The organism is Brochothrix thermosphacta DSM 20171 = FSL F6-1036 (assembly GCF_036884295.1).
In the GTDB taxonomy this organism is placed as follows: Bacteria; Bacillota; Bacilli; order Lactobacillales; family Listeriaceae; genus Brochothrix; species Brochothrix thermosphacta.
In genome coordinates, this window is sequence record NZ_CP145608.1 from 1,845,490 (window position 1) to 1,903,160 (window position 57,671).

Sequence of the window (57,671 nt, forward strand, 5' to 3'; positions counted from 1 at the left end):
TCGTGTGTCTCATTTTCAAAGACTAACAGTTCAGCTTGCGGTAAAGCCTTTGCTAACTCGCTAAACGTTTCTGGACGAAAAACATCATTTTCTCCCGCAATAACTAATGTTGGACTATTTATTGTTGTAACTTCTTCCAATCTTATTTGCGGTTGATCTAGCATCAATTTAATTAAAGGTGATTTAGTTTGCTGATATTCCAATTCCAAAAGCATATACTCTGCTTTTTTAAACGCAGCTGGTGATAAATTGACACCTAATAATGCCAGTCTTTCCATCGGTATTCCAAGAAGTGCCAATTTAATTCCAATGATTGCACCATCACTAAAACCGATTATTCGAATGGGTTGTAATTTCAGCTCAGCAACAAATGCCACGATATCCTGCGCCATCGTTTCATAACTATAATCAGTTGTCTGTGTACTCTCACCATGATTGCGACTATCAATCGCATAAACAGTATAAGTATCTGCTAATTTGGCTTGTAATTTTTCAAAAACCTGATGATCCTCACCATTACCATGTAGCAACAATACTACCGGACCACTGCCTGACTGGACATAGTTTAACTCAATACCATTAACCGTAATTTTCATAATCGACCTCTTCTCACATTTTCACTATTTTACGTGTTGTCGATTTCATCTCTTGAATTGTACGATAAATTGAATAGCCGCTTTCTTTTTCAAAATCTGCACCTAAGCGCTTTTCTTCACCAATACTTTTAACTACTTTTTTGAATTCTTTATAAGCTGATTGCAAATCTTCCACAGCAATCCCTTTTTCATAAGCAGATTCTATTTTTTGTAAAAACTCAACAACAGCGATTGTTTCATTTGTTGTCCAAGCAACATCTATTGGATAACTATAGTTATTCATTTTCACCACTCCTTTATCTTTATTCAACATATTTTATTATAAGGCTATTCTTACTTAAACAAAAGGATTACACTATAGAAAGAGAATAAACGTTCATTTAACAAAATAATAGCTGGAGGATTTTATGAAAAAGATTTTGATTTACCTCTTTATATCGCTCAATCTTAATGCATTTGGCAACGCCCTTACGATTAAAATAAATCTCGGTAGCGCACCCTGGACTGGACTTGCAACAAATGCCGCCTTTTTTTTCAAAGTACCGATTGGTGTAACATTAACTGTTGTTGGAGTAACGGCACTTATTATAAACTATTTCGCTTACAAAGATTCATCAGTCAAAAGATCAATGTTTAACCTTTTGTTTTTACTATCCTTTAGCTATCTTGTTGATTTATGGTATTACATCTTACCGGATATCACAATTGAATCTTATACCATTCGCTTAGCTTTAAATATTCTTGGTATTATTTTTATTGCCGCAGGAGTTTCAATTTATTTACGATTAAATGTCGTATTGCATCCAGTAGACGAGTTATTACAAATATTCAGACTACAAGTTTATCGTGGCAATGTTGTTAAGGCACAAATAACAAGCCTTTCAATTCCATTACTCGGCTCATTAGTATTTTGGATAGTAAGCGGTAATTTATATGCCGTTAACGTTGCTACACTTTTTTCATTTTTATTTATGGGCTATTTTATTGTCTTTTTCGACAAATATTTTTTCCCGAATTTAAAATTAAATGCACAAATTTCAAATAAGTGATAATTAAAATTGTCACCCTTAACATCAGTAATTAAAATCATTGTTGGCACCCGACTATATGTTAGCCATTTTATTAACAATACAATTCACTTTCACTTTTCACAAACTACAGTTATACTAAAAGTATCTTAGCATGAATGTCTAAGATGGTTTCGCCTATTCTACCAAAATGTTTGAATGGAGTGGTTAGATTGAATAAAGACGAAATGTTAAACAAAGTAAACGAACTTGTAGGTGAAGGAAAAATAGAAGGTGCAAAAGATTTTATCGCTGAACATAAAGATGGTTTAGGTGAATATGCTGAAAAAGCAAAAGCACTAACAGAAAACTTCGATACAAATAGTATTATTGATAAAGTTAAAAATTTATTCGGTAAGTAATATCAAGCAAAAACCAGTTGGAAATTCCAACTGGTTTTTTATTTATGAAAAAGTATAATCCCCTACTCAAATTAACCCATTTCCAAAATAGTATCGATTGCACTTAACACTTCTTCACTCTCTTCATGCGTTGTTAAAATGATACCTTTTCCCTCAGCTAATTTAACATTTATAAGTTTGTACAAAAGCAGCTTTCTTTTTTTATCGATAGAAGCAAATGGTTCATCTAAAATATACCAATCTTTATCTAAAGATAACAAAATAATAACATAAAGAAATCTTTTTTCTCCACCCGATAACATTCCCCATTGCTTTTTTAACAAATTATTAAGATCGTTTCTTTCAATTATATTATCACTTAAATCAAAAAAAGAGCTGATATTTTTATTGTCGTCTATCCCCTAACTAAATTTCAAAAAATCCATTCCTGATAAACGATCCGAAAAATAAATATGTTGATTAATGTAAATGATTTTTTCATTCCCAAAAATACAATTTCCCTTAGTTTTTTTCAATCCGGATATATAATCCAATAACAATGTTTTTCCAACCCCATTATCACCAACTAATAAATTATATCCTTTTGAGATTGTCATGTTAATTTGTTTATCCACAAAAGGAATCGTTAAGTTTTTTATTTCAATCATTAGCCTACCTTCTTTCATTTGAAGTTGGTTCAAAATTTAATACAGCATAAAGACTTAACATTATAATTACTATTGCAGATAAAACAAAGATAAAGATATCTTTTACGCTATGACTTATTAGCAAGTTCGCCAAATTCAATAGTGGATTATATTTATTGATAGCATGATTAGTATTCAAAAGGATAAACAAACTAAAAATGACTATAGTGAATATTGAATTCACTGTATTTGCATGTATTTTCTTTAGCAAAGTAATATTGTAGCCTAAAAAAGCTACTGGAATACAAGCGAAAATTGTTAATGTGCTATAAATTAATAATTTGAAAAAGGATAGTGGTAAAATTGTAACTACTATTAAATTTAATAAATTCACACTAATAAAACTGAATATAACTTGCGTTAATAGATTACCAAGAAAAAAATACAATGGTGAATTTTTAATAGAAAAAATAGTCTTTAAGCTACCAGTTTCTTTTAACTGTAAAGCATAAAGACCCACTCCGTATATATAACAGCAAACGATAATATAGACCCACCAATAGGATAAATCCCATTCATTGTTAACATTTTTTCGATTCATAAAAAACGTTATTACCGGTAGTAAAATTGACCACAGTAACGGAATTTTGTCTTTCAAAAGCATTTTAAGATTAAATACTGCATAGGATTTAACAACGGTTAACATGTTTCCCCTCCTTTATGGAAATGGTAATAATTTCGATTTTTCTTTCACCTGAACATATTTTACTTTGGGAATCTTCTGTATTAAGCAATAAATACCAGAATAAAAACCAGAATATTCCGTCAATTTAAGATGTTTCAAATTTCTTTAAATATTTTGATGGTATTCCTTCCAGACGAAAAATATATACTATCTATTTAAAAAAACTGGCTATTGACAAAACAAACTTAACATACGCCGCATTATAAAGCAACTATGGAACAAGTTGCTTATCTTTAAAAAGCAGATTAATCAACTAAGTAGATTCCTAATTTTCACCTCTACTATATTTTGCTGTATTTACAAAAAAAAGAACCCCTCACAGCTCAAGAGCTGCAAGGAGTTCAGTCTTTATTACATGTGGATTGGCATACCAAGCGCAAGCTCAGCAGCTTCCATTACTGTTTCACTTAATGAAGGATGTGCATGAATTGTTAAAGCGATATCTTCAGCGTTCATACCTGCTTCGATAGCTAAACCAATTTCAGAAACAACATCACTTGCATTAACACCTACAACTTGACCACCAATTACAAGGTTGTCAGATTTGCGAGTGATTAAGCGTACAAAGCCTTCAGGAGCGTTTAAAGATAACGCACGGCCGTTACCGCCTAATGGGAATTTTGAAGCTTTAACATCATAACCAGCATCTTTTGCTTCTTTTTCAGATAATCCAACTTGAGCGATTTCTGGATCAGAGAACACGATTGCAGGCATAACGATATAATCAACTTCTGAAGGTTCACCAGCAATTACTTCTGCTGCAACTTTACCTTCGTATGATGCTTTATGAGCAAGTGGAGCGCCAGCAACGATATCGCCGATTGCAAAAATGTTAGAAACACTTGTGCGACCTTGTTTGTCAACTTCAACTAAACCACGATCTGTTAATTTAACACCTGCTTGTTCTAAGCCAATTTCAGCTGTGTTAGGGAAACGACCAACCGTTACCATTACATAATCAGCTTCAACTGTTTCTTCTTTATCATTTGCTTTATAAGAAACGACAACGCCTGTATCTGACTCTTCAACACCTTGTGCTAAAGCTTTAGTTACGATAGTTGCGCCTTTGTCTTTCATTTTACGCTTAACAGGTTGTACCATATCTTTAGGGTATTGCGGTAAAATTTCATCGCCACCTTCTAAGATAACAACTTCAGTACCTAAGTTTGCAAAAGCAGAACCTAGTTCAGTTCCGATATATCCGCCACCAATGATGACTAATTTTTTCGGTACTTCTGGTAAAGCTAAAGCTGTAGTTGAGTTAAGTACACGTTTTGAATATTTGAAACCTTTGATTTCAATCGGTGTAGAACCTGTTGCGATAATCAAGTTTTTGTATGTGTATGTTTCAGCGCCATTTTCGTGCATTACACGAATTGAGCTGTCTTCACCAACATAAGCTTCACCTGCAACAACAGTTACTTTATTTTTCTTAAGAAGTCCAGCAACGCCTGAAGTTAATTTATTAACAACGCCGCCTTTCCATTCTTGAGCTTTCGTAAAGTCTAATTTGATATCTTCAGCTAAAACACCCATGATATCTGAATGTTGAGCTTCTTGATAACGGTGACCAATAGTGATCAATGCTTTTGAAGGAATACAACCAACGTTTAAGCATGTTCCACCAAGGTTTTCTTTTTCAATTAAAGTTACTTGTTGACCAAGTTGTGCGGCACGAATGGCAGCTACATATCCACCAGGTCCCCCACCAATAACGATTGTTTCTGCATCAATTGGAAAATCGCCTACTACCATAATTTATCCCTCCATTAATAACAATTCTGGGTCAGCCAGTAATCGTTTGATATGATTCATTGCATTTTGAGCTGTTGCGCCATCGATGATACGGTGATCGAAGCTTAATGATAAGGCAATTACTGGAGCAACTGCAACTTCACCATTAACTACGATTGCTTTATCAGCAATACGGCCAATTCCTAAAATAGCAACTTCTGGATGGTTGATAACTGGAGTAAACCATTGTCCACCAGCAGAACCAATGTTAGAGATAGTTGTAGATCCACCGCTCATTTCTGAAGCGCCTAATTTACCATCACGTGCTTTAACAGCTAATTCATTGATTTCAGCAGAGATAGCAAAAACAGATTTAGTGTTTGCATCTTTAACAACAGGTACTAATAAACCACGATCAGTATCAGCAGCGATACCAATGTTATAGTAATGTTTGTAGATAATTTCATCAGATGAATCATCGATAGATGCGTTCAATACTGGGTATTTTTTAAGTGCACTTGTTAATGCTTTAACAACATATGGCAAGTAAGTTAATTTAATGTCTTGTGCAGCAGCAACTTCTTTGAAACGTTTACGATGAGCAACAAGTGCAGATACATCGATTTCATCCATTAAAGTTACGTGAGGTGCAGTGTGTTTCGAGTTAACCATTGCTTTAGCAATTGCTTTACGAATACCTGACATTTTTTCACGAGTTTCACGTTCACCTGGAGCGATTGGTGCTGGAGCAGCTTTTTCAGTTGCAGTTGCAGCTGGAGCAGCTTCTTCAGTTGATGATGCTACTGCAGCAGAATCACCATTCAAGAATGCTTCAACGTTTTCTTTAAGAACACGACCTGCTTTACCAGAACCGGCAACGCTAGAGATGCTCACACCGTTATCACGTGCAAATTTACGTACAGATGGCATAGCAATAACACGATCATTTTCGCGTTCTACAGCTTCTGTCGCAACAGGTGCAGGAGTTGATGCAGGTGCTTGTTGAGCAGCTGGGTCAGGAGCGTTTACTGGAGCAGCTGGAGATTCAGGAGTTTGCTCTTGTGTTTCAGCTGGAGCAGCTTCTTCTTCTTGATCATTGTCATGACCTGGTGCGTCGATAGTGATTAATAAATCACCAACAACAGAAACAGTACCTTCAGTTACATGAACTTCTAATACAGTACCTGTTACAGGACTTGGAATTTCTTCAACACTTTTATCATTTTGAACTTCTAACAATGGCTCATCTTCTTCGATTTTATCGCCTGGTTTTACAAACCATTTTACGATTTCGCCTTCGTGAATACCTTCACCGATATCTGGTAATTTGAATTTAAATGACACTTTTATCCATCCCCTAACATTTCTATTAGTTTAAGCAATCACACAGAAAACATGCGATTGCTTATACTGTTTATATCTTTCAAGTTACAACGTTTCTAAATTAGAAAGAAAGAACTTCTTTAGCTTTGTTGTAAATATCTGTTTTGTTTGGTAACCAAGCAGTTTCAGCTTGAGCAAATGGGAACACTGAATCAGCAGCTGTTACACGGCCAACTGGTGCTTCCAAGCTAAGGATTGCACGATCGTTAATTTCAGCAACAACATGTGCTGCAACACCTGCTTGTTTTTGAGCTTCTTGAATAACAACCACGTGGTTAGTTTTTTCAATAGAAGTAACAAGTGTTTCAGTATCGATTGGGCTAACAGTACGTAAATCGATAACTTCTGCAGAAATACCTTCTTTTTCAAGATCTTCAGCAGCTTTTAATGATTCTTGAACCATTGCGCCATAAGCGATAAGAGTAATGTCAGTACCTTCACGACGGATGTTTGCTTTACCAAGAGGTACAGTGTAAGAACCTTCTGGAACATCTTCACGGAATGAACGGTAAAGTTTCATGTGCTCTAAAAATACAACTGGATCGTTATCACGAATAGCAGAGATTAATAAACCTTTTGCTTCGTAAGGAGTTGATGGAATAACAACTTTAAGACCAGGAGTTTGAGCCATTAATCCTTCTAAACTATCAGCATGCATTTCAGGAGTATGTACACCACCACCGAAAGGCGCGCGGAAAACAACTGGCATGTTACGAGTGTTACCTGAACGGTAACGAGTACGGGCTACTTGGCCAGCTACTTGGTCAAATACTTCGAATACAAAACCGAAGAATTGAATTTCAGCTACTGGACGGAAACCTTTGTATGCTAAACCGTTTGCTAAACCACCAATTGCAGATTCTGCAAGGGGTGTATCGAAGACGCGGTCAACGCCAAATTCTTTTTGTAAGTTTTCAGTTGCACGGAAAACACCGCCGTTGTTACCAACATCTTCACCAAAAACAAGTACGTTTTCATCGTTACGTAATTCTGTTGCAAGCGCATCAGTGATCGCTTGAATCATCGTCATTTGTGCCATGTTATTTCGACTCCTTTTCAGTGTAGATTGCAATTTGCTCTGCGATATTAGAAGTAGGCGCTTCAAACATGTTATTTAATAAGTCTGTAACTTTTTGTTTTGGAATCGCATCTGCTTCTTTGATTGCTTCTTTGATTTCTTCTTTAGCGCGTTCGATAACAGCTTCTTCTTGCTCTACTGTCCATAAGTTTTTAGACTCTAAGAATTTACGGAAACGAACGATTGGATCTTTCAATAACCATTCTTCATCCATTTCTTTAGTACGGTAACGAGTTGGATCATCACCAGCTAATGTATGTGGACCAAAACGGTAAGTTAATGTTTCGATAACAGTTGGGCCTTCACCATTGATAGCACGTTCACGCGCTTCACGAGTAACTGCATAAACAGCTAATGGATCCATACCATCAACAACAACACCAGGTACTCCAGCAGCAACAGCTTTTTGAGCTAATGTTGGTGCAGCAGTTTGCAATTCACGAGGAACTGAGATAGCGAAGCCGTTGTTTTGGATAACGAAGATTGCAGGTGATTTAAATGCACTTGCAAAGTTGATTCCTTCATAGAAATCACCTTGTGAAGAACCACCATCACCTGTATAAGTGATAGCAACACTTTTTTCACCGCGTTTTTGAATACCAAGAGCAACACCAGCAGTTTGTACATACTGAGCACCAATGATAATTTGTGGTGATACAAGATTTAAATCTTTAGGGTATTGATTTCCCGCAAAATGACCACGTGAGAATAAGAAAGCTTTCGCTAACGGTAATCCGTGCCAGATTAATTGAGGAACATCACGATAACCAGGTAAGATGAAATCTTCTTGTTCTAAAGCGAAATGAGTCGCTAATTGTGAAGCTTCTTGGCCTGCTGTTGGCGCGTAAAAACCAAGACGTCCTTGTTTATTTAATGATGTAGAGCGTTGGTCTAACACACGTGTCCAAACCATACGTTCCATTAATTCCACCATTTTTTCGTCAGATAAATCAGGCATGTATTCTGGGTTTACAACTTCACCGTTTTCATTTAACACTTGAACTGGTTCAAATTGTTTAGCGATTGCTGCAAATTGTTTCTTTACATCGACAATAACTTTTTTTTGCTTAATTGCCATGTTACTCCACTCCTTTTTTAGGTAATTGTTACCAAATCAGTTGATACTGTATAAAGCACATCTTTGATTGTATACTAGGTCAAGATTTAATGCAAAATAAATCGTATATGATATTATACAGCTTCCATGACTACTATAACAAACACACCCTATTTGGTCAAATATTGATACCTATTAAAACACAAAAACCTATGAAGCGCCTACACTTAAGCGTTTTCACGCTGAAATACCTAAAAAAAACAGTTCTCATCTGTTATATGACAGAAACGTCGTATACTAGTACACAAAAGTGATTGTTTTTAATTATATGTATTTTTAGATATGACTTGTTGCTAATAGCTTGATTTTGATTAAATTTTTAACCATTTATTGATTATATTTTAACTATTATTATGCACTCAAAAATTAACTATATTATGCACCTAAACAATTAAATGTTCTTTTGTGTTATTTTCTGATAATATATTAGTGATATAGGACATATTTTTAGCGTAGCACATACACTAAATTCTTCATATTTTAAAACAAACTAAAAATTTTAAGAGGTGTAACGGATTATGATTACAATGAAAGATATCGTTCGTGAGGGACATCCCTCATTAAGAGTAAAAGCAAAAGATGTAAATTTACCATTGTCTGCGGAAGACATTAAGATTGGAAATGACATGTTGACGTTTTTAAAAAATAGTCAAGATGAAGAAATTGCAGAAAAATATGAATTGCGTGCTGGGATTGGTATTGCTGCTCCACAAATCGCAGTAGAGAAACGTATTATTGCGCTACATTTGCTGGATGACCGTGAACGTCTGATTAGCCACGTTCTATACAATCCAAAAATTGTTAGTCATTCTGTTGAAGATGCATGTTTAGCTGGTGGAGAAGGTTGTCTTTCAGTGGACCGTGATGTCCCAGGATATGTTGTGCGTCATATGCGTGTCACTGTGTCAGCGTTTGATATTAATTCTAAACCTGTGAAATTAAGATTTAAGGGTTACCCTGCCATGTGTGTTCAACATGAAATTGATCATATTAACGGCATTATGTTTTATGATCATATAAACGATAAAGACCCTTACGAACTTAAAGATACTGTAACAGTGATTGATTAATTGTTTCTATTTAATATGAAATGAGGAACATTCTGTGTTTAAAAAACTCGATGGCTTCACTTTAAAGTTGATTGCGTTATTATCAATGACGATTGATCATATCGGTGTTTTCTTTTACTTGGATTCCGGTTGGCGCATTGTCGGCCGATTAGCGTTTCCAATTTTCGCTTTCTTATTAACGGAAGGGTATCGTCATACCCACAATCGTAAAAAATATTTTCTAACAATCGCCTTATCAGGTGTTATCATGCAAATCCCTCTTTTCTTTATGCAAGAACCAATGTTTAATATCTTTTTAACTTTGGCGCTTGGGATGCTCGCGTTATATGGCATTGAGTTTAAAAACTACTTCTTAGTCGGACTCATTTTACTGAGTGCTTGGATTTTTCCATTCGATTATGGTTTGTATGGTATTTTACTGATTATTGGTTCTTACCTATTGAAAAATCGTTGGCTGTTATTTTCCATCTATAGTTTAGCAATTGCTTTTTTAAGCCAATACACAGACCATCTTAGTGTTATTCAGCTTTATGCTATCGCGGCGTTACCTTTTATTTACATGTACAATGGGCAACGTGGTCGCAGTTGGAAATGGTTTTTTTACATTTATTACCCCCTGCATATCATTATAATTAACATCCTTGCAACGCTAGTGATGTATCTAAAACAATAGATTGAGAGGTTAACAACTATGTTTCAACACGTCGTACTCAAACAATTGCAAAATATTGCTGATGGAAAATTTGGTTTGGAACGAGAAAACTTGCGAGTGACAGCTTCAGGACGTCTTGCAATGACTCCGCATCCCAAATCACTAGGCGATAAGTGTTGCAACCCAGAAATAACAACCGATTTTTCTGAAAGTCAGATTGAAATTGTCTCACCTGCTGTCTCTTCAGTTGAAGCACTTTTACCTGAAATCAGCCGCATCAACGCTAAGGTGAAAAAAGGACTGGAAGATGAGTATTTGTGGATGCAAAGCGTTCCTCCTTGTCATTTACCGCCCGAAGATAAAATTCCACTGGCGCAGTTTGGTGTTCCTGGTGACGTTATCTATGAAAAAACAGAGTATCGTATGTATCTTGCTGCTAAGTACGGTAGTTATAAGCAATTGTACTCCGGTATTCATTTCAACTTTTCGTTTGACGAGGATCAATTGAATGAACTACTATCACTGGAACAACGTAATGATTTTTATATTCGATTAATGGCACAAGCTTTAAAATATCGTTACTTCTTAACGTTTGCACTAGCAGCAAGCCCTAAAACAATTAACGGTACGACCTATCGTTCTGCTCGCTTAGGAAAAGAAGGTTATCATAATACGCAGCCAATACTGTTAGATTATAGCGATACAGCCTCTTATCTCTGTTCTCTCAAAAAGGTGATTGATTCAGGCGTCATTGAAGGCTCTCGTGAACTTTATGAGTTGGTTCGTGCAAAAGGCACTAATATGGATGAGTTTAATTCACTTAAAGCTGAAATCAATCGAATTGAATTACGATTACCTGATTTAAATCCGTTTTATCCAGATGGTATTAATCCTGCCGATTTATATGTTATGCACCTTTATATTAAGTGGTGTAGCGGGTTAATCAACGATAGTTATACTGATGAAGAACAACTAATAGCTTCACAGTTATCGTTTGAAGCTTCGGAGTTAGATCTCACAGTGGCTGTTGAACATAAAATTAAAGCAATCTTTGATGCTCTTTTCGTTTATTTAGAGAACGCAGGGTTACCTTCTATTTATCATCAAAGTTTATTAGAAGCCTATGACCGATTCTTATACCCTAAAAAACGTTATGCTGAAAAATTATTACACGCTTATTCTGAAAGTTCATTTGAACAATTCAATTTAGAACACTCTATTAAATAACAGAAACGAAATTCCTATCGCTACTTTAAGATAAGAATTTCGTTTTTATTTTGCCTAAAACATTGCGGTGAAACCTTTTAATAATAGCGTTTGATAACTTCTTTATAAAAGATTTTTAATTCTGATGTAAAAACTCGGATTTATTTCTTGTACAATCCTTATCTGCTATGTATAATACTATTATCATAGAGTAAAGGAGCGAATTACATGTCTAAAAAAAGCATATTTTTGATAGCGATCATCAGTATATTAACCTTGGTCCTTGCTGCTTGTGGTTCAAACAATGCAGCCCCTGAAAAAAAATCAAATAATACCACTAATAAATCAGTTCATTTTGTTGAAACTGAAGATTTATTAACCCTTAATACAACTAATGAAGAGGATTTCGCAAGTTTCACAGCACAAAATCAAGTTTTAGAAGGATTGTATTCTCTCGATAAACAAGATAATGTTATCCCTGCAGTTGCTAAGTCATTGCCTAAAATTAGTGCTGATAAGAAAACATATACCATTCAATTACGAGATGACGCTAAATGGTCTGATGGTTCAGCAGTCACAGCAAAAGACTTTGTTTATGCATGGCAACGTGCTGTCTCACCTAAAACTGCACCTTCTTATTCAATTTTATTTGTAAATAGCATTAAAAATGCAAAAGAAGTAAATGAAGGAAAATTAAAAAGCAGTGAACTTGGCGTTAAGGCTGTCAATGACTATGAGTTACAAATCGAATTGATTAAACCCATCAGTTACTTCCCGTCACTTTTAAGTTTCCAAACTTTTTTTCCAATTAAACAAAGCTACCTAGAAAAACAAGGGGATAAATATGGAACATCAAGTGCCACAACTTTATACAATGGCCCTTTCACACTCAAAGGTTGGAGTGCTAGTGGCGATGGTTGGACTTATGTTAAAAACAAAAATTACTGGGATGCTAAAAATGTCAAAGTTGATGACATTAAAGTATCCGTTGTGAAAAATACAGGTACCGCCGTTAATCTTTATCAAAGTGGCGATGTTGATCGTGTCGTATTAGATGGTGAATTTGCTAAACAATATCGTGGCTCTAAAGATTTCCAAAATGAAAAAGATGCCCTTGTTGCTTATTTGCGTTTAAATGAAACTAAAGAGTCACCTTTAAAAAATAAAGACTTACGAAAAGCTGTCAGCTTAGCAATTAACAAAGAAACGCTTGTTAACAAAATTCTCGATGATGGTTCTTTTGTAGCTGACGGTTTTATTCCTAAAAATTTCATTAATAACCCAGAGACAAATGCTGAGTTTAGAACGGATGCTGGTACATTACAAAAACAAGACTTAAAAGAAGCTCAAACAGCATGGAAAGCAGCTCAAAAATCTTTAGGTAAAGACAAAATTAATCTTGTATACCTTACATCTGATAGCGACACAGATAAAAAAATCGCTGAATATATCACAGATCAACTTCAAAAAGACTTACCAGGTTTAACTGTTGAAATTAAAGCTTTACCAAGTAAAAACAAACAGCAAGCTTATTTCGAAGGAGATTATGACATTTCAGATGGTGCTTGGATGCCTGATTATAAAGATGCTACGACTTATCTTAATATTTTCGAATCTAAAAGTAGTCAAAATTACATTGGTTTTAAAAATACAACCTATGACCAATTATTAAATGATGCTGATAATAAAAACGCGGGTAACGATGAAGCACGCTGGAAAAACTTAGTGGCTGCTGAAAACATTCTTGTAAATAAAGAGTATGCCATCACACCACTCTATCAAAAACAAACAGCATTGTTACAAAAAGATCGTGTTGCTAATGTAGTAAAACATAACTTTGGTTCACCTTATAGTTATAAATATATCACTGTAAAATAACAAAAAAACGTATCGCTAAACAGCGATACGTTTTTTACTGAATACAAACGGCAAACCTAGGTCGTTACTCCTCACTCACATAGGATTACGTACCATCAGTACGCGCACCGTTGTTCGCTTGTCTTTCCTACTATCTTAGCATTTGTCTTTAGTCTACTAATCTTTTGAAAAAGGATTTTAAGTGAACTATAAAAGAGATAACAGTTTAATTTTACTTTTTCTACAACCTGAAACGTATCGCTAAACAGCGATACGTTTTTTTGAAAACTATTCTGTTTTTTCTAATTGCGAGGCCAATGTTTGCACACGACTATTTAATGAAAAAAGGATTTGCAGTTCCTCAGCAAAATCAATCGTGCGTACTAAAACAGTTTTTGGTGCGTGAATTGCCACTGCACTAAAATTCAAAATTGTTGTGATTGATGTTCCTGGGATTTTTCCCATCAACTGTGTCGCTTCATCACCAGAACAGGCAATCAACAAAGTTTCAATCTGTTTTTCTTCTATTATTTTTTTGAAATCACTAATGCTATATATCGGAACACCATTTTCAATTGTGCCCACCTCATTATCAGTAAAATCAAATGCACAACTCACTGACATATTGGCTGCACTAAAACTAGGATAGTGTAACAATGATTTCCCCAATAAATCCATGCCCACAACTGCCATCAAACGACTATGTGTATCTGAAAAAAGATCCTCAAAAAATGTCATTAAACTTTCTACACTATAGCCGTACCCTTTCTTTCCTAACGCCCCAAAATAAGAAAGATCACGGCGCACAGTTGCTGCCTCAATCCGAAGATCTTTACTTATCTCTTTTGATGAGACACGATCTATCTGATTGTTTTCCAATGTTTTTACATACTGATAATACAAACCCATACGCTTTGCCGATGCTTTAGGTATATCAGGGTATTTGTTAAACAAGGTACCACTCCTTTGTTTGAACGATTCAATTCGTTAATACCATTGTATAGGTATTTATTAAATTTGGCTAGATAGCATCGTCATATAATGTTGTTAATTGTGTACGTTCCCTTTTACGAGAAAATCAGTTAAACTAATAAGAGAGAAGGATGTGTGCTTACATGATATTATTACAAGTTAGTCAACTTACAAAACTATTCGGAGCCGAACCTGTGCTCGAAAATATACAGTTGGAAATCCAAACAAATGATCGAATTGCCTTAGTTGGTAAAAATGGTGCTGGTAAATCAACCTTATTAAAAATAATCGCTGGACAAATTTCATACGATACAGGTCAGATTAGTAAACCTAAAGATGTTACCATTGGTTATCTAGCTCAAAATACTGGCTTGGAATCTGATCGTACGATTTGGGATGAGATGCTGACCGTTTTTGAACCCTTAAAAAAAATGGAAACCAAAATGCGTTCCTTAGAAGAACAACTTGCAACGCCAGCTGTTTATGAAGATAGTGAACGTTATCAGCAAGTATCTTCCCAATATGATATTTTGCAACATGATTTTAAAGAACAAGGTGGTTATCAATACGAATCTGATATTCGCTCAATCTTACACGGTTTCCGTTTTTATGAAGAGCGTTATAATCAAGTGATTAATAGTCTTTCAGGGGGCCAAAAAACACGCTTGGCCTTAGCAAAACTGCTACTCTCCAAAAATGACATTTTAATTTTAGATGAACCGACTAACCATTTAGATATCGAGACATTAACATGGTTAGAGGATTACCTCTCTAACTATCGCGGTGCGTTACTTATCGTTTCACATGACCGTTATTTTCTAGATCGTGTGGTCAACCAAGTTTATAGCATTAGTCGTAAAAAATCGACGCATTATGTGGGTAACTATTCGCATTACCTCGAACAATATGCAGCTGATTTGGAAAAAGAATGGAAATTATTTGATAAACAGCAAGATAAAATCGCTAAACTAGAAGATTTTGTTCAACGTAATATAGTGCGTGCATCCACAACTAAACGTGCCCAATCACGGCGTAAACAACTCGATAAACTTGATCGTTTAGATAAACCTCAAGGTGATGAAAAAGCCGCACATTTTGGTTTTACGATTGATAAACCAAGTGGAAAAGATGCCCTTATAACAACAGACTTATCGATTGGTTATGAAGGTACGCCTCTTTCCTCTAATTTGAATATTGATGTTAAACGCACTGATGCTATTGCTCTTGTCGGTCCTAATGGTGTTGGAAAGTCAACATTGTTAAAAACTTTAATCAAACAAATACCAGCATTAGCTGGCAGTTTCAATTTTGGCGCAAATACGGAGATTGGCTATTATGATCAAGAAATAGCAACGATGAATAGTCGTCAAACTGTATTGGAAGAACTTTGGTCAGCTTATCCAAGCTTGGATGAAAAAATCATACGTACTATTTTGGGGTCTTTCCTCTTTACAGGCGATGATGTGAAAAAGGCTGTTAATATGTTGAGTGGTGGCGAAAAAGCTCGTCTAGCATTATCTAAATTAACGCTCCAACATGCCAATTTTCTGATTTTAGATGAACCTACTAACCATTTAGATATCGATAGTAAAGAAGTTTTAGAAAATGCTTTAATAGATTATGAAGGTACATTACTATTCGTTTCTCATGACCGTTATTTCATTAACCGTATTGCGAACAAAGTAATTGAATTATCTGCTGAAGACGCTGTTACCTATTTAGGAGACTATGATTATTATGTTGAAAAACTTGCCATTCAAACTGAACGCGCTGAGATTTTAGCGGCAGAAACTGAAGTAAAACAACAAATTGATACACCCAATGATCGCAAATTAAGCTACACAGAAGAAAAAGCAATTGCTCAACAAGCCCGAAAAAAGCAACGTGAAATCGAAGCTCTTGAACTGAAAATTGCAGAAACAGAAGAAACAATTGAAAAATTGGAACATACACTTGCACAGCCAGAAGTATTTGGTGACGTGGCTCAAACACAAACCTATCATAAAGAGTTATTAGAGGCTCAAGCTATCTTAGAAAAACTATTTGTGGATTGGGAAGCGTTATCCGAATAAACAGCAAAAAGAACATCGGTAAACATAACCGATGTTCTTTTTTTAATAACGTTCGATAATAAATAATGCGATGATAATCATGATAATACAGAGAATACACATTCGATTTTTAGTCACCTTCATTAGCGAGATTCTCTCACATCGATGGCTACATCACCTGAATTTGATTCAATGCTTAAGCTGTTTTCTGTCTGCTTAGTTTGCGTGTGATAATTACTGTTAATTTCATTCCCATTTAAGTAACTATCGCCATATTTAGTGATGACTTTTACTGCCAAAGTTGATGGGCTCTTGATTTTAATATCACCATAACGATTAGTAATCACATTTTCACCAAACATATCATTTTCAGTTAGTGAGATATCGCCGCTTGCATTTTTAATCGTAGATTGATTAAACTTACTTGCTTTCACATTAATATCACCATAGTCACCCTCAAACTCGAATTTTTCAAACTTACTTTTAGTGATTTTAGTATCGCCTGCGTTATTAAGAACTGCCAGTATTTTGCTGTTCACTTGGTCAAGCTGTAAATCCCCATATTTTTGTTGTATCTTCAAATCACCTACTACATTTACATCAGAAAAATTAACATCCCCACTCTTCAAATCCAAAGTGATTTCTTTAGTATCTTGCTGTTCAACTTTAACATCGCCACTACGATTCGTAATTGCTAATTGATCCAATTTACTATTTTTAGGAACCGTAATCGTTACTTTGGGATAACTCGACGTTAAACCAATTTGAACATTACTGACACCTTCTTTTCCTTTAACTTCCAAACGATTATCTGTCGATGTTACAACCATTTTAGCCTCTTTATTATGTGTCAAAGTTACGCCTGCTACATCACCAGAAATAATTTCAACTTCAGCATCTTTCACATCAATAGCAATGTTTTTAAACGCTGCTACTTTTTGTGTTTCCGTTACATATTCTATCGGTACTAAACGATTATTATTCCATGTCAGGCTGTAAGCTGGTCCTTTAAAATAACCAACTGTTATAAGTATTAAACCTACTAATAGTAATAAAAATAAACTGGTCCTTATTTTTTTCATCGATTGACACCTCGTTTTGATTGAATTTTACGATACAACTTTTGAATTGTACCCGAGATAACTTTGAATAAAAACTGACAAAACGTTTTAAAAGGTAACATTAGTAACCCACCGATTGCCATTGCCACAAAACCAATACCGACAAAGAAAAAACTCGATGCAACATTTTCTGGAATAATAAGTATACCTGCTATAGCTGCACCAAGACCGCTGATTGTAAAGGCAATAAAAACAACTGCGTAACAAACAACGAGTGTTAAACTTACAACTGCTGCTACCATTAGCAAAGCCACTACTACTACCATAAGAGGTAATGTTACTGGGCTTGAAAGAATTCCTGCCATCACCCACCACAAGGTTGTTGAGCGACGTTTTACTGAGGTATCTTTATCATTCAGTTCTTTAATAGCAAAATCAGCGGTAACTTCCCGTGCGATACGTTTTGGACTTCCAATTTCTGCTATCACCTCATTTTCAGTTTTCATTGTCATACCTTCATCGATAAATTCACTATAGTATGTTAGTATATCGTCTCTTTCTTCAGCTGGTAATCGTTTTAAATGCTTTGATAAAGTCATTATAAATTGATTTTTATTCATGTTTGCCCTCTCCTTCAACAACTTGTTTTATTTTCCCTTGGAAAATTTCCCACTCACTGGCTAATAATTCTTTATGTGCCAGACCTTTTTCTGTAATTTTGTAATAACGTCTGTTTCTTCCTTGATAAGCTTCATCATACGTAATAACATGTTCGTCTTTCTTAAGTCGGCGCAAGACCGGATATAAGGTTGATTCACTAATATCCATTACTTTTTTTACCTCAACTGTTAAGGCGTAACCATAAGCATCTTCGCGTGCTAAAACACCCAGTACACAGAAATCGAGTAACGCCGCACCTATTTGAAAATTCATGAGCTTGTCCCCCTCTAATACTATACGTCATATAATATATACATACTATACAACGTATAATATTGGTTGTCAACACTGTTAGTTATATTTATTAGTTAAAAAGTTATCAATATAGTTAACTTCGCAAAAAAAAGCATCCAAACACAAGCTTAGGACACTTTTTTAATGGTTACGCCTTGAGTACCAAACGCTCACTATTAACTAAAAAACGAGAAATAATCAAACAAATAATGCTCGAAGCGAGCAACACTAATATACCTGTTCCTGTTGTAAAATAAGCTGATTTAAAATGATCGACGATGTTCCCTTCTGTTATATCGACAATGTTAAAATAAATAAACGGATTAAATGCTAACCAGGTTGCTTCTACTGCTTCAAATCGCTGCGTTAATTGTTGTGTTATTATTAATAACACTAACTCAACAATCATCGTGATGACTGTATTTTTAAACAGCAATAATAAAACAGTGGTCAGATTAACAATAAAATACATTGCCGCACTAACCAGCAGAATAACTTGCAGTAATTGCTTGGTTATTGTAATAAAGTGATAACCCGTTACATCCTTTACGAGTACAGGATAGTCACTATAACTATAGCCATTGACTGTACCAGCAATAAAGAATGATAATAAGAATAGCAAAGCGATAAAGACAAAGCCAATTCCATAAGCTACAAATTTTTTCGCACCCATAATACGGCTCTTTTTGAGTGGTAAGGTTGTTAAAAAACGCCATTTCCCTGTTTCAATATCGCTGCCTAACACACCCGTTATCACGAGAATAAAACAAAAAGGCAAGAAATAAGGGAACATATAACGCATCATATTGACACTGAAATCTGGTCCCCAAACGCTAAACATCGTACTGTTGTATTCATAACCTTTTTTTGCAATCTCTTTTTTTAAGGCTAAATCAGTTTCTAATTCTTGAAAATCAGGACTTCTATCTTGTCTACCACTAGTGATTTCTTCAATACGATGTTCTTCCATCAGCATTTCAAGTTGTAAAGCTGTTTTACTATCGTTAGCATTAAGGGCAGCTACGCGTTCAACTCCTAATTGTAATAATTTTTCTTCGCTTGCTAAATTTTGACGATCTTTCTCTGTTTCTATGTCTAGTTTTGTTTCATCGATTACTCGTTGCACTTCAGTATTGTTCAAAACTTGTTCCTCAGCCAACCCTCTTTCGAGCATATGATATTGATTATTATGAATGGCATAAAACATACTGGTTGCAGCAATCAGAATAAAGAGAATGACATAAACAACTTTTTGCTTCAAAACTTTTTTCAGTTCAAACTTAAGTAGTAAATTAATCACTAGCTGCCTCCTCACCATAAATTGCTTCATAGTTGTACATCGTTTTAGCTGCTAACAATGTGAGTTTAAGGACATTAATGTTCCATTGACTAAATATTGCCATCAGTAAACGTATGGTCTGTTGTTCAATTTCCACTATTATTTCAGTGTCACTCATATGCTTTATGTTTTTTATCGTCTCACAGGCTAACAAACGTTGTTTTTCTTCATCGGTCAGTTGCTTCTCTAACTGTAGATGGTAACTGTCGGTCAAAGGATCAACAAGATTATCGGCTTCAACAAGCACACCCTTTTTTATAAAGTGGACCACATCTGCTAATTCATCTACGTCTTGCAATTGATGCGTTGAAAAAATAACTGTTTTGTCATCAGCTATTAAACGCTTGATGTGTTGTTTGATTTGCTTACTCACTAATAAATCTAGCCCATTTAGCGGTTCATCCAACACATATAACTCTGCTTCGGATAACAATGCCATCGCAAACAACAATTGTTGCTTCATACCTAATGAATAGGTTTTAACTTTCAAATTTATAAAACCATCAATCTGTAATAGTCTTGTTACTGAATCAATACTTCTTTTAGGTTGATAAGCTTTAGCAATCAACTCTAAATGATCTTTCCCACTAAGAATCGGATACAACATCTCATTACCTTGTAAGAAAAAACACCTTTCCGTTGGAAGTGTTCGCTCAATATCACCAGTAGTCGGCCGATACAAACCAGTAATTAAACGAAAAAGTGTTGTTTTACCACTCCCATTAGGTCCAATGATAGCCGTGATTTTTTTTTCTTCAATTTCTAACGAAAAATCCTTGATAATATGATGCTTAACAATCGTTTTAGACACTTTTTTTAGCGTTATCATCTATTATGCTCCTTACCTACTTCGTTTTCCAATGCAGCGTATAGGCAACACGGTTACCATTACTAAAAGAATAGAGCGTTTTTTTGGATAGCCTATAGTTTGCACTTTTCCTGTAAGTAATGTATTTTTTTCGTACATTGTCTTTATAATTGTGCACTTTGAAACCGCGCTTATAAAAGCCAGCTTCATAATAGTATTCCACATATGCTGTATGGGCAGCTTTCGCTAACGGTGGTGCTGATAGCCCTACGGTACTTAATCCTAAACACAAAACGAGTAACTTTTTCTGAAAAATATTATCCATTTCACTCATCTCCTATCATCTATTTCTAGTAATATTAAACTAGTTAATATTCAGAATAATCTAATTATTAAAAGGTGTCAAACACATGGTAATCGCTAGATATATTTTTAAAGTATACTATCTTAAAGGTATTTTCGTAGCTTTATTTAGGAGTATAATCTTTATACATGTATCTTTTAAAAACAATTAATCTGCACTTTTTTATTTTTTAGAAAATATGAACTCCTATTTTCAATTTTAAATAAACTAAAAAAACCAAGCCATTTTCGACTTGGTTTTAACTGTGTGTTACCTATCGTTGCACTTAATGTTGTTCGAACATAAAACCCGGACGGGCATTCATATCCATGCCGCGGAACTCACCTTGTTCAAATAACATATCTGCTGCTGCACCAATCATGGCGGCATTATCACCACATAAAGACAGTGGTGGAATAATAAGTTTCACATCAGGGAAGCGCTCGGTTAAAGCAACTGTTAAACCTGTACGCAAACCTTGATTCGCCGCAACACCACCCGCCATTAATAATTGTTTAACGGGGTATTTTTCAAGTGCACGCATTGTTTTGCCTACTAATACATCAACAACCGCTGCTTGAAAACTAGCTGCAAAATTAGCTTTATCAATTGGTTCATTACGTTGCTCTTTATTATGTATCGTATTAATAAAAGCTGATTTTAAACCTGAAAAACTAAAGTCTAAATTATCTTCATGTAACATCGCTCTTGGAAAGTTATAAGTATCTTCACCTTCCGCTGCTAATTGATCTATCTTAGCACCACCAGGATATGTTAACCCCATTGTGCGCCCCACTTTATCGTAGGCTTCACCCGCAGCATCATCTCGTGTTTCACCAATAATTTCAAAACTATGATTGTTTTTCATATAAACCAACTCAGTATGTCCACCACTGACAACCAAAGCTATCAAGGGATAATTAAGTGGTTCAATTAATTGATTTGCTAAAATATGTCCTTCGATATGATGGACCCCAATGAGTGGTTTATCGTGTGTAAAAGCCAGTGCTTTAGCTGCACTTACACCAATAAGTAAAGCCCCGACTAAACCTGGTCCTTCTGTTACAGCAATTGCATCCATCTCTTCAATTGTTTTATCCGCCTCTGTTAATGCTTGTTCAATCACATACGTAATCTGTTCGACATGATGACGTGAAGCAATTTCAGGAACAACACCGCCAAAACGCTGATGACTTTTAATTTGAGAAGATACCACGTTTGATAAAATTTCATTACCGTTACGCACAACTGCTACACTTGTTTCATCACAGCTTGATTCAAACGCTAATATTAATCGATTGTTTGTCATATTACTCACCTTCATTTATCGTCTTCTGGTAAATTGACCATTTTTAATGGATCAATCCACTCATTATATTGTGTTTCCGTCACATAACCTGTTGCTAATGCCGCTGCTCTTAACGAACTATTATCTGCAAAAGCCTTTTTCGCAATTTCAGCTGCTTTTTCATAGCCGATATATGGATTCAAGGCTGTTACAAGCATAAGCGATTGCTCTACAAGTTCATTCATTCGTTCAGGTAGTGCCTCAAGTCCAATTAAACAATGACGATTGAACGAATCTAACGCATCTGCTAGTAAACCAACGGATTGTAGTACATTGTAGATAATCACTGGCTTATAAACATTCAATTCAAAATTTCCTTGGCTCGCGGCGATTCCAACTGTCGCATCATTACCCATCACCTGTACAGCGACCATGGTTAACGCTTCACTTTGAGTTGGGTTTACTTTACCTGGCATAATCGAGCTGCCGGGTTCATTTGCTGGGATACTTAATTCACCAAAACCGCTACGTGGACCACTCGCTAAAAAGCGGATATCATTAGCAATTTTCATTGCATTAGCTGCTAATCCTTTAATAGCGCCATGCGTATACACTAGCGCATCATGGCTTGTTAGAGCATGGAACTTGTTAGCTGCACTAATAAATGGATAACCCGTTTGTTCAGCTAATTGTGTTGCCACTAAATCGCCAAAGCGCGGATCTGCATTAAGACCTGTCCCTACAGCAGTTCCGCCGATTGCAAGTTCTAAAATAGTCTGAGCGCTTTGTTCAATTTGTGCAAATGAAGCGTTCATCATTGCTTCCCAACCTGAAATTTCTTGTCCGAAAGTAAGGGGTGTCGCATCCTGTAAATGGGTACGACCTATTTTAACAAGGTGTTGGTACTTTGTTTTTTTCTGTGTTAAGACGACTGTCATCTCTTTAACGATTGGCAGAAGGTGCGCATGAATTTGACGATAAGCAGCGATATGCATTGCAGTTGGGAACGTATCATTTGAACTTTGTGACATATTGACATCATCATTCGGATGTACGTTCTCCTCTGTAATGAGAAGATTCGCTCGAAATGCAATGACTTCATTCATGTTCATATTTGTTTGCGTTCCGCTTCCTGTCTGCCATACAGATAAAGGAAATTCATGAGGCCATTTGCCAGCAATAATTTCATCACACGCTGTCGCAATTGCTGCTTGTTTTACTTGCGATAATTTCCCTAATTGGTAGTTAGCCACACTCGCAGCTTTTTTCAATTCAGCAAAAGCGATAATTAATGCCACTGGCATTTTTTCATCGCCAATTTTAAAATTCTCAAAACTGCGTTGTGTTTGTGCGCCCCATAAATGATCAGCAGGTACCTCAATTGTTCCCATTGTATCTTTTTCGATTCTCACGTTCATTTGCTTACGCCTCCTCAGTCTGGTTATTATCAAAATCAACGCGCATAATGACTGCGTCTTCTTGGTTATCTGTATAATACCGCTTACGAATCGCTAATGCTTGAAATTCAAGCGATTGATAAAGGGTTTGAGCAACAAGGTTACTCGCACGAACCTCTAGCGTTAAGTAGCTTACTTCATTTTGTTTAGCAAGAATAAGTAAAGCTTCCATTAAGCGTTTACCAAATTTCCGACCTCTAAATGTCGGCAAAATTGCAACATTCGTAATGTGTCCTTCGTCATAAATAAACCACGCGCCTGCATAACCAACAACTTCATTGTTATATTCAGCAATTAAGTAATGTCCATGCTTATTTATAGTGATTTCATGTTCAAATGAGGCACGGTCCCATGGCGTTGCAAAACAAGTCTTCTCAATAAAAAGCAACTGGTCGATATCTGCGATCGTAGCATAACGAAAAGTTAATTGATTATCCATCAGTCTAATCCTTGGGCTTTCCGCCAGTTAGTTTCGGCTTCTGTCATGCGGATATAACTGGGTACAAATGTATGAGGTTCTTGTGCTTCTTCAAACTGTGATAACAGTGCAAGTCTTGCGCCGGATGGAATGCCGTCTGTTGCTTCAACAAAAACACATTGTGACAACGCTTCTTCAAATTGCGTCTTATACAATAAGATATCTGCATGTGATCCTACTACAATGACAGGTTCATCCAGTGCTTTTAACTGCACCACTAACTCTTCCATTGGGAGATATGTATCTTCAATAACCGTTTCAAGTGGGGCGCTCACATCTGAACGACGATAAGCTCCAATGTACACTGCATTGCGACGGGCATCGAGTAGAGACACAATCACACCATCAAAACACGTGATATTTGCAGCCAATACTTTCAAACTGGAAATACCATATAACGGAATGTTAAGGTCCCATGCCATTGTTTTGGCAACTGTTACACCGATGCGTAAGCCTGTGTATGAACCTGGGCCTTGTGCAACCGCAATTGCCGTCACATCTTTAGGTGTTACATGACTAGCTTTCATTAAGTATTGAATCGCGGGCATCAATTGGATGCTATGATTTTGTTGGACATTTAAGGCAAGTTCACCTTTTATTTCATTACCATCAACTAAACCAATCGCCATTGCTTTATTAGATGAGTCAATTGCTAATGTTACCATTCTGCTAATACCTCCTCAATAAGGGCTTGATAGTGTGTACCTTCAGCTTCCAGTGTTATCTCACGCGTTGTTTCAGCGATATGTTTCAGCGATAAACGCAAAAAATGTGCGGGTAAAAAAGGGGCAATATAATGCGCCCATTCAATTACCACCACACCGTCTTTATTAAAATATTCTTCAAAGCCTAAGTCATCTTCTGCATGCTCTAAACGATAGGCATCCATGTGATATAACGGCAGTCGCCCTTCATATTCTCTAATAATTGTAAAAGTAGGGCTCTTCACCATTGCTTTTATATCTAAACCAATAGCAATTGCCTTGGTTAAAGTAGTTTTTCCCGCGCCTAAATCACCTTCAAGTAAAACACAATCGTTTGCTTGTAAACGACGGCCGATACTTTCACCTAAACGCTCAGTTTCTTCTAAACTTGCTAATTTTATTGTTTTCATCGCTCTCACCTTCACTTGTATTCAATGACTTTATTTTATCATAGAATCGCTTGAATAACATACTCCAGCTTAATTTGTTAGCGCCTCTTTTTTTTCAAAGCTAGGGTCACTACCAAAGACCGAACTATAGTGTTGATGTTGAATCGATAGAATAATAGCGATGCTTAACATATTCGCAAGTATAGCGGAGCCCCCATAGCTAATAAAAGGTAACGGAATACCTGTTACTGGCATTAAACCAATATTCATCGCAATATTTTGGAACATATGGTAACTCATCATAATTAAAATACCTGTAATCACATACGTATGATAAAGTGTTTTTGTTAAAAAACATGTACGAATAAAATAATACATCAAGAAAAAATAAAGAATAATTAAGATGGCGCTTCCTATTAATCCTGTCGTTTCACCAATCATACTAAAGATAAAATCCGTATGTCGTTCCGGAACATATACTTGCGGATCCATCCCATTACCAACATAACCACCTGAACCAACTGCTAAAACTGCTTGTTCGACATTATAAGCTGAATCGGCATCGACGGCTGAACCATCAATCCATGTATCGATACGTTGGAATTGATAATTTTTCATTCCAATATCTAATAAAATCTGTCTTTGAAAGATAATCAAGTAGGTGAGACCACCCATTATCGCACTCCCTGATATAACAGCGACTGCGATGATTTTTTTTGAAAGACCACCAATAAAGAGCATGCCACAAGTAATCAGCAAGAAAACGATTGCTGTTCCTAAATCAGGTTGTTTAAAAATAAACACCAAAGGTACAATTAATACTAAAAAAACTTTAACAAATAATAGCAGTTCTTGCCCCTGTTGCTTCTTTTCACGATGATGCGCAATGATTTTTGCCAAATAGAGAATAAAGAAAATTTTCATAAACTCAGACGTTTGTAAACTTACGACACCCAAATCTAACCAACGTTTTGCCCCATTCACTTCTTTTCCAAAAATCAACACGACAGCAAGCATCAAAATCCCCAGACCATAAAGCCAAACTGCATATTTTTCGAAATATGAAATACTAATGAAGCGCATAAGTATAATGACCATAACACCTAATAAATACCAGATAGTTTGCAAAATAACAAGCTTCTTATCACCCGTAACTAAAAAAATCATTGCCACACTTATGAGATATAAAAAGGTGACAATCACTGCGATATTAGCACTTAAAATACCGGCTTCACTTTTAATATTTTTTTCAGTCATATTGACCTCCCCCTTGCCTCCTCTGTATTAAGAATAAGTTTTAATGTTCTATCCATAAGAAGACACTCATTCTATTGTACAAGTTAGATAGCAACGGTTGCAAATGATTAGCGGTACTGTGTAACTAATAACTGACGCAATAATTCCTGTGTCACACTAGTAAAATAATTACTATTAACTATACCAACATTCCTTTTTAATTTATTTCAAAAAAAAATCCCCGACGACTGTCAGGGTAAAATTTCTATTAATTAAACATCAAATGTTTGGTGACAAACTTCAGCCGCTTCCAACATTTTAACTTCTGGTACAACCACTGAAACTTTAATTTCAGACGTACTGATCATCCGAACTGAGATACCCGCATTGCGCAACACTGTAAACATTTGAGCTGCTACACCAGGGTTTGAAACCATTCCAGATCCTACAATCGATACTTTTGCTAAGCCGCTTTCAGTTACAAGATCATGATAACCAATCGCTGCCTTGTTTTGTTCTAATACGCGTAACGCTTCTTCTAAGTCTGCTTCTTTTAATGAAAAAGATACTGCTGATGGTCCAGCTTCCTCACCGATACTTTGAACAATGATATCAACATTCACATGCTCTTCTGCTAGTTTCGTAAAGATACATGCCACATTCATTTTATCAACTGATTTAAAACTCACTCGAATACGTGCGATTTTATCATCAAATGCAACACCTCTTACAATTTGTTTTGTTTCCAATAAATTCCCCTCCTTAATCATTGTTCCTACTTCAACTACATGTGCGCCACGAACTTCAAGTGGTATATTAAAATTTTTAGCATACTCAACTGCACGAGGATGTAAAACACCCGCTCCTAAATTAGCTAATTCAAGCATTTCATCGTAATCAATTTCAGCAAGTTTACGCGCCTCTGAAATATAACGAGGATCACTTGTATAAACACCAACAACATCTGTACAGATACTGCATTTTTCAGCTCCAAGTGCTGCAGCTAAAGCAACTGCGGTTGTATCTGATCCCCCACGTCCTAAAGTTGTAATCTCACCATTTTCACTTAAACCTTGAAACCCTGCAACAACAACAATTTTCCCCTCATCTAACGCTTTACCCACATTAGTAGTAAGAATATTTTGAATTCTTGCATTGCCATGAATCTCTTCTGTCACCAATCCTGCTTGCCAACCCGTATATGAAATTGCTGCATGTCCTTCATGTTCTATTGCCATTGCCAATAAAGCAATCGTGACCTGTTCTCCTGTTGATAATAACATGTCCATTTCACGAGATGGTGCTTTGGGATTGATTTGTTCTGCTAAATTAACCAAATGATCGGTTGATTTTCCCATTGCTGAAACAACTACAACTACTTCATGTCCCTTTTCTTTTTCTCTGATTGCCTGCTCTGCGGTTGCTTTAATTTTTGCAACATCACCGACAGATGTGCCACCAAATTTTAAAACCACTTTCCCCACGCCTGTCACTCTCCTCTGTGTACGATTTAGTTAAACGAACGGTTGTCCAGTGTTTATATTCAAAAAAACGTCGCCATTTTAAGAGCATAAGCCTGCGCTTAGTTTCTCAAATTGACAACGTTCCAAACAATCAGTTTGTATGTTTTCAATGAGAATAGCCCTCCAAGACTTCTTGACAATGTGTTATATCTTATACAACACACCAGCAGGTTCATTAACGAACGTCCCCCACTTCGGCGATAACCCCTTTCAAATACTTTCAACTGTGCTCGTAAACACATCCAATACCCTACTGATAGCTCTCGCGCCTCTATCCACATTCTATTTAACTATTGTTCTTATTGTAGCTTACCTTCACCTACGAATCAACCCTCAATTGTATCTTTATTTTTTAATACCTTTGTGAGAATTGCGATAGCCTTATTTAATTCAACTGTTGTAATCGTTAACGGTGGCAATAACCTTAGCACATTGGTTCCTGCTGACAATACCAATAAGCCTTCTTTACGACAGGCTGTAATAAAATCAGCAACAGCACTATCACACTCGATCCCTATCAATAACCCTTGTCCTCGAACAGTTTTAAAAAACGGGAATTTTTCGGTCAGCAACTGTAATTCACTTACTAAGTTGATGCTTGTTGCGTCTACTTGTGCTAAGAATCCTTCCGCCGTCATTGTGTTTATCACCGCTTCAGAAGCAGCCATCGCTAAATAATTACCACCAAATGTTGAGCCATGTGATCCTGGCGTAAATGCTTGGGCCACTGCCGTTTTTGCATAGAGCGCGCCTGCTGGAATGCCGTTCGCAATTCCTTTTGCTAATGTCATGATATCGGGTACAAATGAATAGTTTTGTGAAGCAAATAATTGACCTGTTCTTCCAAAACCTGTTTGAACCTCATCAACAATCACTAAAATATTATGTGCCTGGCAAATTGCTATCACCTCATCGATGAATGACTGTTCCGCAACATGAACGCCACCTTCACCTTGAATCAGTTCTAACATTACAGCTGCAACATCCTCATCTTTTTCAATAGCAGCTTTCAAAGCAGCACTATCATTATAAGGTAAATAGGTAAAACCTGTTGGTAACGGACCAAAACCATCGTGTATTTTAGCTTGAGCCGTTGCTGTCATTGCTGCTACCGTACGTCCATGAAAAGAGTGTTGAAACGTAAAAATAGTTGTTTTACCCGTTTTTTTACGTGCTAACTTAATGGCTGCTTCATTTGCTTCTGCACCACTATTACAAAAGAACACTTGTCCTTCTTCTAAATGCTGAACAATTGCTTCAGCCACAGTTTCTTGCAGTCGATTTTCAAATAGATTTGACATGTGCCACACTTTTTTCAACTGTTCTGTTACCGCTAGCTCTACTGCCGGATGACGATGTCCCAAATTACAAACTGCAATACCTGATGTGAAATCAAGATATTGTTTACCCGTTTCATCTGTTACATAGGCCCCCTCTGCTGACTCAATTGCTAGTGGTATTCGACTATAGTTTCCCATCAATGCTGCCATTTAAATCACCGCCTTTTTAGTAATCGCCGTCCCTGAAAGATGTAATTTATCTGTAATGTGAACGCTCTTAACACCTCGATTAACAGCCGTCACTGCACCTTTCACTTTTGGAATCATCCCTCCGATAATAATCCCACGGTCAATGTAATCTGTCATCATTTGAGGTACTGATTCTTGAATTACACGTTGATGCGCAAATACGCCTGGCACGTCCGTAAGTAGGATTAGTTTTTCAGCTTGCAAAGCACCCGCGATATGACAGGCTGCAATGTCCGCATTCACATTGTATAATTGGAAATTGGCGTCTACTCCTAATGGTGCAATAACAGGTGTCAAACCTTGGTCTAATAGCATATTCAAAAAATTAGCATTCACACGATCAACCGTACCAACATAACCCAATGCTTTATCTTGAACGGGTGTGACGCGCAATAAAAGGTTGTCGCTCCCATTTAATCCTATCGACTGGAATCCTTTCGCTGCAAACTTTAACACCATTTGTGTATTGATTTTTCCTGCCAGCACCATTGTTGCCACATCCAATACTTCACGACTTGTCACACGCAAGCCATTTTTCTTTTCAATATCAACATGAAGCTTTGTTAATAATTCATCTATTTGAGGCCCGCCTCCATGAACAAACACCAACCGTTTGCCAGCGTTTTGCCAATCCTTGATTTGCTCAAAAAAAGCAGGTTCTATTTTTTCTAACGCATTGCCGCCTAATTTAATAACAATTGTTCCACTCATATGTATTCCTCCTCTTATGTTCGATAAGCCGCATTTATTTTGACGTAATCATAACTTAAATCACATCCCCAGGCTGTGCCTGTTTCTGTTCCTAAATGTAAATCAATTACGACACTCACTTCTTTTTGTTGTAACACAGGGGATAGTACCGCTGCTTCATCTACGTCTACTGGCTCGCTTTGTACCAACACCGCAACATCGGAAATACTAATATCGACTGTATCTGGATTTACAGGTACCCCAGAATACCCGACAGCATCAATAATTCGTCCCCAGTTCCCGTCTTCGCCAAAGAATGCCGCTTTTACAAGGTTAGAACCAACAACCGTTTTCGCAATCAAACGTGCCTCTTCTTTATGCAATGCCCCATTAACAGTAACTTCAATCAATTTAGTTGCCCCTTCACCATCTTCAGCTACTTTTTTCGATAACACTGTGCAGACATATAATAACGCTTCTTTAAAGAGAGTCATTTCAGGATGATGTGCTGAAATAGGCTTATTACCTGCCATCCCGTTTGCCATTACCAATACCATGTCATTTGTTGAGGTATCACCATCAATCGTTATTTGATTAAAAGAGGCCTCGATGGTTTGACGTAACAACTTATCTAAATAGGCACCTTCTATCGCTGCATCCGTTGTGATAAAACCAAGCAAGGTTGCCATATTTGGGTTAATCATCCCACTGCCTTTTGCTGCTCCTGCAATTGTAACGCGTTGCCCATCAAGTTGGATTGTAATGCACACGTCTTTAATTGTTTTATCAGTAGTCAAAATTGCTTCTTGGAATCCTTTACCATTGCTCAGTTGCTCATCTAATTGGGCGATTCCATCTAGTACAAGAGGCATATTCAAAGGCACTCCAATAACGCCGGTTGATGCAACCGTCACATACTCTTCTGGCACGTTAATTTTTTTTGCAGTCGCAAGACGCATTGCATAGGTATCTGCTAAGCCTTGTTTACCTGTACACGTATTTGCGTTGCCACTATTAACAATCAACACTTGTGTTTCAGCGGAGCTCGCAAGGCTATCTTGTGTTACCGTAATTGGCGCTCCTTTAAAACTATTCTGTGTATACACTGCCGCCGTTTGTGCAGGCACTTCCGAATATATTAAGCCAATATCCTTTTTCATCCGTTTTAACCCTGCATGTAACCCATCTGCATAAAAACCTTTTGGTGTTGCTATATGACCCTCATGTACTAAGTTCATCTGCTCCCTCTTTTCTTATGTAAACATCGGGACAATCGGTAAACCTAAGGTTTCATCCCAGCCCTGACTGATATTTAAATTTTGTACCGCTTGTCCTGCTGCGCCTTTTAAAAGATTATCTATCACAGTGACAACTGTCAGACGACCTGTTCGTTCATCTTTATGCCAACCAATATCACAATAATTACTCCCAATTACTTGTTGAATGGTAGGCATCTTTTCACCCGATAATCTAATGAACGGATCAGTAGCATAACGGTCTTGATATATTTTTTTTATCGCTGATGTGCTTAAAGTTGTCGTCACATACATTACCGCCATTAATCCTCTTGCAATCGGAAGCAATTGTGTGGTCATTGTTAGTGGATCAACTGCTTCATTCACCCAACCTAATTGTTGTTCAATTTCGGGTAGATGCTGATGCGCATTCATCTTATATGGCTGTAGATTATCATGTGTTTGCATAAAATGCGTGGCTTCTGATAAGGCTTTTCCAGCACCTGAAACACCTGATTTTGCGTCAATAATTACTGATGGAATGTCTAATTTCTCATAGAGCGGTGTGAGCCCTAATAAAATAGCAGTAGCATAACACCCAGGATTTGAAATAAGCATTGCACCCTGTAATTTATCATGATGCCATTCGCTTAAACCATAAACAGCTTGATTGATCAACTCTTGTGATGCAGCTTCATTTTGATACCATTTTTCATAGTCTTCACGCTTTTCTAAGCGCAAATCACCTGATAGGTCAATCACTTGGATTTTTTTCAAATCCAACTGCGGAATTAAATCTTTTGCAATGCCTGCTGGTGTGGCAAAAAAGACAACATCAGCTTCCTTTGAAATTTTAACTGGCTCAAATGGTTCGACTGCTAAATCATAAGGTGTCTGTTGCACCAGTGGATAAATAGTGGATAATAATTCGTTGTCACCTCGTAAACTATGCAGTGAATTTAATGTCAGTTGAGGGTGTTGACTAATCAAACGGATTAATTCCAAGCCACCATAACCTGTTGCTCCAACAATTGCTACTTTCACATGACCCCTCCTAAAAAAGAATATACCTTAGTATAACTATGCATAATTATAAAGTCAAGTTACATATTTATACATTATTCAGAATAGGCTGATTTTGGTTATTTTGTATAAAAAAAGACAACAAACTTGTATACATCTACAAATTTGTTGCCTACTTATTTATTGATTAAGCTGTATTTTCAAACGTTCCACTGCTGCTTGTGGTATCCCAATTTTTGTAAACTCTTCATTAGGCGCTTCTTTCATTTTTTGAATAGAACCAAAATGTTTTAATAATTTTTGTTTACGTTTAGGTCCAATACCCTCTATTCCATCTAGTTTTGAACTAAAACTGTTTTTACTGTGCAATTTTCGATGGAACGTTATTGCAAAACGATGGACTTCATCTTGAATACGTTGCAATAGATAGAAGCTTTCTGAACGTGGATTTAAATACATTGCATCTAGCGGATCACCGAACACTAGATAACTAGTGTTATGCTTATCATCTTTCGCCATTCCTGCAACAGGTACATCAATTCCTAATTCATTTTGCAAAACATCTTTGGCAACATCTACCTGCCCTTTACCACCATCAATTAAAATTAAATCAGGCATCGGTAATTGTTCCTTTAAAACTCGCCAATAGCGGCGTCGTACAACTTCACGCATTGTTGCATAATCATCAGGTCCATCAACTGTTTTCACTTTATATTTACGGTATTTAGAACGTGAAGGTCGCCCATCTTCAAAACAGACCATCGCTGAAACAGGATCTGTCCCTTGAATATTTGAGTTATCAAATGCTTCAATTAAACGTGGCGTGGGGATTGACATGGCTTCGCCCAATTCTTCAACCGCACCAATTGTTCGCTCATCATTACGAGCAATCAATGAGAATTTTTGTTTTAATGCAATACTGGCATTTTCATGCGCTAATACCGTTAAATCTTTCTTTTTACCACGACGTGGAACCAAACATGGCACTTCTAACAATTCTTCAATCAATTCATTTTCAACAGAATCCGGTAAAAATATTTCTTGAGGTAACAAATGATTGGCACGTTTATAAAACTGTGCGATGTACGAAGTAAACTCATCAGCAGCTTCATCATAAATCGGAAAGAGCGACACATCACGTTCAATCAATTTACCCTGACGCACAAAGAAAACTTGCACACACATCCAGCCTTTATCAACCGCATAACCAAATACATCACGATCTGTAAAATCGTTCGATGTCATTGTTTGTTTTTGAATAGTCATTTCAATGCTCTCCACTTGATCACGGTATTCTGCAGCTTTTTCAAAATCAAGTGTTTCAGCTGCTGCAGCCATCTTCGATTGCAACTGTTTGACGACAGCTTGATGACCACCATTTAAAAATTTAGCAATCTTCACAATCATATCGTTATATGTGGCAGTCGATACGGTGTTTACACAAGGACCTAAGCATTGGCCCAAGTGATAATATAAACAAGGACGTCCCGGTATTGCCTTACATTTTCTCAATGGATACAACTTATCAAGAATTTTTTTTGTTTCATTAGCTGCCGATACATTCGGATAAGGTCCAAAATATTTACCTTTATCGTTCAATATTTTTCGAGTAATGACTAAACGTGGGTGACGTTCATTCGTAATCTTAATATACGGATACGTTTTATCATCTTTCAACATAATATTATATTTCGGATCATGTTTTTTTATTAAATTGATTTCTAACAATAAAGCCTCAACATTTGATTGTGTAACGATATATTCAAAATCAACAATATCAGCAACTAAACGTTGTGTTTTACCATTATGAGTACCTGTAAAATATGAACGCACGCGATTTTTAAGTATTTTGGCCTTCCCAACATAAATAATCGTACCGTTGGAATCCTTCATTAGATAACAGCCTGGTAAATCTGGTAAAAATTCTAATTTATGTTTTATTAATTCATTCATGGCTAAACACTCCTATATTACAAAGTATACTCACAGTTGGTTACTGTCGCAACTATAGAGACTGTCACTTCTTTTTCGATTAAATGATTTTTTTGATATGATTAGCTTGCAACCGTTCAGAGTCTGTAAGATAATGACTATAATAAACAAAAATAGAAAAGAGGCTTTCCTCATGAACGACATCCTCTCATTCCAAACGAACGCTCCCGTTGATCGTCAACTGGTGTGGCGCTCAATTTGTGAGACCTATATACAGCATTATCTCGAGCAGGATGATGATTTTTTAACATATTCCGATTATCTCGAACCATTTTCTGATGAAACTTTAAACTCTTTATTATCAACATTATTAGCCAGCTATTTTTCCGAGCATGCGATGGGTAAAATTATCTATGAACAAATTGTCAGTGGTTTGAAAATCCCTGAATATCAGATAGAACGTGTTGCTCATTGGTTTGATGACAGTGTTATCAGCTTATTTGATGTGCTAGAACAAACACCTGAAAATAACTGGTTGATCTACAATCACCTTGATACAAACGAATACCTCGTTAATCATCGCACATTAAACGGTTTATCACTATACAATGATAAACAATTGGACCAATTGTTTCATATGACACTTGTAAGAGAAAAAAATTACTATTATGCGCTTGAAAATACGATAACTTTAGGGACTGCGGAAGAACGTTTAATTTTTTCACTTTTAAATGCCGCACCACATACGGGATTAAACCCTGCTTTAACTAAGCAACAACAACTATTTTTCAATTTAACGTTTACACTTGATTTCCATCTAGAAAATGATAGTGATGATATAAAAAGTTTTATTGATAATGGTTTGCTTAAATATGAAGCATTATTGTTATTAGAAAATGAATTTCAACATTATTCATCTGATGAAGAACAACATGTTGCTCGCCATTTATTAGGAGAAGTTTTTCAACAAATGACGACATCGTCTGAGCTGAAAAATGCTAATATTAACTCTCTTGCAGCAGCCGTCACTTATTTACTACAACAAGAACCGTTCCTATTTGGTGCGCATGAAACACAAAACCAAGTCGCTCAACGCTACAACGTTTCAATTTCAACCATTCGCAAATGGTATCGCTTTTTGAAAAATGAATTGAGCCCCTTTATCGACTCTTATCAGTAACTACTATCATCGTTGCAAATTTATTTGCTTACGAGGATAGTATGGGACGGAAATTTCGCCAGAAATTGAGTACCAATCCTTCGCTTTCATCGTTGCAAATTTATTTGCTTACGAGGATATTATGGGTGCTGACATTGTTGCGAAGATATGAGCTTACAAAGACAGTATGGGACGGAAATTTCATCAGAAATTGAGTACCAAACCTTATGTTGTTGTTTTCAGAGTACCAATCCTTCGCTTTCATCGTTACGATTTTATTTGCTTACGAGGATAGTATGGGTGCTGACATTGTTGCGAATTTATTTGCTTACGAGGATAGTATGGGTGCTGACATTGTTGCGAAGATATGAGCTTACAAAGACAGTATGGGACGGAAATTTCGCCAGAAATTGAGTACCAAACCTTATGTTGTTGTTTTCAGAGTACCAAACCTTTACTTTCATCGTTGCGATTTTAGTTGCTTAATAATACCATTTCTTAAGGACATTCAGTTACATCACTGAGTGTCCTTTTTTCGATACTATCTTTTTTTACACAAAAAAGAGCAATGTTGATGACATTACTCAAAATTGAAAATAACACTGTAGTAAGAGCTTAATGAATCTCTGTTTTACGAACAGCTTTATCATATAGTTGATACGTTTTGTCATCTTTAATTGTCGCGTTATTACTTGCTTCAATTGCTAATGTTGAGTTTGCACCACTGACTAACACTCCACCATCCGTTTGTTTATAAGCGATAAATAGATACAACTTTTCTTTTTGTGGCAAGCGATCATGTTCAAATAACATTAACTTATCACCTTCGCGACTAATACCACCGGACTTTATAATTTTTTCCTCTCTCTTTAATTTTCCTTTTAAATTATGTAAGATGTCCACTTGGTACTCAGTGGTGGGGAAATTTTCTTCATCATATTCAACCGCACCCTTCGTCTTTACCTTAGCAACAAACACATAATCTGCTTGCTTTACTACTGCTTGCTCATCTGCCATATCAATTGCATAAACAGCATGTAACGGTTCAATTGGCAAATCTTCTTGATCTAAAACCGTTGTTTGACAACCTGCCAAAAAAAGCACATTTATAACGATAGCTAATACATAAATAAACTTTGATTTCATCTTAGATTGTGGCTCCATTGCTCCCGTCACTCCTCTCTAATATTTCCGATAAGCTGCATTGTAAGATGCTTTATCATTGCCACTTAAAGTTATGCGTGATGTAACATATGAAAAGATAACATCATCTTTAGTGTTATGAGCTAAACCCAACGCATGACCTAATTCATGTATCATCACATTACGTCTTTGGTTTAAGGTCAATTTTTTCATATTATATCTGTTAAACTTCATGGTACCTCGAGAGGATGTTACAGCTACAATAGGTTCCTTTTTGGAATAATCCGATAAACGCGCATCCGCAGTTACTTTAGCCGTTTTTTTTCTAATAACACCCTTCTTATATTTGTTCCAGACTCCCACACCAAAATTAAATTCTTTTTGGTAGCTGGTTTTTCCATCCCAATTAAGCTGTTTCTTTTTATTAACTAAATTCCAGCTAATTAATTTCACTTTAGCCGCTGATGCATTTTGTGGTGCTACTAAAATAATACTCATTAAAACCATTATAATAAGTGTTACTCGAAAACTTAATCTCCAATACTTCTTCAAAATATACCACTCCTTTCATCTACAGAACAACTCACTGTATGAAACTAAAATAGTATATCCTCCCACTAACCCCTGTTATTTTATACCCTCTAACAGTGAAAAAAGAACACTTTCCCATTATTTGTAGTGATGTTTAGTTACTTTTAACTTTTCAAAACAAAAAAAAACAGAATGGATTACTCCATTCTGTTCAGTCTTATGACACTGCCTTAATCGTCTTTCGACTAAGTTTTCTACAGCTTATTCAGTTACTTAGAGATATTTTGCGATTACTTCATCCAACTCTTCTTTTGGACGGTAACCAATAATTGTTTCTTTTACTTCATTGTTTTGTTTCACTAATAAAGTTGGAATACTCATGATACCAAACTCTTTAGATGTATCAGGATTATCATCAACATTAACTTTGACAATTTTCACTTTATCGCCAAGTTCTTCACTGATTTCATCTAACACTGGCGCAACCATACGACAAGGTCCACACCAAGGTGCCCAAAAATCAACTAAAACTAAACCTTCTTTTGTTTCTTCTACAAATGTTGCATCTGATACTTCATAAACGTTACTCATATATATTGCCTCCCTTTTAAGTATAAAAATAGTACGATTATCTCTTTATAAACACAAGTGATAATCTCTCCTTTATTGACCTAGTATAGCATCGTTAGTTTCAAGACGTCTATTTTTTTGCTTACTTTAAAACAGCAACTGTCATACCGTTACCACCTTCATTAGCAGCGCCATAATGATAACTTTTCACAAGGCGATGACCTTTCAAGTAATCTTGTACGCCCTGACGTAATGCCCCTGTCCCTTTACCATGTATGATTGATACTTGTGCATAACCTGCGAGCAAAGCTTCGTCTAAGTACTTATCAAGCTGATGTACTGCATCCTCATAACGTTGACCTCGTAAGTCTAACTCTGTTTTCACATGGCTATCACGCTTAATCGTTGTTAAAAAGCGTTGTTCTTTTGGTTTCTCAGTTTCAACATAAGTCATATTATTTTCCTTAATTGTGGTTTTCATATGACCGACTTGAACTTGCCAACTCTTCTTATCAATACGATTTAATAATTCACCTTTTTGTCCTAAAGATTCAATTCGAACCGTATCACCAGGAGCAAATTCATGATTCACTTTTTTAGGTTTTACAATCGGACCTTTTTTCAAGGTTTTAGGACGTGCCTCTGATAGTTGATGGCGACGTTCAATTAATTCATGATCCTTAAGATTACTCCGCTGTTGTTGTTGCATCTCACGCAATTCTTTAATAATTTTGTCTGCTGTTTCTTCAGCATTTAAAATGACAGCATTTGCCTTCGAATTTGCATGCTCTAACAAACGATTTTTATTGACCTCATACTCAGCCAAAGCCTCTTCAAGTTCACGTTTTAAAACGCTCGCTTCTTGAACTGTTTCCACAGCTTCTTCAAAACGGACTTCTGCTTGTTGACGCATATCTTCTAACTCGGCAATCATGTTATTTAAATCTGCGCTATCTTCATCAACAAGCCCACGTGCATTTTCAATAACATCGTCCGGCAAACCTAAACGTTGTGAGATATCGAAGGCATTACTTCGCCCTGGAATACCAATTTGCAAACGATACGTCGGTCGGAGTGTTTCCACATCAAATTCAACGGATGCATTCATCGTATAGTTACGGTTATAAGCAAACGCTTTTAATTCAGGATAATGTGTTGTTGCCATAATTTGTGCACCTGTTTGATTCATTGCATCAAGAATTGAAATTGCTAATGCGGCACCTTCTTGTGGATCGGTTCCAGCTCCCAATTCATCAAATAAGACTAAACTTTTTTCATCAACTTCTTTAAAGATTTGTACAATATTGGTCATGTGTGAAGAAAACGTTGATAATGATTGCTCAATCGACTGTTCATCACCAATATCAGCAAAAATTCGTGAATAAATAGGCAACTCAGAATTAACTTCTGCCGGAATTTGTAAACCAGATTGTGCCATCATTGCTAATAAACCTAATGTTTTTAAAGTGATTGTTTTACCACCGGTATTCGGACCCGTAATAATTAACGCATTAAAATCGCCACCAACATAAATATCATTTGGTACGATATCATCAGGATTAATGAGCGGATGACGTGCTTGTATTAAGTTAACACGTAGTTCGTCATTCATAATGGGTGTGACAGCAGACATATTTTTACCTAAGCGCGCTTTGGCAAATGTAAAGTCAAAAAACCCAAGCTGTTTTGTATTTTCAGAAATATCCGCTGAATAGGGTTCAACCGCTGCAGATAGTTCTTTTAAAATACGTGCCACTTCATGACGTTCTTTTACTTGTAGTTCACGTCGTTCATTGTTAAGCTCAACAACAGCTTGTGGCTCGATGAAAAGCGTTTGACCTGATGCTGATTGATCATGCACAATACCGCCAAATTGACTCTTATACTCAATTTTAACGGGGATGACATAACGGTCATTACGAATGGTAATAATACTATCCGATAACATCTTACTTGCGGATTTAGAACGCACGATTCCTTCTAGTTTTTCACGAACATTTCCTTCTGAACGTACTAAAGCTCCTCGGATTGCTCGCAAATCGAGACTAGCACTATCCGTTACATAACCCGTTTCATCAATTGCATCCAGCACTTGTTTTTCAATGTCTTCCAACGGTACTAAGGTTTCTGCTAAGGCTGTTAACGCAGGCATATCAATACCACCTGCTTCAAACTGCATAATAAATTGTTTGAATAAACGGGCAACTTGTAAGTTACGAGCCACTTGATACAGTTCTGTACCGTTTAAATCCGCCCCAATTTCCAGACGTTTAAGCGCCATTCCCACATCATGTATGCCCGCTAAAGGCGCCTCACCACGCAGGCGTAAAACCTTTGCAGCTTCATCCGTTTGTGCTAAACGTTCCTGTACAGTTTCAATATCTGTCGCAGGTTTTAACGTGCGGATATATTTTTCACCTAAGCTTGAAACTACTTGTTCAATCAAGCTTTGTTTAATTTTTTCAAATTCTAAAACAACTTCTACTTTCTTATTCATTTTCTCACCTTCCATTACAATACATTAAATTATTTTCGACTGAATCATCCAGTGATAAAAATAATCTGATAAAATGGGCGTTTTCATAATGACCCACTGTGCGACATCTGACTTGTTGTATGCATTTTGAATCATCTCATTTGGAAATAAGAGTATGAGATAAAGTCCCATAAAAATAACTGCATAATGAATAACAAATCCTAGTACTCCACCAATCAAGCCGTTTAATTGCTTTAATACCGGCAGGTTGGCAATTGAATTAATCATTCTAATAATCGTTTTAACAACAATTGAACTAATAATAAACAATATTAAAAATGCAATCACATTGTAAAATACAAGTTCACTATTTAAAAAGGATAACGCTGACTCTTTATCAACATTAAACTTTATAAAGTCCAAATGACGTGCAAAGGGACGGTAATACATATACGATATGATTAAAACAACAATTAGTCCTATAAAATTAAGGATGTACAATACTGCACCGCGCTTCATTCCAACGACAACTCCGGAAAAAAGCAACAGGGCTATAATAATATTCAGTACCATTGACCTCTTCCTTTCTGGATAGCTATTTAAAATAACTCTCTTTACATTATACCAGTCTCAGCTCACATCTCATAAGCTTAATGTTTAAACTCAGCATAATTTAAGTCTTTTTCATTTTTTTAAAAACTTTTTTTATTTTTCACTTTACATATCAAAGGATAGAAGCTATACTATTGTAAGTAAGGAACAATAAATTAAATTTAAAGGGGTTTTCATTATGTCAAACACATTTTTAAATGCTATTCAAAACCGTCGTTCAATCTATGCATTGGATGCAAACACTACATTGAGCAACGCTCAAATTACTGAAACAATTCAAACAGCTATTGCTCATGCACCTTCTGCTTTTAACTCTCAAACAACAAAAGCTGTTGTTTTATACGGTGAAGAAAGCACTAAATTATGGAACCTCGTATTAGACGCACTTCGTAAAGTAACACCTGAAGCTGCTTTTGCTGATACTGAAGCTAAAATCAATTCTTTTGATGCTGGCGTTGGTACTGTATTATTCTTTGAAGATACAAGCATTGTTAAAGGTTTACAAGAAGCATTTGCACTTTATGCTGACAACTTCCCTATCTGGTCAGAACAAGCTGCTGGAATTTCACAATTCTCAGTATGGACTGCACTTGCTCAAGAAAACGTTGGTGCTTCTTTACAACACTATAGCAACCTTATTGAAGCTCAAGTTGCTGAAGCATGGAACATTCCAGCTGAATGGAAATTAACAGCTCAAATGCCTTTTGGTAACATTGCAGCTCCTGCTGGCGAAAAAGAATTCGCTCCAATTGCTGACCGTGTAAAAGTTTACGGTGAATAATTAACAGCTTCTTTGATATAAAACCCCTGTAGCTAAAAACGCTACAGGGGTTTTTTTATCATTTAAATTGAGCGTTTAACGAATCTCTGCTCCAATTGCTTCCAAAGCAACGACAATCTTATCGTAAGATGCGCTTACTTCTTCGTCTGTCAATGTACGACTTGGATCAAAGTAAGTCAAATTGTAGGCCATTGATTTTTTATCGTTACCGATTTTATCATTAACAAAGACATCAAATAAGACGATGTGCTTCAATAGACCTCCTGCATTTTCTTTAATAATATCTTCTAAAGTAGCATTTGTTACTTCATTGTTAACCAATACAGCAATATCACGTTGGCTAGCAGGGAAACGTGGCATTTCATGGTAATTTTTCTCCACTTTATCAGCTGCTAATAAAGCTTGCAAGTTAAGTTCAAACACATATGTTTCTGGCAAGTCTAAACGCGCAGCTTCTGATGGATGTAATTGTCCTAAATAACCTACTTCTTCTGTACCAAGATAAATAGCTGCTGCACGACCTGGGTGAAGTTCTGCCTTTTTAGTTGCTTCAAAACGAAGGGGTGCGACTAATCCTAATGTGCTTACAACCGCTTCAATCATCCCTTTTACATCGAAGAAATCGACGGGACGGGCAATTTTTTGCCAAGGTGTTGATTCCCATAAACCTGTTACAGCACCTGCTAAATGTTCTTCTTCCGTTGGACGATCCGTTTCATTGCCATAAAAAACACGGGCAATTTCATAGAAAGCAACATTGCTTTGACGACGGGCAACGTTATATGCGACAACATCTAATAATCCCGCAGCCAAGCTTGTACGCAAGTGTGAATGTTCTTCACTCATTGGCATTGCTAATTTTGTTAAATGTGTTTCTTTCAGTGCTAAGTAACCCGCTTTGGCTTCTGTTTCTAAGCCATAAGTGATTGCTTGGTAAAAACCATTTCCTTCAAGTAATTGACGGATTTCACGTGTTTTTTGTTGACGGTAATTTAATTTACCAGGAGTTGCTTCACCTTTTGGTAATGTGCTTGGTAAATTATCATAACCATAAATACGCCCAACTTCTTCCAATAAATCTGCTTCAATCGAAATATCAGGACGACGAGATGGCACAGTTACCATAAAGACGTTACCTTCATGTGTCGTTTCAAATTGTAAGCGATCAAATGCTTCAGCAACATCTGTAACTGTCATTGCTGTACCAAGTACATGATTCACACGTTTAACATCTAGTGGTAGTGTCACTTCAAATGGTTCGCGGTGATCGATTGTTAATGGCTCTGCTAAAATTGTTGCATCCGCTAACTCAACTAACAATGCCAACGCATGTTGACGAGCTTGTTCAGCAACAAAATAATCCATCCCTTTTTCAAAACGCATACTTGCTTCACTACGAATACCGACAGCTTTAGCAGATAAACGTGTCACAGTTGGCTGGAACAATGCTGTTTCAAGCGCCACACGAGTTGTTTTGGCAGTGACTTCACTAGCAAGACCACCCATAATACCTGCTATGGCAATTGGTGTGTCATTGCTTGTAATCACAAGGTTTTTTTCTGATAACGTGCGTTCAACACTATCTAATGTTGTAAAAGCTTCATCTGCTTTTGCACGGCGAACAGAAACATCTTTGCCCGCTAATGTATCAAAATCAAATGCATGTAAGGGTTGGCCATATGTTAATAAGATGTAGTTAGTAATATCGACAACATTATTATGTGGACGAATACCTGCTTTCATCAATTTCCCTTGTAACCATAATGGTGATTCTTTGATGACGACATTTTCAGCAATTGCAATGCTGTAATAAGGTGTATCCACCGTATTTTCAACATTTAAAGCTAACAAGTCAGCAGTTTGTTGTGTCGAAACAGTCGTAACTTCTGGCACTGTTAATACTGGTTTTTCAGCTGTAATTGCGCCGACTTCGTAAGCAACGCCACGCATACTCAATGCATCAGAACGGTTTGGAGTAATTCCTAATTCTAAAATCGGATCATTTAATCCTAATAATTCGAGCACATCTGTACCCGGTGTTTGTTTTTCAGTGAACACATAGATACCTTCTACAAATGCTTTAGGCACAACTTTACCATCGATACCAAGCTCTTGTAAGGCACAAATCATACCATTAGAGACTTCGCCACGTAATTTAGCTTTTTTAATTTTAATACCACCTGGTAAACGAGCACCTGGTAAGGCTACGATAACATCTTGTCCCACTGCAACATTAGGTGCGCCACAGACGATTTCTGCTAGCTCTTCTTCGCCAACGTTAACAGTGAGCTTATGCAATTTTTCAGCATTAGGATGTTGTTCACATGTTACAACATGACCTACAACAACTTTTTTAATACCATCTGCGTAGTTAAACACATCTTCCACTTCGATCCCCGTACGCGAAATCACTTCGCCTAATGCTTTTGCCTCTTGATTTAAGTTTGGTAAGTATTCTTGCAACCATTTATATGATACAAACATATTATTTCCTCCTTAATCTTTCACTTTGAATTGTTCTAAAAAGCGGACATCGTTCGTGTAGAAGTGACGGATATCATCAACGCCGTATTTTAACATTGCAATACGATCAGGTCCCATACCAAATGCAAAACCACCGTATAATGATGAATCAATTCCAGCCATCTCTAAGACGTTGGGATGTACCATTCCTGCTCCGAGAACTTCAATCCAGCCTGTACCTTTACATACGTTACAGCCTGACCCACCACATTTGAAACATGAGATATCCATTTCAACAGAAGGTTCAGTGAATGGGAAGAAACTTGGACGCAAACGAATTTCGCGCTCTTCACCAAACATTTTTTTAGCAAAAGCAGTCAATGTGCCTTTTAAGTCGGACATCGTAATGTGTTTATCGATGACCAAGCCTTCAATTTGAGTAAATTGATGTGAATGTGTAGCATCATCGCTATCACGACGATAAACTTTTCCAGGACAGACAATTTTGATAGGTCCGTTGGCAAAGTCATGTTTCTCCATTGTACGAGCTTGTACAGGCGACGTATGTGTACGCATTAGGACTTCATCAGTAATATAGAATGTGTCCTGCATATCACGTGCTGGATGGTCTTTTGGCAAGTTTAACATTTCAAAGTTATAATGATCTTGCTCCACTTCTGGTCCTTCAACAATTGAATAACCCATTCCGATAAATAAATCTTCAAGTTGTTCTACAACTTGCGTTAAAATATGTGATGAGCCAGTTTTAACTTCACGACTTGGTAAAGTAACATCAATGCTTTCATGAGCCAACTGTTTTTCAATTTTAAGCGCTTCTAAGTCTGAATGTTTTTCATCCATTGCAGTAGTGATTGCTTCACGGACTTCGTTAGCAACTTTCCCCATCAACGGGCGCTCCTCATTAGAAAGTTTACTCATACCTTTCATAATTTCAGTCATTGGGCCTTTTTTACCTAAAAACTTCACGCGTACATCGTTTAATTGCGGTAAATCAATCACTGCTTCAATTGCTTTTACTGCTTCTTCTTTAAGATTCTTCAATTTATCTATACTCATGGTAATCCTCCTTTGAATGTTTGAACCTTTGGACAAAATAAAAAACCTCGTCTCCAAAAAGGGACGAGGTTCATCGCGGTACCACCCTGATAAAAGAGCATAGGCCCTTTCACTTCATTGAGATAACGGCTGTATTACTACAACCGGCCAACTTTACATGTTCGTTAACATGGTCCCGCTGGCGACTCCAGAGTTGAACGGTAAGCTTGCTTCCAATGTGGGCACTCTCAGTCAATGATGCCCTTTCCTGTCATTATTCACAAACGCCTTATGCTCTTTCATAGTCTGACTATTTAGCTATTCTTCCATTATACTGGGTCTATCATTAATTTTCAACTACCTCTTGCGGTGAATCAATCCATTTTTCGGCCCATTCATGAATATCTTTTGTTGCTTTTTGTAAGTCTTTCCCTTTAGGTGTCAAAATATATTCAATTCGAACAGGTGTTTCTGGATAAACTTTTCGCTCTACAATGTCTTTCGCTTCGAGTTCTTTTAAGCGCTCTGCTAAAACACGGTCACTCATATTAGGGATTAACTCTGATATCTCTTTAAAGCGACGACAGTCTCCGTTTAATAACACTTCGACAATTAGACCTGTCCAACGTTTACCTAAAAGTTGAAAAGCTTCTTCAAACTTAGGACATAATACCATTGAAGTTGTCATTATTCTTCACCTCTTTGTTAAGTTTTTCTTTATTATAACACAACACCCATAAAGATAGCCACTATCTAATAAGATACGACTTGTTTTTTGTAAGTTACTTCGAACCCGAACTACCCATCCCACCTGAACGTGTAGTATTTAAGGTTACATCTTCATCCGCTACAAGATATTTCTTAAAAATTCCTTGTGCAATGCGCTCGCTCGCTTCAATTGTTACAGTTTCTTCAGAATGATTCACTAAACAAATACCAATATTGCCATAGTTTCCTTCATTAGCATAATAAGAAGAATCAATAATACCAACTGTATTAGCCATTGTAAGATTTTTCTTAATACCAATCGAAGAACGCACATATATTTCAAGCACTTCATCCGCTAACATATAAGAACAAACATCTGTCCAAAATAAATGTTTTTGTCCAGGTGCAATCGTTGCTGTTTCATTTGAGCTAAAATCATACCCTGCTGAACGGCTGTCTGCACGAACTGGTAACTTGATTGTGACTTCTGGGTATTTACGATTTTGTGTGGGAACTGCTTCAAAGCCTCTTGTTTTCATATTATACCTTCTCTCTGTCATTATGATCTGCTAGATGGTAGGCAAGTATTCCGGTTGCAACTCCTACGTTTAAGGACTCAGCCTTACCATAAATTGGAATATACACTTTTTCATCTAATTTTTCAATGATTTCAGCATTAATACCTTGTGCCTCGTTACCAACAACTAGAGCTACACGCTCTAATGGATCAATTTGATAATGTCGTTTTGCTTCTGCATCAAGCACTGCACCAAAAACAGGTACTTCTTGTTCTTGTAGGGCCGGAATAAATTCTGTTAAATCAACACCTGCAACAACATTGATATGATATAAACTCCCTTGAGTTGCACGTACGACTTTAGGGTTGTAGATATCTCCACTTCCTTTACCCAATACCACCGTATCATAGCCAGCTGCATCTGCCGTACGAATAATCGTACCAATATTACCTGGATCTTGTACTTCATCCATTATTAAAACAAAATTCATCGCATCAATATCAGAATTACTCTCAATCATTTCAATCTCTGCAAATAAACCTTGTGTTGAATTTGTTTCAGCTAAAGCATCCGCTACTTGCGGAGTTACACCGTATTTTGCTAACATATCGACATTCCAATTTGTTGGAATTTTTGTTTCATCACGCACAATCAATGCTTTAATTGTTTGTTTAGCAAGTATCGCTTCTTCGATTAAATGAATCCCCTCTACAAGGTAACTACCGCTTGCTTCGCGACCTTTTTTTGTTGCTAATTTACGCCATTTTTTGATGCGATCATTTTTAATTGATGTAATTCTTTCCATTACTTTCCACGTCCTTTTCCTTCATACAGTGCTTTAATTATAGCACAACTTATTATTTTTATTTATAGCAAATATCAGTTACAATAGAAGGAACAAGAGGTGTTACACAACAAGAATAATGCATAAACGAATAGAGGTGAAGAGATGAACAGTTTATTAGCAATCACGCTACTACTATTCGCAGTCTTTATCTGTTGGGTAGTAATCAAATATTTACAGAGTGATAGTCGTCTGTTATTTGTTGCGTCTCAAAAGAAAGATTGGTTTGCCTATAAAACACGTGATGATGAGATTGTTTTCACTTGGAAAGGTATTCTTTTTACAGCCCGTCATGCACCACCACAAATTCGCGAAAATACTGTGACTTCTTATTATTTTATTACCCCATTTAATTACGAGGAAATTGCTGGTTTTGAAGACAGTGATGTGCGTTTAATGCATGAATTGCTCGAAGAAACTTATCCTAACAGTCAATTTTCTTGGGCAGCCCCATTAGGATTACTAATATCGTAGCAAAGTGATGAGCTTTATGAGGACAGTATGGGTGCTAATATCGTAGCGGATTTATTCGCTTTACGAGAGTAGTATGGGACGCAAATTTTCATAGAAAATTGAGTACCACTCCTCATGTTAGATGCTTTAAGAGTACCACTCCTTCTATTAATAAATTAAGAGTACCAATCCTTTTTTACAGCGCACAGTGCTAATATCGTAAAATCACCATCTCTCATACTAATAACTGAAGAGCTCCACGCCTTATACTCAAAAAAAACGCTATTACCTCACATCACTAATTAATAAGTGAGTGTCGTAAAGCGTTTTTTATTTATCAAACTATAACCTTGTTGTCAGCAATTTCGAAGATACTCGTTTGCGATCAAAGTAATCGCGACTCATACTTCTCCAATCCCTTCATTTCTAAACAGCTTCAGTTATTTTTACATTAATCGTTGGGCGAGTTGTTCCAACTTAACTCCACGTAATTCGCCCCATTCTTTAAGTCGTCCATATGTTATTACAGGAACTTTACGTAATTTAGAAAGATTTTTAGCGTTAACCATTACAGCAATCATCTTCATTTGCTCTTTCCATGTTTCAACCCATTCAATGGTTTCTTCCACATCATGTTCTTTTAAGTAAGCTAAAATTACACCCGCAATTCCAACTGCTTCAGCGCCTAATGCTAAACATTTAATTGCATCTAACGGATGACGCACACCCCCTGAAGCAAAGTAAGGCATATTTACATAGTTGGGTGATTGGATTGCAATTAAAGATTGGGCTGTTGTTTGACCCCAGTCATTGAAGTAATCCCACTTGCCATCACGACGACGAGCATTTTCAATACGTGCAAAATCAGTGCCGCCTTTTCCAGCTAAATCAATAATGTCGACGTTGATATCACGCAAACGCATAATTGTTTTACGTGCTAACCCAAAACCTACTTCTTTGACAATAATCGGGACATCCACTTGCTCTTTAATTGCTGCAATATTATCAAGCCAATGATCGAACTCACGTGATCCTTCTTTCATCACTAATTCTTGTGCCACATTCACATGGATTTGTAATGCATCTGCTTGTAAAATATCAACGGCTTTTTGAGCCTGCTCGGGTGTTAAATCAGCACTAATATTAGCAAACAGTACACCATTCGGATGTTTTTCACGCACAATCGAATACGTTGATGCTAGTTCTGGCTCACGAATCGCTGCATGCATTGAGCCCACAGCCATCATTAAACCTGTTGCTGCTGCTACTTCAGCAAGTTGGCCATTTAATTTTCCCGTATGTGGGCTACCACCAGTCATCGCATTGATATATAACGGTATTTCAAATTCTAAGCCAGCGACTTCCCCTGATAAATCAACGTCTGCTAGGTTAAGCATTGGTACCGCGTCATTGATTAATTCCAATTCATCAAACTGCGATGTCGTTTTTGTTTGATGCTGAGCAACCGCAAAATAAACGTGTTCGTCTTTACGGCGTTGACGTTCTATATTTGCATCCATTTTAATTCCCCCTAATCCTTATCAGATAACTTCAGCTTCGCTAACGCCTCTGCTAATGGGTTATTGAAAGGTTCATCCTCTTGTTTTTGTGCTTTCATATATTTTGCCACGTCTCCTTTTGAGACACGACTTTTTTTATTTTTGTCCATTCTTTTATTCATTGCTTCTTGGCTTTCACGATGACCACATACACATGAATACACAGCAGTAGATCCTTTACCACGCAATTGCAATTTTTTCTTACATTCTGGGCAACGTGCATTAGTTGTGCGGACAACGTTTTTCTTAGTATTACATTCTGGATCCTGACAGACTAACATTTTACCATTTTTCGTTTTAATATCCAACATGAATTTACCACAAGTCGGGCATTTGGTTGCTGTCAAATTATCATGTTTATATTTCTTTTCACTCTTTTTAATATCAGTAATAACTTGTTGCGTATAATCTTTCATTTCTTGAATGAATTGTGATTTCGCATATTTCCCTTTTTCAATGCGAGCTAACTTATCTTCCCAATCAGCTGTTAAATCTGGTGTTTTTAATTTTTCTGGTGCTAAATCAAGCAATTGACGTCCTTTAGCTGTTGCACGTAAGCCACCATTAACTTGTTCTACAACGTTTAACGCATATAGCTTTTCAATAATATCAGCACGCGTAGCAACCGTACCAATTCCACCCGTTTCTTTCAACGTTTTTGCCATTTTTGAATCTTCAATTTGGAAGATAGTCGTTGGGTTTTCCATCGCTTTTAACAAAGTTCCTTCATTAAGATAAGCAGGTGGTGAAGTGTGACCTTCTGATTGTGCTAGTTTATAAGTTGTATAACGTTCACCTTGCTTAAATGCCAAAGCTTTTGTAACCGTATTTTCTTCATACAATGCTTTAAAACCCAATTGTGTGACGATTTTATGTTTTGCTGTGAATCTTTCATCCTTAATTGTTGCTTCAATCGTTTGCTCTGTATAAACAGTTACCGGCATTAAAACACTAACAAATTTTTCCACAACTAAATTATAAATAGCAAGTTCACGTGCACCTAATTTCAAATAGTTAGGCGCTTCTTCTGTCGGGATAATGGCATGATGATCCGATACTTTAGCGTTATTTACAAACCCACTGTTTGCCTTAATTGGTTGACGTAACACCGTTTTGATTTGCTCACCAAATTTCGATTTCCGAGCTGCTGTTAAACGTTCTTTTAAGGTTGGTACCACATCTTCCGAAATAAAACGCGAATCTGTCCGTGGATAAGTTAACACCTTGTGTGTTTCATAGAGTGTTTGCATAATTTTCAACGTTTCTTTAGCGGAATACTTAAAACGCTTATAAGCATCTTGTTGTAACGTTGTTAAATCATAGAGTGCCCCAGGAAATTGTTTTTTCTCACTATTTTTAACCGCCGTAATTGTGACTGGCTGGCCTTTAAGTTTTTGGGCAATTTCTTTAACTATTTCAGGGTTTTTGACACTTGATTGTTTGTTTGCATTTAACCATTTGAATGTCGTGCCTTCAATCGCTAAATCAAGACCATAAAAAGGCGTTGATTTGAAACTTTGAATTTGCGTTTGGCGATGCGCAATCATTGCCAACGTTGGTGTTTGTACGCGGCCACATGAAAGTTGGGCATCATATTTTTTAGTTAACGCACGTGTTGCATTAATTCCAACTAACCAATCGGCTTCAGAACGTGCCAATGCGGCTTGATAAAGCGGCTCAAATTCCTTAGCATTACGCAACGTATTAAAGCCTTGCTTGATTGCTTGATTCGTAACTGATGAAATCCATAAGCGTTTCAACGTTTTATTTTTAAGCTTACATTTATCTAAAATTAAACGAGCAACGAGCTCTCCTTCACGCCCCGAATCAGTCGCAATAATAATTTCATTAATATCATCGCGTTCAATTAAACGTTTAACTGCATTAAACTGCGCACTTGTTTGTTTGATAACGACTGTTTTCATCTGAGGTGGGATAATTGGTAATACGTTTAAATCCCATTCCTTATATTTATTATCATATTGTTCTGGTTGTGCATTTGTCACTAAATGGCCTAATGCCCATGTCACAACATATTTTGGCCCATCAATATAATTACGATTAGTTTGAGTTGAACCCATTACACGTGCAATATCGCGTGCAACAGACGGCTTTTCAGCCAATACTAATGATTTCATAATTTTCACACCCGCTTCAGTTTTATGTTTCAGCCTTTTTTCAAGCCAAAGTCTTCCCCTATTTTATCATATCCACAGCTATTTCACACGAAAGTCTCGGTTAACAAATGTATTAATACTAAGTATTTCTCAATAGACATGCAAAAAAAATCAATCCCACGATTATACTCTTTACCGTGAGATTGACCCTGTTATTGATATTAACTTCAACGTTTTGATTCACTATTAGCAATTGTTAGTTGTCGAAAAGCAAATACAATTAGTACTAACCCTATTACAAATGTAATTGGTGTACGACTTTCTTCCCCAGTATGCGGCAAGGCTGTTTTTTCTACCTTCGCAACATTATCTACTGTACCTGGATTGGCACTTGATTCTGTGCTCACAGCTATGTTGGAATCTGTACTTGTATCAGTACTCGGTTCGGTACTTGGTTCGGTACTTGGTTCTGTACTCGGCTCTGTATTTGGTTCGGTACTTGGATTGGTACTCGGTTCGGTACTTGGTTCGGTACTCGGCTCTGTACTTGGCTCGGTACTCGGTTCTGTACTCGGTTCGGTACTTGGTTCGGTACTCGGTTCGGTACTTGGTTCAGTACTTGGTTCGGTACTTGGTTCGGTACTTGGTTCGGTACTCGGTTCGGTACTTGGTTCGGTACTTGGTTCGGTACTCGGTTCGGTACTTGGTTCGGTACTTGGTTCGGTACTTGGTTCGGTACTTGGTTCTGTACTCGGATCGGTACTTGGTTCTGTACTCGGATCGGTACTCGGTTCTGTACTTGGTTCGGTACTTGGTTCGGTACTCGGATCGGTACTTGGTTCGGTACTCGGTTCTGTACTTGGTTCTGTACTTGGTTCTGTACTTGGTTCTGTACTCGGTTCTGTACTTGGTTCGGTACTTGGTTCGGTACTTGGTTCTGTACTCGGATCGGTACCTCCGCCACCTTCAGCACCGTATTTTTCTGAGTAAGATAGGATATTATGCGACTCTTCTATGTCCGAACCGTCTACTTTAGCAAATATCTCTGCATTATTAGTGTATTGTGATTTAGATAAATCAGTTTTTGTTTTATATGTAATGTAAATTCGTTCATCGGTATCTCTCAATGGAATTTTAAAAGTCTTAGCACCAGTCCATTCAACCTTAACATCTTCATCTATCGTTGCTTCAGCTGTACTTGGACCATAAACGACACGAACTGTATCACTATTTTTCGATCCTAAAAAAGTCAAACCATCGCCTAATGTATCAATTAGATACCCATCGTTTAAAACTTTCTTTTGTTCAAACGTATTAATGTATATCTGCCATGTAAGTGTATCTTTAGGATTTTGATTGCCTAAGTATCTCCCACTTTTCGTGAGCCATGCACCCGATCCAGATCCCACATCTGGTTTGTTAATAATTATATCTTTATTAACTAAACCATTTTTAATAGTAGCTGTTCCAAAAACAACACCTTCAGCTGTTTTTAATGCAACATTTTCCATTTCAATATTATCATATCTAATTTCTGATGGGATTGTAAAAACTGCTTTATCCCCAGCAACAATGTTTGAGCCTTTTGGAATTGCAAATTCGTACGAAAGCACAAATTTTTTATCACTTTTTATTTCAGTTAAGATTTCACCATTTTTAGCCGTTGTATCCGATTTGAAATTAACATCCGTTACGATACTGTCAGTGATGTTTTTTGCACTCACACTATAATTTGGATAACTAAAAGCAAATAGTACAATCCCTATCAAAACAAATATCCTTAGCTTAAACATTCAAATTCTTCCTTTTTGGTACTATCTTAAGTTTAATTTAATAGTATCTAAAAAGATATTGAAACGTTTACTTTTTTTAATATTTATTAACTAACATTTTGATGGTTGTCTATGTGATTTTCTGTATATAGTCTATACTTAAGGTGCATGTCAAAAAATTAATGAAATTCATTGAGGTGAGTAGAATTACAAATATAATCCATCAACAATATCAAAAGAGAACTAAACAATTTTTATTGCTAACACTTATGATTACAATTATTACAACCTTAATAAGTTACTTTATAACTCCAAATCTATCCGAATTAAATCAAAACTTAGATCGAGTTTCAAATGATGCAGCTGGTTTATCTAAAGTATTTGTATACGTCGTCAATAACGGACTACATGTGCCTTTACAAATGTTCTTTTTATCATTGATACCGATACCATTCTTATACCTCTGCAATCTAATACTAACAGCCATAATACCTGGTATTCTGTTTGGTATCATGCTACATTTAAGCTTTGCTGAAAGTCTTCCGATTTTTGTTGCTAGCTTACCTCACTCCATTACAGAAATGCTTGCATATTGTATTTTAGCAGCCTTACTCTATGATATTAATAAAGTTATTCGATTAAAAGTTAAAAAATGCTTTAAAAAAACAACCGAAACTAGTTATTTCTTTAAAATATTTTTACAACTAGTTAAGGAATTCTTGATTATCGTTCTTCCTTTAATTATTCTCGCAGCTTTTTTAGAAACTTATTTTGCTGATTACATATACAGTCTCTTCAAATAGTCATATCTGCCATTACCCTCTACTGATATTTTATGTTGGTGACATCATGTCATCAGCTTTTTTTATAAAAAAAGGATTGTAGACATTAGCCTACAATCCAAATGGTTGTTAATTTTTTCAATTACACTTTTTGGCCTAAAGTCCAAATCTCCCCTAAAGAGGATGTTTTTTTTATAGCGGATCTACCGTAATCTTTTTAGTCTGTAACAAAACGATAGAAGCATCACTATTACGATTGACTAACCTATTCTATAACACCGATTTTATTATAACGATTTTAAAAACGTCTATTTTACTTGAGCTATCGTCATTTCAATACTATCGTTTTTAACTTTAGACTTTCTTTAAAGCTGTCATTGCTTGATTTAAACCCTTGTTAGCTTTGTTAACTTGTGCTTGTGTTGCTTTAGCATTGTTTAAGGTTTTTGTTGATGCTGTACGAACCTTAGCAAAACTGTTGAATGAAGCTTTTGTATAACCATTAGATGTTAATTTGTTAGCATTTGTTACCGTTGCTTTAAGTGCTGAGAAATCAACCTTTACTTCTTTCTTCAAATTCTTAGTAGCGTTATCTAATGTTTTAACTGAATTATCAATTTGAGCTTGAGTGATTAATGCTCGTGAGTTGTTTTGTGCTTCTGCTCGTACAAGTAAATCTTTTGATGCGTTACGTGCATTGTTAAATGTTGTCCATGTAGCGTTTGTGTAACCATCGTTTTTAATTGCATTTGCTTTATTCACTGCTGTTTTGAAAACTGATAATTGTAAGGGTAAAGATGGTGCAGGAATATCTACCTTAACTAAGTTTTTAACTGCTGTGTTTAAAGATTTCGAAGCATTGTCAATGTTTACTTGCGTTGTAATACCTTGTAATTTATAACCTGCATAAACGTTTCTACTAGGTTTAATAGTTTGAGTTGAACCTTTCTCATATAAAGCATCATTGGTGAAAACAACCTCATCTTTATCAGAAGCCTTTTCTTTAAGAATACCATTCATAGTAACAAGTACTTTTTCAATTGGTTGAGGTATTTGACCCGAAATATTTACTTTTACACGGTGAATAGCTGTTTTACCATCATCAAAATTGATGTCTGTTGTTCCAGATTTTGCAAAACGCTTAACATAGTTTTCACCATCTGGTTTTTCTGCAAACAATGTCACTTCTTTACCATCATCACTTTGGAAGTAAGCATAAATTGTAAGACCTACACCTTGAACCTTAACTGCTGTAGCTTTATTCGTGTGCTTGTTAACATCTGCTCGTGAAATTGAGATTGAACGTTCAACCATTGCTAATGCCTTGTTGAGACTGTACTTGTATTCGCACTAAATACCTCTACTGCACTTGCTACCTGTGGTGCTACAATCATTACCGATGTTGCTCCTGCTAAAATGGCTTTCGTTAATTTCTTATTCATAATTGTGCTATTCTCCTTCGTAATTTTTTTAAAAGAAGGTATTAATTCTATAATATAATTATATCTCTTAGTTATAATTATGTTGAATTGTTTCCAATCACATTTATTTTAAAGTATCTTATTTGCGATTTAAGCCGTTTTCTATTGAAAGCTTACTGTGCTACTTTATCTTTATGGCTTAAATTAAATCATAAAAAAACAACGGATCTCCTTTACTTTTTTATAGTTTTTAAAAGAGGGTTTTATCATTTTAAAATGGGCACTTCGAGAAATAATGGAATGTCACTCAATTTCCCATGAATCTTTCCGTCCCATATTGCCTCTTTAAACAAATGAATTTGCAAAAATTTCAACAAAGATCCATCGTATACTACTCTCTTACTCTCTTAAATTCTCTAAGATATTAGCATTTCACTAATTTCAGAAATCGTATTCTTTTGTGTTTCAATAATTAATCATATACAGAAAAAGGCTCTATAATTTATAGTGTTGGTGACGAAATATGTCGCTAACACTATTTTTACGCAAAAAAATAGAAACATATATAAATTTCCTTTAAAATAAAGTCGCTGAACCAATCCAAAGGAGGAATTATATATATCTCATACAACTCATTCTATCGCATTTTCTACAGGAATTAAAGATAAAAATATAAAATTTCCTGAAAATTGGTGTTCTCGTCAAAAAGTGAAAGGTATTGAGAGTATTTGTTATTTCGGAACGCTCACTTATAACCCAGGGCGCTGCTCTAATTGTGGCAAAACTTCTGCAAATTTTAACATCATCAAATACGGTGTTAAGACGTCGCGTATCACCTTAAATAGAACCGATAATCATCAGACGTTTCTCTTCTTAAAAAAACAGCGCTATTTCTGTAAACACTGTCAAACCACATTTTCAGCACAGACTAACTTAGTCAAAGAACACTGTTTCATTTCAAAAAATGTGATTCAAAGTATTCTCGTGGAAGGACAATCCATCCTTTCTGAAAAAGATATTGCTAAACGCTTCCGCGTTTCAACTACCACAGTATCTCGAGCATTGCACCAGTTGCAAGAACAGTTTAGACCTTCTTATCAGTCATTACCACAACATCTTTCAATGGATGAGTTCAAATCTGTGAAAAGTGCAGACAGTCAAATGAGTGTTATTTTTAGTGATTCAACAACCCATAAAATCATTGATATTTTACCCTCTCGCCGTTTAACTGTTCTTAAAAATTACTTCTCATCTTATTCTAGAACTGCCAGAAACGCAGTTTAAACAGTGGTTGTCGATATGAATGCCCCTTATTATGTCCTGGTTAAAGAGTTATTCCCGAAAGCAAAATTAATTGTTGATCGCTTCCACTTATCACAACTGATTGTTCGCTCTCTGTCTCAAACTCGTATCCAACTCATGAATCGATTTAAAACAGCTTGTCCAGAAAATCAGAAAACATATCGTAAACTCAAGCGTTATTGGAAACTTGTACTTAAGAAAGAAACTGAACTAAGCGATACGTCGTATCGCTACACGCCTTTGTTCAAATGTATGATGACCTCTCGCGGTATTATTGATTATCTGACTAACATTGATGAGTCATTCAAGGCGATCTATCGTCTTGTACAGCAACTGACAGTTGCCTTTGATCATCGTAATTTTGAAGCATACAACACCCTTATTCACCAAAAACATAGCAGCGTGTCTCACTATTTGAAAAAGAGCCTAGGGACGTTACGCAAATATTCACACGCAATCAATAATAGTTTCATCTATCGTTATTCAAACGGACACTAAGGATGAAAAGTACTCACTTTCTGATGAAACTTCCGTCCTATACTACTCTCGTACACTCATAACTTCGTTACGATATTAGCAATAACAAAAGGCTCTATAATTTATGGTGTTGGTGAGTTTTCACTGATGCCTATTTTTCCGCAAAAAAATAGCGACATTTTCAAAATCCCTGTAAAATTAAGTCATCACAACAAATTTATAAGGGGGATTCGAAAATGTCAGCTATCACTTCTAATAATATCGCAAATTCCTCTGGAATTACAGATAAAAATATTTCTTTTTCAAAAACGTGGTGTGAAAAACAAGTAATTAAGGGATTTTCCAGCATTTGTTACTATGGAACGCTCACTTATACACCTAGCAGGTGTTCAAATTGTGGTTTTACTAGTGAGACAGTCAAA

The 57,671-nt window shown here is 36.3% G+C and carries 58 protein-coding genes and 1 riboswitch (2 of these 59 only partly in view); of the genes, 15 read left to right on the forward strand and 43 right to left on the reverse strand.

What is annotated here, in order from left to right; genetic code table 11:
- Both V6S17_RS09270 and V6S17_RS09275 read right to left on the reverse strand, forming a co-directional pair.
- Nucleotides 1-596 carry the 5' portion of an alpha/beta fold hydrolase gene (locus V6S17_RS09270; RefSeq protein ID WP_029092365.1) on the reverse strand. Its footprint begins 58 nt before the window's first position, so 596 of the gene's 654 nt are visible here — the first part of the coding sequence; it begins with the start codon at nt 594-596; its stop codon lies beyond the left edge, outside the window.
- A gap of 13 nt (nt 597-609) precedes the next feature.
- The gene (locus V6S17_RS09275) at nt 610-879 is read right to left on the reverse strand and encodes a UPF0223 family protein (protein WP_029092366.1); all 270 of its coding nucleotides are present in this window, start codon (nt 877-879) and stop codon (nt 610-612) included.
- Nucleotides 880-1,003: 124 nt separating this feature from the next.
- On the opposite strand from V6S17_RS09275, the gene V6S17_RS09280 reads away from it, so the two are divergent.
- Nucleotides 1,004-1,645, forward strand: coding sequence for a YczE/YyaS/YitT family protein (locus V6S17_RS09280; protein WP_051457315.1), 642 nt, complete (start codon nt 1,004-1,006; stop codon nt 1,643-1,645).
- A 191-nt stretch (nt 1,646-1,836) separates the two neighbouring features.
- Nucleotides 1,837-2,025: a hypothetical protein gene (locus V6S17_RS09285; protein WP_029092368.1), complete on the forward strand. Its 189-nt coding sequence runs from the start codon at nt 1,837-1,839 to the stop codon at nt 2,023-2,025.
- A 71-nt stretch (nt 2,026-2,096) separates the two neighbouring features.
- Here the strand turns inward: V6S17_RS09285 and V6S17_RS09290 are convergent, their stop codons facing one another.
- The 7 genes from V6S17_RS09290 to pdhA form a co-directional block, all read right to left on the reverse strand.
- Nucleotides 2,097-2,423 (reverse strand): AAA family ATPase, encoded by a 327-nt coding sequence (locus tag V6S17_RS09290; RefSeq protein WP_211250371.1) that lies wholly within the window; start codon nt 2,421-2,423, stop codon nt 2,097-2,099.
- A gap of 3 nt (nt 2,424-2,426) precedes the next feature.
- Nucleotides 2,427-2,672: an ATP-binding cassette domain-containing protein gene (locus V6S17_RS09295; RefSeq protein ID WP_211250369.1), complete on the reverse strand. Its 246-nt coding sequence runs from the start codon at nt 2,670-2,672 to the stop codon at nt 2,427-2,429.
- Nucleotides 2,673-2,676: 4 nt separating this feature from the next.
- Nucleotides 2,677-3,357 (reverse strand): hypothetical protein, encoded by a 681-nt coding sequence (locus V6S17_RS09300; protein ID WP_029092369.1) that lies wholly within the window; start codon nt 3,355-3,357, stop codon nt 2,677-2,679.
- 390 nt (nt 3,358-3,747) lie between these two features.
- Nucleotides 3,748-5,151 (reverse strand): dihydrolipoyl dehydrogenase, encoded by a 1,404-nt coding sequence (lpdA, locus tag V6S17_RS09305; RefSeq protein WP_029092370.1) that lies wholly within the window; start codon nt 5,149-5,151, stop codon nt 3,748-3,750.
- Between the two features lie 3 nt (nt 5,152-5,154).
- A complete protein-coding gene (locus V6S17_RS09310) occupies nt 5,155-6,474 on the reverse strand; it encodes a dihydrolipoamide acetyltransferase family protein (protein WP_029092371.1) in 1,320 nt (439 codons plus the stop codon).
- A 100-nt stretch (nt 6,475-6,574) separates the two neighbouring features.
- Nucleotides 6,575-7,552, reverse strand: a complete 978-nt coding sequence (locus V6S17_RS09315; protein WP_029092372.1) for an alpha-ketoacid dehydrogenase subunit beta — start codon at nt 7,550-7,552, stop codon at nt 6,575-6,577.
- A 1-nt stretch (nt 7,553) separates the two neighbouring features.
- Complete coding sequence (gene pdhA, locus V6S17_RS09320) at nt 7,554-8,669, reverse strand: pyruvate dehydrogenase (acetyl-transferring) E1 component subunit alpha (RefSeq protein ID WP_029092373.1); 1,116 nt, start codon at nt 8,667-8,669, stop codon at nt 7,554-7,556.
- 557 nt (nt 8,670-9,226) lie between these two features.
- On the opposite strand from pdhA, the gene def reads away from it, so the two are divergent.
- The 4 genes from def to V6S17_RS09340 all read left to right on the forward strand — a co-directional run bounded on the left by def (nt 9,227) and on the right by V6S17_RS09340 (nt 13,514).
- Complete coding sequence (gene def / locus V6S17_RS09325) at nt 9,227-9,778, forward strand: peptide deformylase (protein WP_029092374.1); 552 nt, start codon at nt 9,227-9,229, stop codon at nt 9,776-9,778.
- 34 nt (nt 9,779-9,812) lie between these two features.
- Nucleotides 9,813-10,451, forward strand: coding sequence for a TraX family protein (locus V6S17_RS09330; RefSeq protein ID WP_029092375.1), 639 nt, complete (start codon nt 9,813-9,815; stop codon nt 10,449-10,451).
- Nucleotides 10,452-10,469: 18 nt separating this feature from the next.
- Nucleotides 10,470-11,657 carry a hypothetical protein gene (locus V6S17_RS09335; RefSeq protein WP_069124504.1) on the forward strand — a complete coding sequence of 396 codons (1,188 nt, stop codon included), beginning with the start codon at nt 10,470-10,472 and terminating at the stop codon, nt 11,655-11,657.
- A gap of 207 nt (nt 11,658-11,864) precedes the next feature.
- Entirely contained in the window at nt 11,865-13,514 is a 1,650-nt protein-coding gene (locus V6S17_RS09340; protein WP_029092376.1) for a peptide ABC transporter substrate-binding protein, read from the forward strand.
- A gap of 267 nt (nt 13,515-13,781) precedes the next feature.
- Here the strand turns inward: V6S17_RS09340 and V6S17_RS09345 are convergent, their stop codons facing one another.
- Nucleotides 13,782-14,447 (reverse strand): redox-sensing transcriptional repressor Rex, encoded by a 666-nt coding sequence (locus tag V6S17_RS09345; RefSeq protein ID WP_051457328.1) that lies wholly within the window; start codon nt 14,445-14,447, stop codon nt 13,782-13,784.
- A 161-nt stretch (nt 14,448-14,608) separates the two neighbouring features.
- Here V6S17_RS09345 and V6S17_RS09350 point away from each other — a divergent pair, with 161 nt between their 5' ends.
- Nucleotides 14,609-16,537: an ABC-F family ATP-binding cassette domain-containing protein gene (locus V6S17_RS09350; RefSeq protein ID WP_029092377.1), complete on the forward strand. Its 1,929-nt coding sequence runs from the start codon at nt 14,609-14,611 to the stop codon at nt 16,535-16,537.
- 122 nt (nt 16,538-16,659) lie between these two features.
- Here the strand turns inward: V6S17_RS09350 and V6S17_RS09355 are convergent, their stop codons facing one another.
- From V6S17_RS09355 to uvrC, 18 genes are all read right to left on the reverse strand, one after another.
- Entirely contained in the window at nt 16,660-17,598 is a 939-nt protein-coding gene (locus V6S17_RS09355) for a DUF4097 family beta strand repeat-containing protein (RefSeq protein WP_029092378.1), read from the reverse strand.
- On the reverse strand, nt 17,595-18,197 hold the full coding sequence (locus tag V6S17_RS09360) for a DUF1700 domain-containing protein (protein WP_029092379.1): 603 nt from the start codon (nt 18,195-18,197) through the stop codon (nt 17,595-17,597). Before V6S17_RS09360 ends, V6S17_RS09355 begins: the two co-directional genes overlap by 4 nt.
- Nucleotides 18,190-18,510 (reverse strand): PadR family transcriptional regulator, encoded by a 321-nt coding sequence (locus V6S17_RS09365; RefSeq protein WP_029092380.1) that lies wholly within the window; start codon nt 18,508-18,510, stop codon nt 18,190-18,192. The genes V6S17_RS09360 and V6S17_RS09365 overlap by 8 nt, the downstream gene beginning before the upstream one ends.
- Before the next feature lie 169 nt (nt 18,511-18,679).
- A complete protein-coding gene (locus V6S17_RS09370) occupies nt 18,680-19,831 on the reverse strand; it encodes an ABC transporter permease (RefSeq protein WP_029092381.1) in 1,152 nt (383 codons plus the stop codon).
- Nucleotides 19,824-20,699: an ABC transporter ATP-binding protein gene (locus V6S17_RS09375; RefSeq protein WP_029092382.1), complete on the reverse strand. Its 876-nt coding sequence runs from the start codon at nt 20,697-20,699 to the stop codon at nt 19,824-19,826. Before V6S17_RS09375 ends, V6S17_RS09370 begins: the two co-directional genes overlap by 8 nt.
- A 16-nt stretch (nt 20,700-20,715) precedes the next feature.
- A complete protein-coding gene (locus V6S17_RS09380; RefSeq protein ID WP_029092383.1) occupies nt 20,716-21,003 on the reverse strand; it encodes a hypothetical protein in 288 nt (95 codons plus the stop codon).
- A gap of 304 nt (nt 21,004-21,307) precedes the next feature.
- Nucleotides 21,308-22,330: a tRNA (adenosine(37)-N6)-threonylcarbamoyltransferase complex transferase subunit TsaD gene (gene tsaD / locus V6S17_RS09385; RefSeq protein ID WP_029092384.1), complete on the reverse strand. Its 1,023-nt coding sequence runs from the start codon at nt 22,328-22,330 to the stop codon at nt 21,308-21,310.
- 11 nt (nt 22,331-22,341) lie between these two features.
- A complete protein-coding gene (gene fumC / locus V6S17_RS09390) occupies nt 22,342-23,727 on the reverse strand; it encodes a class II fumarate hydratase (RefSeq protein ID WP_029092385.1) in 1,386 nt (461 codons plus the stop codon).
- A gap of 4 nt (nt 23,728-23,731) precedes the next feature.
- Entirely contained in the window at nt 23,732-24,205 is a 474-nt protein-coding gene (gene rimI, locus V6S17_RS09395) for a ribosomal protein S18-alanine N-acetyltransferase (protein ID WP_029092386.1), read from the reverse strand.
- A complete protein-coding gene (gene tsaB, locus V6S17_RS09400; RefSeq protein WP_029092387.1) occupies nt 24,205-24,909 on the reverse strand; it encodes a tRNA (adenosine(37)-N6)-threonylcarbamoyltransferase complex dimerization subunit type 1 TsaB in 705 nt (234 codons plus the stop codon). The genes rimI and tsaB overlap by 1 nt, the downstream gene beginning before the upstream one ends.
- Nucleotides 24,903-25,358, reverse strand: a complete 456-nt coding sequence (gene tsaE / locus V6S17_RS09405) for a tRNA (adenosine(37)-N6)-threonylcarbamoyltransferase complex ATPase subunit type 1 TsaE (protein ID WP_029092388.1) — start codon at nt 25,356-25,358, stop codon at nt 24,903-24,905. The genes tsaB and tsaE overlap by 7 nt, the downstream gene beginning before the upstream one ends.
- Nucleotides 25,359-25,427: 69 nt before the next feature.
- Nucleotides 25,428-26,594 (reverse strand): FtsW/RodA/SpoVE family cell cycle protein, encoded by a 1,167-nt coding sequence (locus V6S17_RS09410; RefSeq protein ID WP_029092389.1) that lies wholly within the window; start codon nt 26,592-26,594, stop codon nt 25,428-25,430.
- 251 nt (nt 26,595-26,845) lie between these two features.
- Nucleotides 26,846-28,057: an aspartate kinase gene (locus V6S17_RS09415; RefSeq protein ID WP_029092390.1), complete on the reverse strand. Its 1,212-nt coding sequence runs from the start codon at nt 28,055-28,057 to the stop codon at nt 26,846-26,848.
- Nucleotides 28,058-28,204: 147 nt separating this feature from the next.
- Nucleotides 28,205-28,378: riboswitch (Lysine riboswitch) on the reverse strand.
- Nucleotides 28,379-28,422: 44 nt separating this feature from the next.
- Nucleotides 28,423-29,586 (reverse strand): acetylornithine transaminase, encoded by a 1,164-nt coding sequence (locus V6S17_RS09420; protein ID WP_029092391.1) that lies wholly within the window; start codon nt 29,584-29,586, stop codon nt 28,423-28,425.
- Nucleotides 29,587-30,336, reverse strand: a complete 750-nt coding sequence (gene argB / locus V6S17_RS09425; protein WP_029092392.1) for an acetylglutamate kinase — start codon at nt 30,334-30,336, stop codon at nt 29,587-29,589.
- 14 nt (nt 30,337-30,350) lie between these two features.
- On the reverse strand, nt 30,351-31,553 hold the full coding sequence (gene argJ, locus V6S17_RS09430) for a bifunctional glutamate N-acetyltransferase/amino-acid acetyltransferase ArgJ (RefSeq protein WP_029092393.1): 1,203 nt from the start codon (nt 31,551-31,553) through the stop codon (nt 30,351-30,353).
- A 15-nt stretch (nt 31,554-31,568) separates the two neighbouring features.
- Nucleotides 31,569-32,594, reverse strand: a complete 1,026-nt coding sequence (argC, locus tag V6S17_RS09435; protein ID WP_029092394.1) for an N-acetyl-gamma-glutamyl-phosphate reductase — start codon at nt 32,592-32,594, stop codon at nt 31,569-31,571.
- 159 nt (nt 32,595-32,753) lie between these two features.
- Nucleotides 32,754-34,526: an excinuclease ABC subunit UvrC gene (uvrC, locus tag V6S17_RS09440; protein WP_029092395.1), complete on the reverse strand. Its 1,773-nt coding sequence runs from the start codon at nt 34,524-34,526 to the stop codon at nt 32,754-32,756.
- A gap of 172 nt (nt 34,527-34,698) precedes the next feature.
- Here uvrC and V6S17_RS09445 point away from each other — a divergent pair, with 172 nt between their 5' ends.
- Nucleotides 34,699-35,685, forward strand: coding sequence for a hypothetical protein (locus tag V6S17_RS09445; protein WP_029092396.1), 987 nt, complete (start codon nt 34,699-34,701; stop codon nt 35,683-35,685).
- Between the two features lie 206 nt (nt 35,686-35,891).
- The gene (locus V6S17_RS09450; RefSeq protein ID WP_154657748.1) at nt 35,892-36,035 is read left to right on the forward strand and encodes a hypothetical protein; all 144 of its coding nucleotides are present in this window, start codon (nt 35,892-35,894) and stop codon (nt 36,033-36,035) included.
- Between the two features lie 244 nt (nt 36,036-36,279).
- On the opposite strand, the gene V6S17_RS09455 is transcribed toward V6S17_RS09450, so the two are convergent.
- The 5 genes from V6S17_RS09455 to V6S17_RS09475 form a co-directional block, all read right to left on the reverse strand.
- Nucleotides 36,280-36,828, reverse strand: coding sequence for a hypothetical protein (locus V6S17_RS09455; RefSeq protein ID WP_029092397.1), 549 nt, complete (start codon nt 36,826-36,828; stop codon nt 36,280-36,282).
- Between the two features lie 18 nt (nt 36,829-36,846).
- Entirely contained in the window at nt 36,847-37,359 is a 513-nt protein-coding gene (locus V6S17_RS09460) for a matrixin family metalloprotease (protein WP_227001963.1), read from the reverse strand.
- A gap of 252 nt (nt 37,360-37,611) precedes the next feature.
- Nucleotides 37,612-37,929: a thioredoxin gene (gene trxA / locus V6S17_RS09465; RefSeq protein WP_029092399.1), complete on the reverse strand. Its 318-nt coding sequence runs from the start codon at nt 37,927-37,929 to the stop codon at nt 37,612-37,614.
- Nucleotides 37,930-38,050: 121 nt separating this feature from the next.
- Nucleotides 38,051-40,405 (reverse strand): endonuclease MutS2, encoded by a 2,355-nt coding sequence (locus tag V6S17_RS09470; protein WP_029092400.1) that lies wholly within the window; start codon nt 40,403-40,405, stop codon nt 38,051-38,053.
- A gap of 24 nt (nt 40,406-40,429) precedes the next feature.
- Entirely contained in the window at nt 40,430-40,957 is a 528-nt protein-coding gene (locus V6S17_RS09475; RefSeq protein ID WP_029092401.1) for a CvpA family protein, read from the reverse strand.
- A 217-nt stretch (nt 40,958-41,174) separates the two neighbouring features.
- On the opposite strand from V6S17_RS09475, the gene V6S17_RS09480 reads away from it, so the two are divergent.
- On the forward strand, nt 41,175-41,777 hold the full coding sequence (locus tag V6S17_RS09480) for a nitroreductase family protein (RefSeq protein ID WP_029092402.1): 603 nt from the start codon (nt 41,175-41,177) through the stop codon (nt 41,775-41,777).
- A 75-nt stretch (nt 41,778-41,852) separates the two neighbouring features.
- On the opposite strand, the gene pheT is transcribed toward V6S17_RS09480, so the two are convergent.
- The 5 genes from pheT to V6S17_RS09505 all read right to left on the reverse strand — a co-directional run bounded on the left by pheT (nt 41,853) and on the right by V6S17_RS09505 (nt 47,327).
- Entirely contained in the window at nt 41,853-44,261 is a 2,409-nt protein-coding gene (pheT, locus tag V6S17_RS09485) for a phenylalanine--tRNA ligase subunit beta (RefSeq protein WP_029092403.1), read from the reverse strand.
- 12 nt (nt 44,262-44,273) lie between these two features.
- A complete protein-coding gene (gene pheS, locus V6S17_RS09490; RefSeq protein ID WP_029092404.1) occupies nt 44,274-45,317 on the reverse strand; it encodes a phenylalanine--tRNA ligase subunit alpha in 1,044 nt (347 codons plus the stop codon).
- A 325-nt stretch (nt 45,318-45,642) separates the two neighbouring features.
- Nucleotides 45,643-45,984: a winged helix-turn-helix transcriptional regulator gene (locus V6S17_RS09495; protein WP_029092405.1), complete on the reverse strand. Its 342-nt coding sequence runs from the start codon at nt 45,982-45,984 to the stop codon at nt 45,643-45,645.
- A 94-nt stretch (nt 45,985-46,078) separates the two neighbouring features.
- Complete coding sequence (locus V6S17_RS09500; RefSeq protein ID WP_029092406.1) at nt 46,079-46,543, reverse strand: dUTPase; 465 nt, start codon at nt 46,541-46,543, stop codon at nt 46,079-46,081.
- Nucleotide 46,544: 1 nt separating this feature from the next.
- On the reverse strand, nt 46,545-47,327 hold the full coding sequence (locus V6S17_RS09505; protein WP_029092407.1) for a TrmH family RNA methyltransferase: 783 nt from the start codon (nt 47,325-47,327) through the stop codon (nt 46,545-46,547).
- A 144-nt stretch (nt 47,328-47,471) separates the two neighbouring features.
- Between V6S17_RS09505 and V6S17_RS09510 the strand changes: the two genes are divergently transcribed.
- A complete protein-coding gene (locus tag V6S17_RS09510) occupies nt 47,472-47,840 on the forward strand; it encodes a hypothetical protein (RefSeq protein ID WP_029092408.1) in 369 nt (122 codons plus the stop codon).
- 425 nt (nt 47,841-48,265) lie between these two features.
- Here the strand turns inward: V6S17_RS09510 and fni are convergent, their stop codons facing one another.
- The 3 genes from fni to V6S17_RS09525 all read right to left on the reverse strand — a co-directional run bounded on the left by fni (nt 48,266) and on the right by V6S17_RS09525 (nt 53,288).
- Nucleotides 48,266-49,339, reverse strand: coding sequence for a type 2 isopentenyl-diphosphate Delta-isomerase (gene fni, locus V6S17_RS09515; protein WP_036027633.1), 1,074 nt, complete (start codon nt 49,337-49,339; stop codon nt 48,266-48,268).
- An 11-nt stretch (nt 49,340-49,350) separates the two neighbouring features.
- Complete coding sequence (locus tag V6S17_RS09520) at nt 49,351-51,516, reverse strand: DNA topoisomerase III (protein ID WP_036027634.1); 2,166 nt, start codon at nt 51,514-51,516, stop codon at nt 49,351-49,353.
- A gap of 206 nt (nt 51,517-51,722) precedes the next feature.
- Nucleotides 51,723-53,288, reverse strand: coding sequence for a hypothetical protein (locus tag V6S17_RS09525; protein WP_338515670.1), 1,566 nt, complete (start codon nt 53,286-53,288; stop codon nt 51,723-51,725).
- A gap of 161 nt (nt 53,289-53,449) precedes the next feature.
- Here V6S17_RS09525 and V6S17_RS09530 point away from each other — a divergent pair, with 161 nt between their 5' ends.
- A complete protein-coding gene (locus V6S17_RS09530) occupies nt 53,450-54,070 on the forward strand; it encodes a stage II sporulation protein M (protein ID WP_051536014.1) in 621 nt (206 codons plus the stop codon).
- Between the two features lie 333 nt (nt 54,071-54,403).
- Here V6S17_RS09530 and V6S17_RS09535 read toward each other — a convergent pair whose 3' ends face one another.
- A complete protein-coding gene (locus tag V6S17_RS09535) occupies nt 54,404-55,363 on the reverse strand; it encodes an FIVAR domain-containing protein (RefSeq protein WP_029092413.1) in 960 nt (319 codons plus the stop codon).
- Nucleotides 55,364-55,365: 2 nt separating this feature from the next.
- On the reverse strand, nt 55,366-55,491 hold the full coding sequence (locus V6S17_RS09540) for a hypothetical protein (protein ID WP_280512627.1): 126 nt from the start codon (nt 55,489-55,491) through the stop codon (nt 55,366-55,368).
- Nucleotides 55,492-56,178: 687 nt separating this feature from the next.
- Between V6S17_RS09540 and V6S17_RS09545 the strand changes: the two genes are divergently transcribed.
- From V6S17_RS09545 to V6S17_RS09555, 3 genes are all read left to right on the forward strand, one after another.
- Complete coding sequence (locus tag V6S17_RS09545; RefSeq protein WP_051457470.1) at nt 56,179-56,754, forward strand: transposase family protein; 576 nt, start codon at nt 56,179-56,181, stop codon at nt 56,752-56,754.
- 15 nt (nt 56,755-56,769) lie between these two features.
- On the forward strand, nt 56,770-57,270 hold the full coding sequence (locus V6S17_RS09550; RefSeq protein WP_051536015.1) for an ISL3 family transposase: 501 nt from the start codon (nt 56,770-56,772) through the stop codon (nt 57,268-57,270).
- A gap of 215 nt (nt 57,271-57,485) precedes the next feature.
- A protein-coding gene (locus tag V6S17_RS09555) for an ISL3 family transposase (protein WP_338515672.1) crosses the window boundary here: on the forward strand, nt 57,486-57,671 show its start. The gene runs 1,116 nt beyond the window's last position; 186 of the gene's 1,302 nt are visible here — the first part of the coding sequence; it begins with the start codon at nt 57,486-57,488; its stop codon lies beyond the right edge, outside the window.

Bases quoted from the DNA above. Each gene is read 5' to 3' on its own strand.
- V6S17_RS09530 (WP_051536014.1), top strand. From the start codon at position 53,450: ATGAAATTCATTGAGGTGAGTAGAATTACAAATATAATCCATCAACAA.
- V6S17_RS09340 (WP_029092376.1), top strand. From the start codon at position 11,865: ATGTCTAAAAAAAGCATATTTTTGATAGCGATCATCAGTATATTAACC.
- tsaB (WP_029092387.1), bottom strand. From the start codon at position 24,909: ATGGTAACATTAGCAATTGACTCATCTAATAAAGCAATGGCGATTGGT.
- V6S17_RS09375 (WP_029092382.1), bottom strand. From the start codon at position 20,699: ATGATAACGCTAAAAAAAGTGTCTAAAACGATTGTTAAGCATCATATT.
- V6S17_RS09360 (WP_029092379.1), bottom strand. From the start codon at position 18,197: ATGAATAAAAATCAATTTATAATGACTTTATCAAAGCATTTAAAACGA.
- V6S17_RS09335 (WP_069124504.1), top strand. From the start codon at position 10,470: ATGTTTCAACACGTCGTACTCAAACAATTGCAAAATATTGCTGATGGA.
- V6S17_RS09475 (WP_029092401.1), bottom strand. From the start codon at position 40,957: ATGGTACTGAATATTATTATAGCCCTGTTGCTTTTTTCCGGAGTTGTC.
- rimI (WP_029092386.1), bottom strand. From the start codon at position 24,205: ATGGATAATCAATTAACTTTTCGTTATGCTACGATCGCAGATATCGAC.
- def (WP_029092374.1), top strand. From the start codon at position 9,227: ATGATTACAATGAAAGATATCGTTCGTGAGGGACATCCCTCATTAAGA.
- V6S17_RS09280 (WP_051457315.1), top strand. From the start codon at position 1,004: ATGAAAAAGATTTTGATTTACCTCTTTATATCGCTCAATCTTAATGCA.
- pheT (WP_029092403.1), bottom strand. From the start codon at position 44,261: ATGTTTGTATCATATAAATGGTTGCAAGAATACTTACCAAACTTAAAT.
- uvrC (WP_029092395.1), bottom strand. From the start codon at position 34,526: ATGAATGAATTAATAAAACATAAATTAGAATTTTTACCAGATTTACCA.
- V6S17_RS09315 (WP_029092372.1), bottom strand. From the start codon at position 7,552: ATGGCACAAATGACGATGATTCAAGCGATCACTGATGCGCTTGCAACA.
- tsaD (WP_029092384.1), bottom strand. From the start codon at position 22,330: ATGACAAACAATCGATTAATATTAGCGTTTGAATCAAGCTGTGATGAA.
- V6S17_RS09450 (WP_154657748.1), top strand. From the start codon at position 35,892: ATGTTGTTGTTTTCAGAGTACCAATCCTTCGCTTTCATCGTTACGATT.
- V6S17_RS09540 (WP_280512627.1), bottom strand. From the start codon at position 55,491: ATGAATAAGAAATTAACGAAAGCCATTTTAGCAGGAGCAACATCGGTA.
- fumC (WP_029092385.1), bottom strand. From the start codon at position 23,727: ATGAACGTGAGAATCGAAAAAGATACAATGGGAACAATTGAGGTACCT.
- V6S17_RS09500 (WP_029092406.1), bottom strand. From the start codon at position 46,543: ATGAAAACAAGAGGCTTTGAAGCAGTTCCCACACAAAATCGTAAATAC.
- V6S17_RS09355 (WP_029092378.1), bottom strand. From the start codon at position 17,598: ATGAAAAAAATAAGGACCAGTTTATTTTTATTACTATTAGTAGGTTTA.
- pdhA (WP_029092373.1), bottom strand. From the start codon at position 8,669: ATGGCAATTAAGCAAAAAAAAGTTATTGTCGATGTAAAGAAACAATTT.
- V6S17_RS09275 (WP_029092366.1), bottom strand. From the start codon at position 879: ATGAATAACTATAGTTATCCAATAGATGTTGCTTGGACAACAAATGAA.
- tsaE (WP_029092388.1), bottom strand. From the start codon at position 25,358: ATGAAAACAATAAAATTAGCAAGTTTAGAAGAAACTGAGCGTTTAGGT.
- V6S17_RS09520 (WP_036027634.1), bottom strand. From the start codon at position 51,516: ATGAAATCATTAGTATTGGCTGAAAAGCCGTCTGTTGCACGCGATATT.
- V6S17_RS09480 (WP_029092402.1), top strand. From the start codon at position 41,175: ATGTCAAACACATTTTTAAATGCTATTCAAAACCGTCGTTCAATCTAT.
- lpdA (WP_029092370.1), bottom strand. From the start codon at position 5,151: ATGGTAGTAGGCGATTTTCCAATTGATGCAGAAACAATCGTTATTGGT.
- trxA (WP_029092399.1), bottom strand. From the start codon at position 37,929: ATGAGTAACGTTTATGAAGTATCAGATGCAACATTTGTAGAAGAAACA.
- V6S17_RS09455 (WP_029092397.1), bottom strand. From the start codon at position 36,828: ATGGAGCCACAATCTAAGATGAAATCAAAGTTTATTTATGTATTAGCT.
- V6S17_RS09535 (WP_029092413.1), bottom strand. From the start codon at position 55,363: ATGGTTGAACGTTCAATCTCAATTTCACGAGCAGATGTTAACAAGCAC.
- fni (WP_036027633.1), bottom strand. From the start codon at position 49,339: ATGGATGCAAATATAGAACGTCAACGCCGTAAAGACGAACACGTTTAT.
- V6S17_RS09510 (WP_029092408.1), top strand. From the start codon at position 47,472: ATGAACAGTTTATTAGCAATCACGCTACTACTATTCGCAGTCTTTATC.
- V6S17_RS09505 (WP_029092407.1), bottom strand. From the start codon at position 47,327: ATGGAAAGAATTACATCAATTAAAAATGATCGCATCAAAAAATGGCGT.
- V6S17_RS09470 (WP_029092400.1), bottom strand. From the start codon at position 40,405: ATGAATAAGAAAGTAGAAGTTGTTTTAGAATTTGAAAAAATTAAACAA.
- V6S17_RS09365 (WP_029092380.1), bottom strand. From the start codon at position 18,510: ATGAATTTTCAAATAGGTGCGGCGTTACTCGATTTCTGTGTACTGGGT.
- pheS (WP_029092404.1), bottom strand. From the start codon at position 45,317: ATGAGTATAGATAAATTGAAGAATCTTAAAGAAGAAGCAGTAAAAGCA.
- V6S17_RS09420 (WP_029092391.1), bottom strand. From the start codon at position 29,586: ATGGCAGCATTGATGGGAAACTATAGTCGAATACCACTAGCAATTGAG.
- V6S17_RS09445 (WP_029092396.1), top strand. From the start codon at position 34,699: ATGAACGACATCCTCTCATTCCAAACGAACGCTCCCGTTGATCGTCAA.
- argB (WP_029092392.1), bottom strand. From the start codon at position 30,336: ATGAGTGGAACAATTGTTATTAAATTAGGCGGCAATGCGTTAGAAAAA.
- V6S17_RS09525 (WP_338515670.1), bottom strand. From the start codon at position 53,288: ATGTTTAAGCTAAGGATATTTGTTTTGATAGGGATTGTACTATTTGCT.
- argJ (WP_029092393.1), bottom strand. From the start codon at position 31,553: ATGAACTTAGTACATGAGGGTCATATAGCAACACCAAAAGGTTTTTAT.
- V6S17_RS09380 (WP_029092383.1), bottom strand. From the start codon at position 21,003: ATGGATAATATTTTTCAGAAAAAGTTACTCGTTTTGTGTTTAGGATTA.
- V6S17_RS09350 (WP_029092377.1), top strand. From the start codon at position 14,609: ATGATATTATTACAAGTTAGTCAACTTACAAAACTATTCGGAGCCGAA.
- V6S17_RS09550 (WP_051536015.1), top strand. From the start codon at position 56,770: ATGAATGCCCCTTATTATGTCCTGGTTAAAGAGTTATTCCCGAAAGCA.
- V6S17_RS09410 (WP_029092389.1), bottom strand. From the start codon at position 26,594: ATGACTGAAAAAAATATTAAAAGTGAAGCCGGTATTTTAAGTGCTAAT.
- V6S17_RS09495 (WP_029092405.1), bottom strand. From the start codon at position 45,984: ATGACAACTTCAATGGTATTATGTCCTAAGTTTGAAGAAGCTTTTCAA.
- V6S17_RS09300 (WP_029092369.1), bottom strand. From the start codon at position 3,357: ATGTTAACCGTTGTTAAATCCTATGCAGTATTTAATCTTAAAATGCTT.
- V6S17_RS09295 (WP_211250369.1), bottom strand. From the start codon at position 2,672: ATGATTGAAATAAAAAACTTAACGATTCCTTTTGTGGATAAACAAATT.